The sequence below is a fragment of the Algoriphagus sp. genome, assembly GCF_024305035.1.
Classification (GTDB): domain Bacteria; phylum Bacteroidota; class Bacteroidia; order Cytophagales; family Cyclobacteriaceae; genus Algoriphagus.
The window spans coordinates 1-57,671 of the sequence record NZ_JAMWZB010000029.1; the positions used below are offsets into that span (position 1 = coordinate 1).

Annotated in this window: 42 protein-coding genes and 1 other RNA gene (1 of these 43 running past the window's edge); 25 read left to right on the forward strand and 18 right to left on the reverse strand. The window is 42.0% G+C overall.

Features of this window, described 5'->3' with window-relative positions:
• Window positions 1-96: 96 nt before the first annotated feature.
• The 3 genes from galE to Q0L00_RS15630 form a co-directional block, all read right to left on the reverse strand.
• On the reverse strand, window positions 97-1,104 hold the full coding sequence (gene galE, locus Q0L00_RS15620; RefSeq protein ID WP_297337820.1) for a UDP-glucose 4-epimerase GalE: 1,008 nt from the start codon (window positions 1,102-1,104) through the stop codon (window positions 97-99).
• A 157-nt stretch (window positions 1,105-1,261) separates the two neighbouring features.
• Entirely contained in the window at window positions 1,262-4,315 is a 3,054-nt protein-coding gene (locus Q0L00_RS15625) for a PKD domain-containing protein (RefSeq protein WP_297337821.1), read from the reverse strand.
• Window positions 4,316-4,627: 312 nt separating this feature from the next.
• Window positions 4,628-7,771: a PKD domain-containing protein gene (locus Q0L00_RS15630; protein ID WP_297337822.1), complete on the reverse strand. Its 3,144-nt coding sequence runs from the start codon at window positions 7,769-7,771 to the stop codon at window positions 4,628-4,630.
• Window positions 7,772-7,938: 167 nt separating this feature from the next.
• On the opposite strand from Q0L00_RS15630, the gene Q0L00_RS15635 reads away from it, so the two are divergent.
• The 4 genes from Q0L00_RS15635 (at window position 7,939) to Q0L00_RS15650 (ending at window position 12,634) form a co-directional block, all read left to right on the forward strand.
• Window positions 7,939-9,561, forward strand: a complete 1,623-nt coding sequence (locus Q0L00_RS15635; protein ID WP_297337823.1) for an ATP-binding cassette domain-containing protein — start codon at window positions 7,939-7,941, stop codon at window positions 9,559-9,561.
• Between the two features lie 6 nt (window positions 9,562-9,567).
• Window positions 9,568-10,965 (forward strand): sodium:solute symporter family protein, encoded by a 1,398-nt coding sequence (locus tag Q0L00_RS15640; protein WP_297337824.1) that lies wholly within the window; start codon window positions 9,568-9,570, stop codon window positions 10,963-10,965.
• A complete protein-coding gene (locus Q0L00_RS15645; protein WP_297337825.1) occupies window positions 10,952-12,133 on the forward strand; it encodes a class I SAM-dependent rRNA methyltransferase in 1,182 nt (393 codons plus the stop codon). The genes Q0L00_RS15640 and Q0L00_RS15645 overlap by 14 nt, the downstream gene beginning before the upstream one ends.
• A 66-nt stretch (window positions 12,134-12,199) precedes the next feature.
• Window positions 12,200-12,634 (forward strand): hypothetical protein, encoded by a 435-nt coding sequence (locus Q0L00_RS15650; protein ID WP_297337826.1) that lies wholly within the window; start codon window positions 12,200-12,202, stop codon window positions 12,632-12,634.
• Between the two features lie 35 nt (window positions 12,635-12,669).
• Here the strand turns inward: Q0L00_RS15650 and Q0L00_RS15655 are convergent, their stop codons facing one another.
• The 5 genes from Q0L00_RS15655 to rsmA form a co-directional block, all read right to left on the reverse strand.
• Window positions 12,670-13,062 (reverse strand): HIT family protein, encoded by a 393-nt coding sequence (locus Q0L00_RS15655; protein ID WP_297337827.1) that lies wholly within the window; start codon window positions 13,060-13,062, stop codon window positions 12,670-12,672.
• Window positions 13,063-13,123: 61 nt separating this feature from the next.
• Window positions 13,124-13,597: a transcription elongation factor GreA gene (gene greA / locus Q0L00_RS15660; RefSeq protein ID WP_297337828.1), complete on the reverse strand. Its 474-nt coding sequence runs from the start codon at window positions 13,595-13,597 to the stop codon at window positions 13,124-13,126.
• A 179-nt stretch (window positions 13,598-13,776) separates the two neighbouring features.
• Window positions 13,777-14,709 carry a 2-hydroxyacid dehydrogenase gene (locus Q0L00_RS15665; protein WP_297337829.1) on the reverse strand — a complete coding sequence of 311 codons (933 nt, stop codon included), beginning with the start codon at window positions 14,707-14,709 and terminating at the stop codon, window positions 13,777-13,779.
• 5 nt (window positions 14,710-14,714) lie between these two features.
• Window positions 14,715-16,082 carry a magnesium transporter gene (gene mgtE, locus Q0L00_RS15670; RefSeq protein ID WP_297337830.1) on the reverse strand — a complete coding sequence of 456 codons (1,368 nt, stop codon included), beginning with the start codon at window positions 16,080-16,082 and terminating at the stop codon, window positions 14,715-14,717.
• Window positions 16,069-16,854, reverse strand: a complete 786-nt coding sequence (rsmA, locus tag Q0L00_RS15675; RefSeq protein WP_297337831.1) for a 16S rRNA (adenine(1518)-N(6)/adenine(1519)-N(6))-dimethyltransferase RsmA — start codon at window positions 16,852-16,854, stop codon at window positions 16,069-16,071. The genes mgtE and rsmA overlap by 14 nt, the downstream gene beginning before the upstream one ends.
• A gap of 106 nt (window positions 16,855-16,960) precedes the next feature.
• Here rsmA and pdxA point away from each other — a divergent pair, with 106 nt between their 5' ends.
• The 10 genes from pdxA (at window position 16,961) to Q0L00_RS15725 (ending at window position 28,668) form a co-directional block, all read left to right on the forward strand.
• Complete coding sequence (pdxA, locus tag Q0L00_RS15680) at window positions 16,961-17,986, forward strand: 4-hydroxythreonine-4-phosphate dehydrogenase PdxA (protein WP_297337832.1); 1,026 nt, start codon at window positions 16,961-16,963, stop codon at window positions 17,984-17,986.
• A gap of 90 nt (window positions 17,987-18,076) precedes the next feature.
• Window positions 18,077-18,631: a DUF177 domain-containing protein gene (locus tag Q0L00_RS15685; protein WP_297337833.1), complete on the forward strand. Its 555-nt coding sequence runs from the start codon at window positions 18,077-18,079 to the stop codon at window positions 18,629-18,631.
• Window positions 18,632-18,649: 18 nt separating this feature from the next.
• Window positions 18,650-18,841, forward strand: coding sequence for a 50S ribosomal protein L32 (gene rpmF, locus Q0L00_RS15690; protein ID WP_008201274.1), 192 nt, complete (start codon window positions 18,650-18,652; stop codon window positions 18,839-18,841).
• Between the two features lie 216 nt (window positions 18,842-19,057).
• Window positions 19,058-20,056: a beta-ketoacyl-ACP synthase III gene (locus Q0L00_RS15695; protein WP_297337834.1), complete on the forward strand. Its 999-nt coding sequence runs from the start codon at window positions 19,058-19,060 to the stop codon at window positions 20,054-20,056.
• A gap of 27 nt (window positions 20,057-20,083) precedes the next feature.
• Complete coding sequence (gene efp / locus Q0L00_RS15700) at window positions 20,084-20,647, forward strand: elongation factor P (RefSeq protein WP_297337835.1); 564 nt, start codon at window positions 20,084-20,086, stop codon at window positions 20,645-20,647.
• Window positions 20,648-20,735: 88 nt separating this feature from the next.
• Entirely contained in the window at window positions 20,736-21,221 is a 486-nt protein-coding gene (accB, locus tag Q0L00_RS15705) for an acetyl-CoA carboxylase biotin carboxyl carrier protein (protein ID WP_297337861.1), read from the forward strand.
• 23 nt (window positions 21,222-21,244) lie between these two features.
• On the forward strand, window positions 21,245-22,594 hold the full coding sequence (accC, locus tag Q0L00_RS15710; protein WP_297337836.1) for an acetyl-CoA carboxylase biotin carboxylase subunit: 1,350 nt from the start codon (window positions 21,245-21,247) through the stop codon (window positions 22,592-22,594).
• 169 nt (window positions 22,595-22,763) lie between these two features.
• Entirely contained in the window at window positions 22,764-25,082 is a 2,319-nt protein-coding gene (locus Q0L00_RS15715) for a PSD1 and planctomycete cytochrome C domain-containing protein (protein ID WP_297337837.1), read from the forward strand.
• A 1-nt stretch (window position 25,083) separates the two neighbouring features.
• Window positions 25,084-26,538: a DUF1501 domain-containing protein gene (locus Q0L00_RS15720; protein WP_297337838.1), complete on the forward strand. Its 1,455-nt coding sequence runs from the start codon at window positions 25,084-25,086 to the stop codon at window positions 26,536-26,538.
• Window positions 26,539-26,541: 3 nt separating this feature from the next.
• Window positions 26,542-28,668, forward strand: coding sequence for a c-type cytochrome domain-containing protein (locus Q0L00_RS15725; RefSeq protein ID WP_297337839.1), 2,127 nt, complete (start codon window positions 26,542-26,544; stop codon window positions 28,666-28,668).
• Between the two features lie 335 nt (window positions 28,669-29,003).
• Here Q0L00_RS15725 and Q0L00_RS15730 read toward each other — a convergent pair whose 3' ends face one another.
• Both Q0L00_RS15730 and Q0L00_RS15735 read right to left on the reverse strand, forming a co-directional pair.
• On the reverse strand, window positions 29,004-31,535 hold the full coding sequence (locus tag Q0L00_RS15730; protein ID WP_297337840.1) for a family 20 glycosylhydrolase: 2,532 nt from the start codon (window positions 31,533-31,535) through the stop codon (window positions 29,004-29,006).
• Between the two features lie 11 nt (window positions 31,536-31,546).
• Window positions 31,547-32,425 carry a PPK2 family polyphosphate kinase gene (locus Q0L00_RS15735; protein ID WP_297337841.1) on the reverse strand — a complete coding sequence of 293 codons (879 nt, stop codon included), beginning with the start codon at window positions 32,423-32,425 and terminating at the stop codon, window positions 31,547-31,549.
• 108 nt (window positions 32,426-32,533) lie between these two features.
• Here Q0L00_RS15735 and Q0L00_RS15740 point away from each other — a divergent pair, with 108 nt between their 5' ends.
• Window positions 32,534-33,679 carry a DUF5009 domain-containing protein gene (locus tag Q0L00_RS15740; RefSeq protein ID WP_297337842.1) on the forward strand — a complete coding sequence of 382 codons (1,146 nt, stop codon included), beginning with the start codon at window positions 32,534-32,536 and terminating at the stop codon, window positions 33,677-33,679.
• A 55-nt stretch (window positions 33,680-33,734) separates the two neighbouring features.
• Here the strand turns inward: Q0L00_RS15740 and Q0L00_RS15745 are convergent, their stop codons facing one another.
• A complete protein-coding gene (locus tag Q0L00_RS15745) occupies window positions 33,735-34,298 on the reverse strand; it encodes a DUF3109 family protein (protein WP_297337843.1) in 564 nt (187 codons plus the stop codon).
• Between the two features lie 563 nt (window positions 34,299-34,861).
• On the opposite strand from Q0L00_RS15745, the gene rnpB reads away from it, so the two are divergent.
• Both rnpB and Q0L00_RS15755 read left to right on the forward strand, forming a co-directional pair.
• An RNA gene (rnpB, locus tag Q0L00_RS15750) (RNase P RNA component class A) lies at window positions 34,862-35,281 on the forward strand.
• A 17-nt stretch (window positions 35,282-35,298) separates the two neighbouring features.
• Complete coding sequence (locus tag Q0L00_RS15755) at window positions 35,299-36,456, forward strand: sigma-54 dependent transcriptional regulator (RefSeq protein WP_297337844.1); 1,158 nt, start codon at window positions 35,299-35,301, stop codon at window positions 36,454-36,456.
• A 189-nt stretch (window positions 36,457-36,645) separates the two neighbouring features.
• On the opposite strand, the gene Q0L00_RS15760 is transcribed toward Q0L00_RS15755, so the two are convergent.
• Window positions 36,646-37,641, reverse strand: a complete 996-nt coding sequence (locus Q0L00_RS15760) for an acyl transferase (protein WP_297337845.1) — start codon at window positions 37,639-37,641, stop codon at window positions 36,646-36,648.
• Window positions 37,642-37,706: 65 nt separating this feature from the next.
• Between Q0L00_RS15760 and Q0L00_RS15765 the strand changes: the two genes are divergently transcribed.
• The gene (locus Q0L00_RS15765) at window positions 37,707-38,378 is read left to right on the forward strand and encodes a hypothetical protein (protein WP_297337846.1); all 672 of its coding nucleotides are present in this window, start codon (window positions 37,707-37,709) and stop codon (window positions 38,376-38,378) included.
• Window positions 38,379-38,432: 54 nt separating this feature from the next.
• Here Q0L00_RS15765 and Q0L00_RS15770 read toward each other — a convergent pair whose 3' ends face one another.
• A complete protein-coding gene (locus tag Q0L00_RS15770; protein ID WP_297337847.1) occupies window positions 38,433-40,847 on the reverse strand; it encodes an alpha-ketoacid dehydrogenase subunit alpha/beta in 2,415 nt (804 codons plus the stop codon).
• 430 nt (window positions 40,848-41,277) lie between these two features.
• Between Q0L00_RS15770 and ald the strand changes: the two genes are divergently transcribed.
• Window positions 41,278-42,396 carry an alanine dehydrogenase gene (gene ald, locus Q0L00_RS15775; RefSeq protein ID WP_297337848.1) on the forward strand — a complete coding sequence of 373 codons (1,119 nt, stop codon included), beginning with the start codon at window positions 41,278-41,280 and terminating at the stop codon, window positions 42,394-42,396.
• Between the two features lie 78 nt (window positions 42,397-42,474).
• On the opposite strand, the gene Q0L00_RS15780 is transcribed toward ald, so the two are convergent.
• Complete coding sequence (locus Q0L00_RS15780) at window positions 42,475-42,867, reverse strand: DUF302 domain-containing protein (protein WP_297337849.1); 393 nt, start codon at window positions 42,865-42,867, stop codon at window positions 42,475-42,477.
• Between the two features lie 222 nt (window positions 42,868-43,089).
• Between Q0L00_RS15780 and Q0L00_RS15785 the strand changes: the two genes are divergently transcribed.
• From Q0L00_RS15785 to Q0L00_RS15795, 3 genes are read left to right on the forward strand one after another with little or no spacing between them, the layout of a single operon-like run.
• Window positions 43,090-43,764, forward strand: coding sequence for a YggS family pyridoxal phosphate-dependent enzyme (locus Q0L00_RS15785; RefSeq protein ID WP_297337850.1), 675 nt, complete (start codon window positions 43,090-43,092; stop codon window positions 43,762-43,764).
• 28 nt (window positions 43,765-43,792) lie between these two features.
• Window positions 43,793-44,173, forward strand: coding sequence for a DUF423 domain-containing protein (locus Q0L00_RS15790; protein ID WP_297337851.1), 381 nt, complete (start codon window positions 43,793-43,795; stop codon window positions 44,171-44,173).
• Between the two features lie 5 nt (window positions 44,174-44,178).
• The gene (locus tag Q0L00_RS15795; protein ID WP_297337852.1) at window positions 44,179-45,471 is read left to right on the forward strand and encodes a D-alanyl-D-alanine carboxypeptidase; all 1,293 of its coding nucleotides are present in this window, start codon (window positions 44,179-44,181) and stop codon (window positions 45,469-45,471) included.
• Here the strand turns inward: Q0L00_RS15795 and Q0L00_RS15800 are convergent.
• The 4 genes from Q0L00_RS15800 to Q0L00_RS15815 all read right to left on the reverse strand — a co-directional run bounded on the left by Q0L00_RS15800 (window position 45,455) and on the right by Q0L00_RS15815 (window position 52,455).
• Window positions 45,455-47,023 carry an alpha-amylase family glycosyl hydrolase gene (locus Q0L00_RS15800; RefSeq protein WP_297337853.1) on the reverse strand — a complete coding sequence of 523 codons (1,569 nt, stop codon included), beginning with the start codon at window positions 47,021-47,023 and terminating at the stop codon, window positions 45,455-45,457. The genes Q0L00_RS15795 and Q0L00_RS15800 overlap by 17 nt on opposite strands.
• Before the next feature lie 428 nt (window positions 47,024-47,451).
• On the reverse strand, window positions 47,452-48,513 hold the full coding sequence (gene fbaA / locus Q0L00_RS15805; protein ID WP_297337854.1) for a class II fructose-bisphosphate aldolase: 1,062 nt from the start codon (window positions 48,511-48,513) through the stop codon (window positions 47,452-47,454).
• A gap of 16 nt (window positions 48,514-48,529) precedes the next feature.
• A complete protein-coding gene (locus Q0L00_RS15810; protein WP_297337855.1) occupies window positions 48,530-51,328 on the reverse strand; it encodes an alpha-amylase family glycosyl hydrolase in 2,799 nt (932 codons plus the stop codon).
• Window positions 51,329-51,414: 86 nt separating this feature from the next.
• Window positions 51,415-52,455: a SusE domain-containing protein gene (locus Q0L00_RS15815; RefSeq protein ID WP_297337856.1), complete on the reverse strand. Its 1,041-nt coding sequence runs from the start codon at window positions 52,453-52,455 to the stop codon at window positions 51,415-51,417.
• A gap of 343 nt (window positions 52,456-52,798) precedes the next feature.
• Here Q0L00_RS15815 and Q0L00_RS15820 point away from each other — a divergent pair, with 343 nt between their 5' ends.
• The 3 genes from Q0L00_RS15820 to Q0L00_RS15830 all read left to right on the forward strand — a co-directional run.
• Window positions 52,799-53,836, forward strand: coding sequence for a LacI family DNA-binding transcriptional regulator (locus tag Q0L00_RS15820; protein WP_297337857.1), 1,038 nt, complete (start codon window positions 52,799-52,801; stop codon window positions 53,834-53,836).
• Between the two features lie 191 nt (window positions 53,837-54,027).
• Window positions 54,028-56,445, forward strand: coding sequence for a glycoside hydrolase family 31 protein (locus Q0L00_RS15825; RefSeq protein WP_297337858.1), 2,418 nt, complete (start codon window positions 54,028-54,030; stop codon window positions 56,443-56,445).
• Between the two features lie 32 nt (window positions 56,446-56,477).
• Window positions 56,478-57,671, forward strand: the 5' portion of a protein-coding gene (locus tag Q0L00_RS15830) for an MFS transporter (protein WP_297337859.1). 132 nt of this gene lie beyond the right edge of the window; the window shows 1,194 of its 1,326 coding nt (coding positions 1-1,194); it begins with the start codon at window positions 56,478-56,480; its stop codon lies off the right edge, out of view.

Consider the following 57,671-nt stretch of genomic DNA (forward strand, 5'->3'; position numbering starts at 1 on the left):
GCCAAGGCGTGTTCGGGACTTGCACCCTATAGCTATCGCCCATGCTGGGCACACCCAAAAAGGCCTCCCATCTTTCGTATGAGAGGCCTTTTTGGTTTATAGGTTTTTCTGCCAATTCCAGCTATCCCTTAAGGAGTCTTCCAAGGAAAATTTAGGATACCAGCCCAATACTTGATTGATTTTTTGCGTATCTGCCCAGATTTTAACAACATCACCTGGCCTTCGAGGACCGATTTGATAGTTTAGCTTTATTCCATTTACTTTTTGAAAAGTTTCAATGACTTCCAGAACCGTATTGCCATTTCCTGTACCAACATTAAACACCTCATAATAATCGGTATTTTGTTTAGATAAGAAACTTAGAGCTTTGACATGAGCGTCAGCCAGGTCCATCACATGAATAAAATCTCGGACACAAGATCCATCGGATGTATCGTAATCATTCCCAAAAACAGTCAATTTTTCCCTGATTCCTGCAGCAGTCTGGGTAACAAATGGAACCAAATTATTAGGGGTACCAATGGGTAATTCCCCGATTTTTCCACTTGGATGAGCCCCTATGGGATTGAAATAACGCAAGGAAATCACCCGAATATCGGGTTTACTCTTGACAAAATCCACCAAAATATCTTCACAAACCTTCTTGGTATTTCCATAAGGACTTTCGGCATCTTTTCTTGGAGTATCCTCCGTGACGGGGAGTTGATCAGGTTGACCATAAACAGTACAAGAGGAAGAAAAAACCAAATCTTTGATCCCCCTTTTTTGCATAAATTCCAGCAAAACCACTAATGAGCCAATATTATTTCGATAATAGTCGAGCGGGAATTGAGTACTTTCTCCTACTGCTTTAAAGGCTGCAAAATGAATCACCCCACTGAGTTGGTGATCTTTTCCGATCTGATCCAATACTGCTAGATCATTGCAATCACCCTGATAAAAGGGAATCTTTTTACCCACTATTTCTTCCAGACGATTGAGTACTTTAGAATCCGAATTGGAAAGATCATCCAAGACAATCGGCTCAAAACCGGCATTAACTAATTCCACTGCAGTATGAGAACCAATGTATCCAGCTCCTCCAGTAATTAAAATTTTTTTCATGTGTCTATAATTGATTTTCAAAGGTCACATGGAATCTCACAGGGTTGATCCTCATACCCGTGTGTGATGGCCACATCACGCTCGATTTCATCGATCAAAAATAATTTAAACAAAGCTAAGCGATAAGGCGAATACCTACGAGGTAAAAAGCTTAAAATTACTCAATCAAGGTAAAACTTCCTCTAAGCTGCGCTCGCCCAACACCATTTTCAAGCGCATATTCATAATCCAACAAATAGGAATACACACCTAAGGGTGCTCTTTCTCCCCCGAAAAAGCCATCCCAGCCCTCTTGTCCAGAAAAAAGTAACTGCCCCCAGCGATTAAAAATGGAAAGCCGATAGGAAATGCTACAGTTGGATATGGGTTGATAAGGCCCCCTATCTATTAAAAAACCAGTGGGCATGCGGACAGCCGGTTTGGTTTGGGTAACCCTCCCTACCCCTGTGACTTGACAGCCATTGGCATCAGTGACGGTAAGTTTATATTCTCCAGAAGATAGCCCCACCAAGCGCATGTTTTGGCTTCCATTTTCCCATAAATAGGAATAAGGTGCGACTCCTCCTTGGACGCTAACTTCCAACTCCCCATCGATCCCGCCTGGGCATCCCGGTAAAATCTCCTCAAAAGTCAATTCTAAAGGCTCTGGACTTGGAATGATCAGACTCACAACAAGATTACAACCTTTTGCGTCTTGAACTGTCACTTCATTTTCTCCCCGACTAAGACCAGAGAAATAAAGCCATTCCCCATCCCAGCTAGAATCGAAACCCAAAAGGGTAAACGGACCACTTCCTCCCGAAAGCTGCATTCCCCCTCCTCCATCGCCAGATTCAAAACACGCTGTGGCATCTAGCTGTAAGTTTTCCAATAAAATCGGCTCAGGATCTATTACCTCAATGGTGAGTCTTTGTTCCCCACAACCGGACCGATCAATGGCAAGTACTTCATATTCTCCTGCAGACAGACCCAAAGCTTCCTTTCCGGTTAAATTTGAGTCATGCGCCCATTCAAATATCACATCCCCCGAACCACCCTGAATGGATAGCGCAATACTTCCGTCACTTTCTCCGGGACAGCTTGGACTGATGACTTGGTCTGTAGTCACAGAAAAGGAATCAAAAATCTCCAATTCCAACAGTTCAGAAACTCCAAAGCAATTTCCAAAATCCACTCTTTCCTCGTAAAAAACACTTCTTTCTGATGCATTTAAATTCCATTCAATCTCCACCTGAGTACCAGTTTGACCAGAAAGAATCACGCCCCCTTCAACTATCCAGCGGTAGGTTCGTTCATCCAGCGGAAATGGCACTTCATATACCCATCTGTTTTCACCTCCACTACACAGGCCAGTTTGCCCGATGGGTGCTGCAGGGGTGGTATTTTCTAAAAGCTCAACTTGGAGACTTTGGGTTTCACCCTGACAACCGTTCGAAGCTACAGGAGTCACCTGAACTGAAGCATCGTCCCGCTCTTCTTTCCAATTCACTCGAATAAAATCCCCCCCTTCTTCTACAATTTCCCCTCCTTCAATCTGCCAAAGCAAATCCGCAACATTGGCTGTATCTGTAAACGTATATACGACCGATTCAGTAAAAGGGCAAAGTGAGGATGGGCCTTGTAATTCACCGATAACCCCTTTTACTTCCACCTCAAACAAGTATTCGGTAGTCGCATCACAAGCTTCAGCACCGGTACTGGCAAAAACGCTAACCATGAAGGTCCCTTCTTCCTCAAATACATGGGATACAGTTTGTCCAGTTTTCAAGTCATTTCCATCCCCAAAATCCCATTCGAATACTTCAAACCGAGGATCTTCGGGTAAAATTGTCCATTCCCCCTGCTGGTTCAAACAAGCCACCTGATCTCCGAATACGTCAAAATCATACTCGGTCTGGGTTTGGTATTGGATATTGTCCAATCGAGCTCCAATAGCATAGCTATAGGATTCAATATTCCCAGAAGAATAAACATTTCCTAAAAAACCCACCGGGTTGGAAAGGGTATTTACTCCTTCAGGAACCGCAATTCGAGCAAAATAAAAGTCAGGAGCTACAGGCAAAGGATTGAATTGACTGGAAATATTTTGCCCATTCAAAAGAGTCTCTTCCTTTCCTTTTTCAGGAACTATCAAATTGACAAAATGGATCAAATCCACATCCCTTGATCCAGTCAGCTTACCGGTAGAAAAGCTAATTTCTTTAAGCAGTTGATTGGTTGAACTGAGCGTGACTAGGGAAGGGTCACCAAAAGGGGCAAGTCCAAATTCATTGCAAGCCGCACTTTTGGTAATCACCGAAACTGAGGTGGGCTTTGAGGTTTGAATTAAGGCAAATTCATCTTTGTCAAATTCAAACCGGGTAAATTCACGGGCATTGAGACGCCCGCGAGAAACCCCATTGACAAAAATCTCGGTTTGATCCTGAGCAGCCAAGACTTTGACGATCTCCCCGGAGGTCCGTCCGGCAAAAGGAATGTGGATGTATTCTTTGCCCCAGCTTTCCAAAGGATAAGCTTGCTGAAAAACATGATCCCCACTGGTTCCACAGTCGCCGGCACTACTGGTTTTATTGCCCCCAAAAACTGCCAATAATTTACAGTTATCCGGATCGGGATTCAGGACCTTTACGCTGGTTCCCGTGAGATCTCCCAACCCCTTAATCTGATAACTTTCCCCTTGGTTTAAGGTGATTCGAATGGGAGCACCCGCTGGAATAGTATTCACTGTCCGTGCACTGGGGATGATTTCCACATCCGTATCATTGGCCGTAGCAATGACCAAAAGAGTGCTCTCGTAATTTTGATTCGATCCGGGCTCCTGATTTGAACCAAAAACATCATAATGAGCCGTCAACAGGTACTCTGAGGAGAGCGACTCCAGGGGAAGGACTACTGTTCCGTCAGTACTGAATTCCCGGGAATTTAGCGCATGCACGGTAATATCGGAAGTGGACGTAACTTTAACGGGACGGTATTCGATTCGACCACTTTCCCGATGAATGATTCCTTCCGACTCCCCATCCAGTTGCTGCACAAATTGCTCACCAGCAAGTAAAGTAAAAGGAAAGGATCGAAGAGGCGTCCGTAGCACACCGGAGGTATTTTCCATCGCAGTGATCAGAATAAACACCCCATCAGGCTGCGAATTCCGCCGATTATTATCCATAAATCCGATGTAAAATTCCCTGCCGATGGTGGTGATTTGTGCCAAAGCAAGTTCATTTATCCCAAAAATCATTTGGAACAAGAAAAAACTACCTAAAACCAACCTTCTCCCCATATCAAATTCGCTACCGAAAAGAAATTTACCAGTAAAGGATCAAATTCTCAGTATTATATTTTATCAAATCCTAATTTTCACGGTTGGATGGAAAACTATCCAAATCGACAGATGTTCCAACTCTGGCTATCCTTTGGTCAAATTCCTCCTCCATTAGTCACCAATCGCAGGATAATTCGCACTTAAAATTCAAAAGACGTGCAGAATCCCAGAAAATTAGGTGAATTTTTGAAAGACATCAGCTTATCGGATCAAGGCGAATGCTCCGCTTTTATTTTTCAATTGAACTTGGTCATCCAACATAAAACTGTATTGGACCAAATAACTATAGGTACCCATTGGAGCTTCCATACCGGCTATCATTCCATCCCAGCCTTCCGTTCCCGAATAAACCAATTGCCCCCAACGGTCATAAACCCACAATTCGAAGGTCAACTCACAGTTTGAAATCGCGCGAAACAAATCCTGATCCCGACCAGGGTAATATCCCGTTGGAAGTCGAACCTTAGGTGCTGATTCAGTTACCTGCCCAACTCCAAGGCTTACACAGCCATTTCGGTCTGTTACCGAAATGGAATAGTCCCCTTTTGGCACATCCTTCAGTTGATCTCCAGTAGTAGAATTGAAATCCCAGGAATACACAAATGGGCCATTGGATCCTACCGGAGATGCAATCAATTCTCCATCACTTCCTCCTGGGCAAGCAGGTTGTTCTAATCTAACATCCACTTTCAAAGGGGGCGGAGAGCTTATTTCAAATTCGAGCTCAATCCGACATCCATTGATATCGCTCACCTCCCAGAGGTAATCTCCCTGGGAAAGATCTGAAAGGGTTAAACTTCCGGTAAAATCAATCCCTCCATCAACATCCAAAAAGTAAGGAGCTACTCCACCTGAGACCTCAAGGGTCACCTGCCCATCTGGTTTTCCAAAGCAAGATACTCCTAGGGCAGAAAGCGATTCAACTGCTAAATTCTCAGGCTCTATGATTTCCAGATTTTCCAACACACGCTCACAGCCCAACTGATCTCGAACCTTAACCGAGTACAAACCAGCCGGAAGGTCAGAAGCCATTTCATTAGTTAATCCCGGATCATGTGACCATTCCACATGATAAGGGGCAACTCCTCCGCTGATTTCCAGTTCAATTGCTCCGGAGGCTGAACCCGAACAAGAAACCGGAATTATCGCTGAAGGCTGCACTTGAAATTCCTCTTCTACTCGAACAGAAATGGGAGCCGAAACACCTTCACAGGAGGCATCGATCAAACTGGAAACCTCATAGCTCAAGCTTCCGGTGATCCCTGCCTGATTCCAACTCACTTCCAATTCACCAGTCCCTTGACCAGAGCGGATTTCTCCACCGGATATCGTCCAATTGTAATTTCTTCCTTCACTCACTTGAGGTACCGTGTAAAAATGAGAGATCTCGGGATCAAAACAAACCTGCTCCGCCCCTTCAATAGTTTCGGCCTCCAGTCGCTGATTAATCAATACTGGAAAAAGGACGGGCTCACCAGGACAGCCATTTTCTGAATAGGGAATAACTTCCAAAAAGGCATCATCATTGGCCTCTCCCCAGCGAATGACAGCGGTTTGATCTGAAAACTCGACGACTTCTCCTCCAGTTGGGATAAATTCCACCCTTGAAAATGGCTCAGGACCCTCGAAAGAGTAGAGCAATTCCTCTACATCAGGACAGGCAGAGGATGAACCAATCACCTCGCCCACTGCTTCCAATACCGTCACATTGAAGGTTATGTTCTCTTGTTGATCACAGGTATTCGGACTTAAGGCAGCCAAAACTGTCACCTCATATTCTCCAGGCTGTGAATAGGTGTGTAAAACCTCCTTTCCCTCCTGCAGGTCCGTTCCATCACCAAAATCCCAAACAAAATAGGTGAATTCAGGATTATCGGCCTCTATCACCCAATCAGCCTCAACATTAAGACAAGCTACGTTCTGACCTAGTACATCAAATTCATAGGAAGCCTCTGTTTCAAAATTAAGGTTATCAAGGGCTGCCCCGGCAGCATACCCATAGGATTCCAAGTTTCCGAATCCATAGGCATAAGCTGCAAAACCTTCTGAATTAGCCAGTCGATGAACTCCTTGAGAAATCGAAATTCGAGCATATAAAAAACCGGGGTCTCCGGGTAAAACCTGAAACCGATTAGCAATGGATTCTCCATCCAAAATTGTCAAATTTTCTGTTCCTGTTTTGATGACTACATTGACATAATGATTTTCGATAGAGGGCAAATTGAGGGCATTGAATGTCAGTGTTTTTAAAAATTGCTCGCTCGGGCTATAGGTGATCATGAAAGGGTCTCCGGTAAAAGCATTAGGAGAATTGGCTTCATTACAGGCCTGACTTTTCGAAAATACAGAAACGGATGCGGGCTTACTGGTTTCTATTTTACCAGATTCATTGATTCCAAATTCCAAGGGAATCCACTCACCCCGGTTGATATTCCCTCTTACTACCCCATTAACCCGGATTTCGGTTCCATCTTCGGCTGCCACTACCTTAACCAATTCCCCCGAAGTCCGACCAGACAGCGCGACATGAACAAAAGAAGTCCCCCAAGTATTCACCGGATAAGCTTGCTGAAACAAGTGGTCGTTGGCCTCCCCACAGTTGCCCACAGATGTCCATTTATTCCCTCCAAAAACCGCTATTTTCTTACATTCATCTGCGTTTTCTCCAATCACTCTGACTCGTGTCCCCGTCAAATCATCTTTTGCTTTGAGCTGATAACTCTGTCCCCGGTTTAAGGAAATAGTGATCGGTACATTGGCCGCAGCTCCTCCTATCGTAGGCACAGAACCAGTAATCTCTACCTGGGTATCATCTTCTGTTGCCACGACCAAAAGAGTACTTTCATCATTGATGTTTCCATTGTAATTCACATTTGCAGTGAGCCTCTCGTAATGGGAGGTGAGATAATAATCGGTTCCTAAGGCCCCCACAGGAAGAATGACTGTTCCATCGGCACTCCGGAAGCGTTCGTTGTAGGCATGGACGGCAATTTTTCCAGTACTGGAAATATAAATCCCCTTATTCTCTCTCACTCCAGACCCCCGGTGAAGCAAATCCAAATCCTCAGAAGGAATTCGTAGAGTATATTGTTGACCAGCAGCAATGGAAAAATTAACAGTTTGACCTTGGTATTCGATCGCCCCACCGGCATCTTCGTCGGCAGTAATGATCAAAACCGCAAAATCCGGGGCACCTGCACTCCCATTATTTCCAGGTGGCACCCGGTTATTATCCATAAAGCCAACCCAAAATTCGTTACCCACCGTAGAAAGTTGGCCAAAACCGTGGAACTCTATTCCAAAAAATAAACACATCCCCACTAAAGCCCCGAAATATTTTCTCATCAGATAAACTTGCAAAAACGATAACTCTCGAATATAAGCATCTTCTAAAAAAAATGTTATTCCAATGCCTTGAAAAGATAAGTTGAAGGCCACTTGATTTGAAGTGCCTAAAATTGAAAGGATATAATCCTTATCTTTGCGGCTTCAAAAAATAGAAAGAAGACACCATGATATCAGTAGATAATCTTTCCCTCAAATTTGGAAAACGAACACTCTTTGAAGAAGTCAATCTTAAATTTAATCCAGGCAACTGTTATGGGGTGATTGGAGCAAATGGAGCAGGAAAATCTACCTTTTTAAAAATCCTATCAGGGGATATGGATAGTACCTCTGGCTCGGTAAACATCACTCCTGGCCAGCGAATGGCCGTATTGAAGCAAAATCACTTTGAGTTCGACGAAATAGAAGTCCTCAAGACCGTTTTGATGGGCCATAAAAAATTATACGCCATCATGTCCGAGAAGGATGCGATTTATTTAAAGTCCGACTTCTCCGAAGAGGATGGAATCCGGGCTTCGGAACTGGAAGCTGAATTTGCAGAAATGGATGGATGGAATGCTGAATCTGATGCAGCCGCTCTTCTCTCAGGATTGGGGATTTCTGAAGACCTCCACTATTTACCAATGAAAGAACTGGCAGGAAATCAAAAAGTAAGAGTTCTTTTGGCTCAGGCACTTTTTGGTAATCCTGATATCCTGATTCTTGACGAACCGACCAATGACCTGGATGCGGATACCATCAATTGGTTGGAAGATTTTTTGGTCAATTTCAAAAATTTGGTAATCGTCGTATCTCACGATCGTCACTTTTTGGATTCTGTTGCCACACATATTGTGGATATTGACTTTGGAAAAATCAAAATTTACTCCGGTAACTACACGTTCTGGTATGAGTCCTCTCAACTTGCTTTAAAGCAGCGATCGGATCAAAACAAAAAGGCAGAGGAAAAACGAAAGGAATTGCAGGAATTTATTGCCAGATTCTCGGCCAATGTAGCCAAATCCAAGCAGGCTACTGCCCGTAAAAAAATGCTCGAAAAGCTCAACGTGGATGATATCGAGCCCTCAACCCGAAAATATCCCGGCATTATGTTTAAGCCCGAGCGGGAGGCCGGAGATCAGATATTTATGACTGAGAATCTGGAATTAAAAGCCGATGGAGTCACCTACTTTACCGACGTCAACCTGATGGTGGACAAAGGAGATAAAATCGCTTTTATTTCCAAAACCAAACAAGCAGTCAATAAATTCTTCCAAACCATCATGGACGAAATACCCGCAACTAAGGGTTCGTATAAATGGGGAGTCACGATCAATAAAGCCTACTTACCCAATGACAATTCCAGTTACTTCAACTCGGATTTGAATCTGATTGATTGGTTGCGCCAGTATTCTACCAATCAGGAAGAAGCCTATGTACGAACATTTTTAGGAAGAATGCTTTTCACCGGGGAGGAGACCCTGAAGAAATGTACCGTCCTTTCTGGAGGCGAAAAAGTACGCTGCATGATTTCCAAAATGATGCTGCAAAACCCCAACTTACTGGTCATGGATGAGCCGACCAACCACTTAGATCTCGAATCGATTACCGCATTCAACAACGCGGTTATCGAATTCCCCGGAACGGTTCTGATGTCTTCTTATGACCATGCCTTTGTGCAGTCCTCCGTCAATCGAATCATTGAGTTTACACCCAATGGCACCATAGACCGTAGAATGGGCTACGAAGATTATTTGGAAAGTGAGGAAATTAAAGCTATTCGGGAAAAAATGTATGGAAAAAGTATTTAACTAGCCTTGCTTCTCACAGCGATCATTATTTACCTGGCCGTAACCGTAGCCATTGGAGCTTGGTCTTCCAAGCTGGTTAAAAACTCCAGTGATTTTGTATTAGCGGGAAGATCGCTCCCGCTTTTTTTATCTGCCTCTGCCCTATTTGCAACATGGTTTGGATCTGAAACGATTTTTGGAGCCTCATCAGTGTATTTGGAAGAGGGACTCCTTGGCGTGATCGAAGACCCTTTCGGAGGAGCACTTTGCCTGGTTTTGTTTGGGATGTTTTACTTACGACCCATGTACAAAATGAACGTGCTAACGATTGGGGATGTATTTCGAAGGATTTTTGGAGAAAAAATCGAATTGATGGCGTCTTTATTTATGATTCCGGCTTACTTCGGTTACGTCGCCGCACAGCTTGTTGCCCTAAGTTTGGTGATGGGTGCGGTAACTGATCTAACGCTTTTTGAAGGAATCTTGATTTCTGCAGGGATTGTGGTTGGTTATACTTTTTTAGGCGGAATGTGGGCCATTTCCATCACGGATTTTATTCAAACCACCATGATCGTCATTGGGCTGATCTGGGTTTCCATCATGATTGCCCGGGAAGCGGGTGGTGTGGGAGAAATTCTTTCTAAAGCACCTCCTGAGAGTTTTCAATTTTTCCCAGCACCCGAATTCAATGAGTGGGTAAATTACTTCGGAGCTTGGATAATTTTAGGGTTGGGTTCAATTCCAAGCCAGGATATATACCAGCGAGTAATGTCTGCCAAAAGTGAAAAAGTAGCCGTAAGGTCCACCTATTTGGCCGGAGGATTTTATTTGACGTTCGGTTTACTTCCTCTGTTTATTGCTTTGGGTTCAAAGGCTCTCTATCCTGAGATCTACTTGGATAATAAACAAATGCTACTTCCTTCCATGATTTTGGCTCATGCGGGACTTCCGGTTCAAATTGTCTTTTTTGGGGCCTTGATCTCTGCGATCATGAGCACAACAAGTTCCGGTCTTTTGGCTCCAGCTGCGATCTTGTCGGAGAACATCATTCGTCCCTATTTTGGAAAAAAACTAGACGACCGTCATTTTCTATGGATTTTGAGGGTAAATGTTGTAGCAGTAGCGCTCATCGCTACCGTGATGGCAACCTGGGAAACTAATATTTACGAACTGGTAGCTGGAGCATCCATTTTGATGTTGGTTTCTTTATTTGTTCCACTAACTGCAGGCTTATACTGGAAAAAAGCTTCCCGAATGGGAGCATTATTTTCGATGTTTTTAGGTATGCTCAGCTATTTATATCTTTCCACATTTGAACTCTCCATTTCCCCCCACATTCTGGGATTGGGAGTGAGTATACTTTCCATGATTTTGGGAAGTTATCTATTCCCAGATCAACAATTAACAGACCATGAACTATCCTAAATTAATTCTCAAAAAAGGGAAAGAAATCTCCCTAAAAAGAAAACATCACTGGGTGTTTTCTGGTGCCGTTGACCAAAAAGAGGAAGATTTGAAAGCCGGACAACTTGTTTCGGTAGTCGCTCATAATGGTGCATTTCTAGGTTCTGGGCATTTTTCACCCGGATCAATTATGGTTCGGGTTTTAACCTTTGAGGAGGAATCCATTGATTTGGAGTTTTGGAAAAAGCGAATTTCTGCAGCTTTTGATTTGAGAAAAAACCTGGGATTGGTCAATAATTCCCAAACTACAGTTTTTCGATTGATTCACGGTGAAGGCGATTTGTTACCGGGTCTAATTGTGGATTATTACCAAGGAACCGCAGTCATTCAAACCCATAACATTGGCATGTACGCCCACCTGAATGATATTGCCCAAGCGATCATATCAGTTTTGGGAGAATCCATTCAAGCTGTTTACGACAAAAGCGCGGAGACCCTTCCCAAAACCTTGGGTATCGAATCCAACAAATGGCTCTGGGGAGTACCCAAAACCGATTTGGTTCAAGAATATGGAGCAACTTATCGGATTGATTGGGAAAAGGGCCAAAAAACCGGCTTTTTTATAGATCAGCGAGAAAACCGAAAACTTTTAGCAGATTATTCAACTGGTAAAAAAGTGTTGAATACGTTCTGCTACTCCGGAGGATTTTCAGTCTTGGCTTTGCTCCATGGCGCAGCAGAAGTTCACTCCGTGGACATCTCCCCCAAAGCCATCGAACTCACCGAAGAAAACATTGCCTTAAATCCAAAAATCCTGGGAAAACATGAATCCAAAGTAGCCGATGTGGTCAAATACATCCGGGAAATAGGTGATGATTATGATGTGATTATTTTAGATCCACCTGCTTTTGCCAAAAATATCAAAGCCCGACACAATGCTGTGCAGGCCTATAAGCGACTAAATCTAGAGGCTTTAAAAAAAATAAAGCCTGGCGGCATCTTATTTACTTTTTCCTGTTCGCAGGTCGTAGACAAATCCCTTTTTGCCCATACCCTCACCGCAGCGGCCATGGAATCCAAACGGGAGGTGAAAATTCTCCATCAACTTTCCCAACCAGCAGACCATCCTGTCAATATTTATCATCCTGAAACTGAATATCTAAAAGGGCTGGTTTTATCAGTTCAATAAATTTCAATCAATTTTATAAGGAGCCTTTGTCCTTTTGCCGTATTTTCATCCAAAATTAACGAAACTATGTACACTGGAATACAACATTTACACTCTGGATTGGCCTATTTGGTCTTGATCGCATTGATTGTGGTCATCGTTCTGATGCTTATTGGTTCGCTCAGCGGGAAAGAATTTTCCGAAAAAGATCGAAAAATCGCCTTGATTGCCTTTATTCTTTCCCACATCCAATTGGTCGTGGGATTGATTTTATATGTAATCAGTCCTATAGGATTGGAACTGCTCACCGGTGGAGGGGCCATGTCTGATTCTGTGGCCAGACTGACTGCCTTGGAGCATCCATTGATCAATATTCTAGCGATTGTGGTGATTACTATTGGCTACAGCAGGGCCAAGAAACTACTGGACTCAAGAGCTCGATTCCGAAGCATATACATGTTTTATGCAGTAGGATTGGTTTTGATCTTAAGCCGGATACCTTGGAGTTCTTGGTTGGGATAAAATGAATAACCGGTTTCTTAGTGAAACCGGTTTTTTTAAAACCCCATTTTAATTTGCTCGGCTATTTGGGCGAGTTCCTCTTGGGAAAGCTTTAATTTTTGACGGGTGAAATTAATGTCGTCCATGGTCCTGAGCGGGACCAAATGTACATGAACATGAGGCACTTCCAATCCAATCACCGCCATTCCAATTCGGGTGCACTTGATGGTTTTGTCCATAGCCTTAGCAACTTTTTGGGCAAAGAGATGCAGGCCTGTTAAGATCTCTGGTTCTAAGTCAAAGATATAATCCACTTCTTTTTTTGGAACTACCAATACATGACCCTTCACTAAGGGCATGATATCCAAAAAGGCGATAAATTGATCGTCTTCAGCGACAATATGTGCGGGAATTTCCCGGTTGATGATTTTTGTAAAGATGCTGGCCATAGGGTTCGAAAATAAAAAAATCCTGGTGAAAACCAGGATTCAAGTCGGAAAGAAATTCCAATTAATAGGTGATTTCTAAAATTTCAAATTGCACTTTTCCTGCAGGCGCATCGATTTCTGCGATTTCTCCTACCGATTTTCCATTGATCCCTTTCCCAAAAGGCGATGCCAATGAAATTTTACCTGCCTTCAAATCTGCTTCCTCTTCAGAAACCAAAGTATAACTGACCACCATGCCATTTTTGACATTTTTGATTTTGACTGTGCTAAGAATCCCTGCCTTAGAGGTGTCCATTTTCGAATTATCCAAAATTCTTGCGTTCCCTACAACCGCTTCAAGTTTGGCAATTTTGAGTTCTAAAAGTCCTTGGGCGTCCTTGGCTGCATCATATTCAGCATTTTCCGAAAGGTCTCCCTTGTCTCTTGCCTCTGCAATTTGCTTGGCAATATCAATTCTCCCTTTAGTCTTTAATTCATGAAGCTCATCCTTGAGTTTCTTCAATCCTTCTTCTGTGTAATATTGTACTTTAGACATACGTTTTACTTTTTATACCTAGGCACCAAAAACAAAGTAACGGTCACGTAGTGGAGACCGTTACTTTGTTTGAGCGCGTATTTGTTAAGCAAAAATAAGTAATACTTAATCAGAAAGCAATTTTTTAAAATAAATCATTTTACCTCTTCTATCCGAAACTGAAGACTTTGAAAGCATAGTTACTGTGGAAATGCACTTTTGATTTGCTTAACCAATACCCGATTGATTTTTTCGTAGGATTCAAAAGTCCAACCTGCCACATGGGGAGTAAAAATAACATTTGTTCGGCGAGCCAAGATCTCAAATTCCGACTTTTGACGTGGGGTAAAGTTTTGGAATTTCTCATTTTCCAACACATCCAACACGGCCCCTCGAAGTACTCCCGCATCCAAGGCCTGATTGAGTGTTTTAAAACTAATCACTTCTCCTCTAGCCGTATTGATCAACCAGATTGGTTTTCGAAAACTAGAGAGCTCACTAAAAGTGAAAAAATTTCGGGTTTCAGCGGTCAAGGGTACATGAATACTGAGAATATCGGCTTCAGCCTTTACCCTTTCCCAAAGTACCTCTTCCACTTGATTGCTGGCAAAATCCCGTTTAAATTTATCATAAGCCAAAACTTTAACCCCAAAACCCCGAAGGCGTTTGGCAAATGCACTCCCCATATTGCCGTAACCAAAAATCCCCACTACTTTTCCTTTCAGCTCATGTCCACGATTTCCTTCCCTGTCCCAGATCCCCTTACGAACCTCAGCGTCTGCTTTGACTAATTGATTGAAAAGTGCCAGCAGTCCACCAATCGCATGCTCGGCAACGGCGTCTCGATTGCCTTTCGCCGCATGAAAAAGTTTGATTCCACGTTTTGCCAGGTAATCCAAATCGATTTGATCGAGCCCCGCTCCTGCTCTTCCAATGAATTGAAGCTGCCTACCAGACTCCAATAATTCTCGATCCATCGGGGTTTTGGAACGAATAATCAGGCCCTGATAATCACCTATTTTTGCTAAAATTTCAGCTCGTGTGATCTTTGGTTGATAGTGAACGACATGTCCTTGGCTCTCCAAAAGATCCACCATGCTCGGGTGCATTTCATCAATAATTAATATCAGCATAGGAATCAAAGCTTAAGCAGTAGCATAGCAATACCAAAATAAACAGTTAATCCCAACAAGTCATTAGTCGTGGTGATAAATGGACCTGAAGCAATTGCAGGATTGATCCCAAAACGATTCAAAACCAAAGGAGTAACCGTTCCCATGAAAGATGCCAAAAGCACAACACAAAACAAGGCAACTCCCACGGTCACACCAAAAATCGGTTCAAATCCATATAAAAAAACCACGACGCAAAATACAAATAAGCCCAGAACTAATCCATTGATTAATGCAATTAGCAATCCTTTGACAAATCGCTGGAAAGGGGTGTCATCAAATACCGATTTGGAGGCCAAGGACTGAACGATTAGGGAAGAAGCCTGAATGCCGACATTTCCTCCAGTGGCCGCAACTAAGGGAATAAATGAAGCTAAGGCTAAATATTTATTTAACCCATCTTCAAAAAATCCGATAATCTTGGCTCCCATCAACCCTCCAATCACACCAATTAAAAGCCAAGGCAGTCTGGCTTTGGAAATCAAAAACACGGAGTCAGATTCCTCAATATCCCCTGAAATACCTGCCATTGCCTGAATATCTTCTTCTGCTTCTTCCTGCACGACATCAAGAATGTCATCCACGGTGATGCGTCCTACAAGTTTATTTTTGGCGTTGACTACAGGAACAGATTCCAAATCGTATTTCCGCATGATGGCTGCCACTTCTTCCTGATCCATAAAAGTGGGAACAGAAATCACCTCCTCATCATAGATATCTTCAATTTTGGTGTTTTCTCCTGCCAAAATGATTTTTTTTAGCGAAACTCTCCCCAAAAGCTGTTGCCGGTTATTGACCACATAAATCGAAAAAATCTTTTCGACATTTTCGGCCTGTCGTCGAATTTCATTGATTGTTTGAATGATATTCCAGTTTTTGTTGGCCCGGATAAATTCCTTAGCCATGATTCCACCCGCAGTGTCCTCTTCATAGCGAAGCAGGTCAAGCACCTGATCGGATTTAAGCTTGTCTTGAAAATGTGAAATCACATCCTCTCGCTCACGCTCACCGAGAAGCTTCAAAATATCCGCTCCATCATCGGAATCCATCAATTCGATATAGGAAGCGATTTCCGGTTCATCAAACTCTTTCAATACTCTAAAAAGCGTATTGTCGTCAAGCTCGATCAAAATGTCTGCAGCCACCTGCCGATCTACCGCACGAAGGACATAAATTGATTCCTCCATAGACAACTCATCGAGAATGGAGGCAATATCGGCAACATTAACCCCTTCAAACGATTCGACAATAAAATTCAGATCCTCCGACTCGATCGCATAGCGAAGACTTTCAAGATATTCTTTGGAGAGTTCAAACTGCTTAATTATTTCCACGGGAAGCTTCGATTTGTTGGGTTAAAAAGACAAAATCCGCTACTGCCAGTTGCTCAGCCCTGAGATCCAACATGGGATTTGATTTTAGTGCTTCGGGCAGCTGAAAGGATTTCAACGAGTTTCTTAGCGTTTTCCTTCGGTTGCCAAACCCTGCTTTAACAACTTGAAAAAACAATCGTTCATTACAGGCAAGTTTTGAGGTTTGGTTTCGCTTCAATCGAATCACTCCCGAATTGACTTTGGGAGGAGGATTGAAAACCTGTGGAGGAACAGAAAATAAATATTCAATATCATAATAGGCTTGCAGCAAAACCGACAGGATTCCGTAGTCCTTATTTCCTTTGGGAGAAGCGATCCGCTGGGCTACCTCTTTTTGAAGCATACAGACCACCTCAGTGACTTTTTGCCTTTCTTCTAGAACTCTGAAAAAAATTTGTGAGGAGATATTATAAGGAAAATTTCCTGCAATTGCATAACGTTCGGGCAATTGCTCATCCAGGTTTTGTTTCAAATAATCCCCTTCGATGATGCGTTCAGTGAGTTGGGGGTATTTTTTGTGCAAATACCCGATGGATTCCGAATCAATATCAATCAGGAAAAGGTCCAGAGGCAGTTTAAGCAAATAATCGGTCAGCACTCCCATACCTGGACCAATTTCCAGTAGCTTTTTTACCCCTAGGTGGCCTTGAACCGATTGGGCAATTTGCTCAGCAATCCCCAAATCTGTCAAGAAATGTTGTCCTAGATGTTTTTTGGGTCTTACTTTTTCCATCGATTTGCTCTTGTAAAATTTTATAACTTGCAGCTAAATTAAGACATTATTCCTAAAGGATTGCAGGAGGATTTTCTTCCTGATCCTTTCAAATTCAATTCACTTTATGAGCGCAAAACTTTCCAAGCCAATCCTAGGCATCAGTATAGGTGATATTAATGGAATCGGTGTCGAGGTCATCATGAAATCGCTTCTCGACAATCGAACTTATAAAAACTTCACGCCCTTGATTTATGGCCATGGAAAAGCCATCAGCATTTACAAAAAAATGCTGGAAATGGAGGATTTTAATTTTGTACAGATCAGAAATCTGGATGAAATCCAACACAAGCGGATCAATGTCATCAATGTCCTGGAGGATTGCCCGGAGATCATTCCAGGAGTGGAAACCCAGGAATCCGGAAAAATGGCCATTGAAGCACTCAGAGTTGCAGTAGAAGACCTGAAAGAAAAAAGAATTCAGGCATTAGTCACAGCACCCTTGAATAAAAACAACATCAATTCAGAGGATTTTAAATTTGTCGGTCATACCGAATTTATTACCGATGCTGTGGGGGCAAAAAATAGTCTGATGTTTCTGGTCGCCGAGCAATTACGAGTTGGGTTGGTCACCGGACACCTCCCCATCAGTGAGGTAGCCAAAAACGTAACCAAAGCAAGGATCAAGGAAAAATGTAATCTAATGCTTCAGAGCCTCAAGCAAGATTTTGGCATTGCAAAACCGAAAATTGCGATCATGGGACTCAACCCACACGCTGGAGAAGACGGGCTTTTGGGAAAGGAAGAAATTGAGATCATCAAACCTGCCATCAATGAACTCAAAGAAGAAAACAAATTGGTATTTGGCCCCTATCCTGCCGATGGATTCTTTGGGATGATGCATCAGAGCAAATTTGATGGAGTCTTGGCCATGTACCACGATCAGGGTTTAATTCCCTTCAAATCGATTGCTTTCAGTAATGGGATAAATTTCACGGCAGGACTTCCCGTAATTCGGACCTCCCCGGATCATGGTACCGCCTACAACATAGCGGGAAAGAATCTAGCAGACGAAGGTTCGATGCGAGCTGCAATTTTTCTCGCGGCAGATATTGTGGAAAAACACCAAGAAGCTTTGGAGATTTCAAATTAAAACCAGCCTTTCCCAAATATAATTTCAAGAACTATTTCGGGAAAACAAAAATATCCCTAATTTTGCGGTCTTAAATCGAAAGGAGAAATCGTGAAATTCTTGAGAGGCTTTGACATTGAGGTAATTAAGTTTACAGAGGGCATTCATGAGATCGATTTTCAAGTAGATGATGCTTTCTTAGGGCAGTTTGAAGAAAACGAAATAGCCCAAAAGGGGAATTTGACCGCACGGGTCAAAATGAATAAAGGTGCCAATCTCATTGAGATGGAGTTTCACATCAACGGTACGGTCCGCCTGACTTGTGACAGAAGTTTGGAGGAATTTGATTTCCCATTGGATACCCGGGAAGAAATTCTTTTCAAATACGGGTCGGAAGAGAAAGAAATTGATGAAAACATCATTATGATTACCCGGGATACGCCAAAAGTGAATGTAGCCCAGTTAATCTATGAATTCATCCTGTTGGCTATTCCGGCAAAAAGAATTCATCCGGATTACCGAAACGAACTTGATGAACATGAGGACGCAGAAGGGATCTTTATTTACCTCGATTCAGAAGATTCGGAAGAAGAAGATAAAACAACTAATAACGAGCCGGTAGATCCCCGGTGGGAAAAACTGAAAAATTTAAAAAAGAACGAATAATCATAAACCACGCATAAAATGGCACATCCTAAACGAAAAATTTCGAAAACCAGAAGAGATAAAAGAAGAACGCACTATAAATTAGAGGCTCCTGGATTGGCAAAATGCCCAACTACTGGTGAAATGCACTTGCCGCACCGAGCTTTCTGGCTTGATGGTAAATTGTATTACAAGGGACAAGTAATCATCGAGAAAGAGGTTCTAGCCTAATCGTCTCTCCAAGTATCTCAAAAATCCATCTCCACAACGGGATGGATTTTTTATTTAAAGAATGCAAAAGTTTTATTCACAGTGAGTTAGTTGAGCTATGATTGATTTATTTTGGTGGTAAGAAGCATTTGTAATATTTTTGACCTCCCTGTGGGGACCTATCAACCTTAAAAAATCAAAAATCAGTTTACTGCTTTTTGAAATAACCCAAAAAGAATGAACAATATCAAAGCGATGATCACGGGTATTCAGGGCTACGTGCCGGAATATCGGTTGACCAACAAAGAGCTTGAAAAGCTGGTGGAGACCAACGATGAATGGATTACATCCCGAACGGGCATAAAAGAGCGTCGAATTTTAAAGGGTGAAAATCAGGGTACTTCAGTACTTGGCATTGAAGCAGTGAAAGGCCTTTTAGAAAAAACCGGCACGGATCCACTTGACATTGAATTGATCATCTGTGCTACGGTGACTCCCGATATGCCATTTCCGGCCACTGCAAATATCATTGCAGACAAAGTCGGCGCTAAGAAAAGTTTCAGTTTTGACATTTCAGCTGCATGTTCCGGATTTTTATATGCACTTCAGCTAGGAGCTCAGTTTATACAATCTGGCACACATAAAAAAGTAATCGTCGTCGGTGCCGATAAAATGTCCTCCATCGTAGATTATAAAGACAGAACTACCTGTATTCTGTTTGGCGACGGGGCGGGAGCGGTTCTTTTGGAACCGACTACCGAAGAATTTGGAATCAGAGATGCTATTTTAAAATCCGATGGATCGGGTGAACCCTATCTACACATGAAAGCTGGGGGAAGCCGGCGTCCTGCCACCCATGAATCCGTGGAAGCTCGAGAGCACTTTGCTTATCAGGAAGGGTCGACCGTCTTTAAATTTGCCGTAACCAATATGGCCGATGTCAGCGCTGAAGTTATGGAGAGAAATGGGCTTAGCGGAGATGATGTCGCCTGGCTTGTTCCCCATCAGGCAAACAAACGAATCATCGATGCCACAGCCAACAGAATGGGAGTGGGTCCCGAAAAAGTTATGATGAATATTGAACGCTACGGTAATACTACCGCCGCGACAATTCCCCTTTGCCTCTGGGATTATGAGCGTCAATTGAAAAAAGGCGACAACCTCATTTTAGCAGCTTTTGGTGGAGGATTTACCTGGGGAGCCATCTATGTCAAATGGGCTTACGACCCAAACTAATTAATCTGAAATAAACTCAATATTATAATGGCAAGTACTGCAGATTTTAAAAATGGACTTTGTCTTGAACTGAACAATGACATCTGGAGCATTGTCGAGTTTCAACATGTCAAGCCAGGAAAAGGTGCTGCTTTTGTCCGGACAAAATTCAAAAGTCTTACTACGGGAAAAACCTTGGACAAGACCTTTAATGCCGGTGAAAAAGTAACCACAGCCAGGGTGGAAAAAAGACCTCATCAATATCTTTACGCAGATGACATGGGGTACAATTTCATGGATACCAATACCTTCGAGCAAATTGTCATCGAAGAAAAATTGATTCCACGCCCAGACTTGATGAAAGAGGGACAACTTTGCGACATTCTAATTCATGATGAAACAGAAACTCCCCTATCAGTTGAACTCCCTCCTTTTGTGGAATTAATGATTACTTACACCGAACCTGGAATTAAAGGAGACACCGCGACCAATACCCTCAAACCAGCTACCTTGGAAACTGGAGCTACGGTAATGGTTCCTTTATTCGTCGATCAGGATACCTTAATCAAGGTAGATACACGAGACGGATCCTATTCCGAAAGAGTAAAATAATAGCTAAAGCCATATGATTTTTTTAAATCATATGGCTTTAGTGGTTTAGTCCAAAATCAGCCCTATGGCAGTCAAAAAAAAGAACCCTATGAAAGCAAAAGAAATTCAGGAATTGATCGATTATATTTCAAATTCCGGCTTGGCAGAAGTCAAAATTAAGACCGACGAATTTGAACTTTCAATAAAAAAATATGCGGATTCTGCCCCTGTCCGTATGGTAGAAGCAGCTCCTTCGCCTGCTCCGGTAACCAGTCCCACTCCTGCTGCAGCCTCATCCCCAGCACCCAAACCAGCCGCTCCTGCAGAGAGCCCGGCCTCGTCAAGCTCCAATTTGGTTGAGATCAAATCTCCGATGATTGGCACATTCTACCTTACTGCAAACCCTGATGCTGATCCATTTGTCAACATTGGAGACACCATCAAAGCAGGACAGACGGTATGTATTATCGAGGCGATGAAGCTGTTTAATGAAATCGAATCCGAAATTTCGGGCAAAATTGTAAAAGTGCTCGTATCAAACGCTACTCCAGTAGAATATGATCAGCCTTTGTTCTTGGTCGATCCGGCAGGATGAGTCTAAAACCAAATCATTACGCTGTGTTTAAAAAAATATTAATAGCCAACCGGGGAGAAATCGCACTGAGAATTATCCGTACCTGCAAGGAGATGGGGATTAAGACAGTGGCCGTTTACTCTACCGCAGATAAAGATAGTCTTCATGTGCGATTTGCCGATGAAGCTGTTTGTATCGGACCCGCACCTAGCAAAGATTCTTATCTCAATATTCCACGAATTATAGCTGCAGCGGAGATCACCAATGCCGATGCAATTCATCCAGGATATGGATTTCTTTCCGAAAATGCCGAATTCTCCAGAATCTGCGACGAATACGGGATCAAATTTATCGGAGCTTCTCCAGAAATGATTGCTAAAATGGGAGATAAGGCTACGGCTAAGGCAACCATGAAAGCTGCCGGTGTCCCAACCATACCGGGTTCTGAGGGTCTTCTGGAGTCCATTGAAGAAGGGTTAAAAATTGCCAACGAAATGGGTTATCCAGTGATTTTGAAAGCAACAGCCGGAGGAGGTGGACGAGGGATGCGAATCGTTAAAGAAGATAAAGAATTTAAAAAAGCATGGGATGATGCCAAAATGGAATCTGGAGCTGCTTTTGGAAATGATGGACTCTATTTGGAGAAATTCGTAGAAGAACCCAGACATATCGAAATCCAAGTTGTCGGAGATTCCAACGGAAAAGCCTGTCACCTTTCCGAGCGAGATTGTTCCATTCAACGACGTCATCAAAAACTCGTAGAAGAAACCCCTTCTCCATTTATTACTGACGAACTTCGAGAAGCCATGGGAAAAGCCGCCATCAAAGGGGCCGAAGCCATTGGCTATGAAGGAGCCGGAACCATTGAATTTTTGGTGGATAAAAACCGGAATTTCTACTTTATGGAGATGAATACCCGAATTCAGGTAGAACATCCCATAACCGAGGAAGTCACTGATTTTGACCTCATCAAAGAGCAAATCAAAGTGGCCGCAGGTGAAAAAATCAGTGGTAGAAATTACTTTCCTAAGTTATTTGCCATGGAATGCAGGATTAATGCAGAAGATCCGTCAAACGGTTTTCGTCCTAGTCCAGGCAGAATAAATAATCTTCACATTCCTGGTGGAAGAGGCGTTCGTGTCGATTCCCATGTTTATGCCGGCTATGTTATTCCGCCGAACTATGATTCCATGATTGCCAAACTTATTGTGAGTGGGCAAACCCGTGAAGAGGTTATTGTCAGAATGAAACGTGCGCTGGAAGAGTTTGTGATTGATGGTATTAAAACTACAATTCCGTTCCACATTGCCCTACTTGAAGATGAACAATTCAAGGCGGGGAACTTTACAACTAAATTCCTTGAATCTTTTAACTTTTCTTTGATCAAAAAGTAAGAGAAAATTCATTTTCCATTTAAATTAAAAGGCTTTCCCAAAAGGAAGGCTTTTTTTGTGACTTCCTAAGAAATCGAAATCAACAGGATTTTATTCTTTTTTTAAAGAAGTGAGGCTAATTTTGAAATATTTTTTTTTAACTTATTAGCTGTCAATTCAATTTCCCAAAATGAAATCCAGAGTAATTCATACAGGAGTAATTTTAATTTGGATTAGTTGCGTTATTTCGGCTTGTCAATCGGAAAATCAAAAGTCAATAGGGCTAAGTGGATCAGGCCAAGTCAGCTATAATTTTCATATCCGCCCAATTCTTTCGGACAAATGCTTTACCTGTCATGGACCAGACGCTAATAAACGCGAGGCCAATTTACGCTTGGATCAGGAAGAGTCAGCATTTAAGGCTTTGGAAGAAAGCCCTGGTAAATTTGCTTTGGTCAAGGGTGATATCCTAAATTCTGAAGTCTATCACCGCATTACCAGTCAGGACCCCAGCGAACTAATGCCTCCTCCTAATTCCAATCTTTCACTTAATGAGCAAGAAATTACCCTAATTAAAACCTGGATAGAACAAGGGGCAGAATACGAACCCCATTGGGCCTTTGTCAAACCTGAAAAAAAACTTCCTGAGTTAACTTCGGATTGGGCAAAAAATGAAATCGATCTATTTATTGAAGCCAAACTCCAATCGGTCGAACTCAAACCAAATCCACCTGCACAGCCGCATGAATTGATCAAACGGGCAAGTCTTGACTTGACCGGTCTTCCTCCTAGTCTAGCTATTTTAGAAAAACTAGCCAATTTTGAAGGAGAAATCAGTTATGAAAAATACCTTGATTATTTACTGGAGCAAGAAGCCTTTGGAGAGAAATTAGCCATCCTTTGGATGGATATATCCCGCTATGCGGATAGCTACGGATATCAGGATGACAATATCCGTACGCAATGGCCCTATCGAGACTGGGTGATTCACGCCTTTAACCAAAATCTTCCCTATGATCAGTTTCTGACCTGGCAGCTTGCAGGAGATCTTTTGCCCCATGCGAACAAAGAACAAATTCTGGCCACAGCTTTCAACCGAAATCATAAGTACACTGAGGAAGGTGGCGTCATTGATGAAGAATACCGGGTAGAATACGTCCTAGATAAAACCAACACATTTAGCAAAGGGGTCTTGGGAATCACGATGGAATGTGCCCAATGCCATGATCACAAATATGATCCATTTTCCCAAAAAGAATATTTTGAGCTTTATGCCTTCTTCAATAATAGTCCAGAAAAAGGCTATCAGGGCGATGTAAGTATTTCCAAACCAGCAAAAACTCCTATCCTTTGGATTGAACAGGAAGACACAAAAGATATTTTGAGCTTTATTAATCATCCCGATACAAGCAAACTCTCGGTATCGGTAATGGATGAATTGGATGGCACCGAAAAGCGAACTACCTATATTTTGGATCGGGGTCTCTACGATGCACCGACAATGCCGGTAGACCCTTCCACCCCGGCAGCTATTTTTGAATTTCCGGATCAATTTGAAAAAAACAGGCTAGGCCTTGCTAACTGGACCACACACCCAGACAATCCCCTTACCGCACGCGTTTTTGTCAATTTAATTTGGCAGGAAATATTCGGTACCGGTATCGTAAAATCTGCCGGCGACTTTGGAATGCAGGGAGATCTTCCCTCACATCCTGAATTACTGGATTGGCTTGCCGTGGATTTTATGGAAAACGGATGGGACATCAAGCGATTGTTTAAGCTTATTTTAAGCTCAGCTACTTATCAGCAATCGGCTAAAATCCAAAAAGATCATTTAAAAATTGACCCAGACAATACGTATTTAGCCCGTTCACCCCGACTTCGACTTCCTGCTGAAAACATACAGGATTTAGTGTTAGCCAGCAGTGGCCTTCTTCATCCGGAAATTGGCGGACCAAGTGTCAAACCGTATCAACCCGCAGGAATTTGGGAATCGGCTTCTTCGGGAAGAGGAGAGTTAGCCACTTATATTCAAGACAGTGGGAAAAATTTATACCGACGCGGACTTTACAATTTCATCAAGCTGACAGTTCCGCCACCCAAAGCAATCATTTTTGATTCAAGTAATCGAGATCGATGTGAAGTTGGCAGGGGTCGAACCAATACCCCGCTTCAAGCTTTGGTAATGATGAATGATCCGATGATTTTAGAAGCTTCACGTGTTTTGGCCTCCAAACTGATGACAGCCGAATCCAACCCAGAAAGTGCAATAGAAAATGCTTTCAGGCGGATACTGTGTAGAAAACAGACTTCGAAAGAAAAAATGCTCCTGACTGCGTATTATGAGGATCAACTTGCCCGCTTTGAAAACCAACCTGACCAGGTATTTGAGACTTTAAATGTAGGCGAGTTCCCCTTACGAGAAAAAGATGTAAACCCAAAAGTTGCAGCCTTAATGCAGGTAATTGTGAGTCTTTACAATTTGGAGGAAACCATAACCAAGATTTAAGATGGAAAAAGAACAATTGGAACAAGGACTAAACCACAACCGAAGAAAATTTCTGTCCAAGCTTAGCTTGGGCTTGGGAAGCGCGGCTTTGGGCTCTTTGTTGATTCCAGATTTATTTAGTGGGAAAGACAATTCAGAAGAGGCCTTGATGAACGCACTTCCTCACTTTGCTCCAAAAGCAAAGCGAGTGATTTATCTTTTTCAAAATGGTGCTCCCAGCCAATTGGAATCCTTTGATTATAAACCACTATTGAATTCAAGCTATGGATTGGATCTTCCTGAATCCATCCGAATGGGACAGCGTTTGACTGGAATGACCTCAGGACAGGATAAATTTCCCTTAGTGGGATCCTATTTTGATTTTCAGCAATATGGGGAGAGCCGAGCCTGGATTTCCTCCATTTTTCCTCATACCGCTGGAATAGTGGATGATATTTGCATTGTTAAATCCATGCACACTGAAGCCATCAATCACGATCCGGCGTTGACTTTTTTCCAAACCGGTGCTCAGGTTGGTAATAGACCAAGTTTTGGATCATGGTTGAGCTATGGCTTAGGAAGTGAAAACAGCAACCTTCCCGCCTTTTGTGTTTTGTTAAGTCGGGGGAAAGGAAATGGTCAAGGAGTATATTCCAAACTTTGGAGTAATGGATTTTTGGATGCCACCCACCAAGGAGTGCAATTTTCAAATTCCGAAGACCCTGTACTATACCTAAAAGACCCCAAAAGTATGAGTCGGGATGAGCGTCGAAAAATGCTCGATCAAATTGCTGCCATGAACGATATTCAGTATCAAGAATTTAATGACCCAAGCATATCTGCTAAAATCCAACAATACGAGATGGCCTATCGGATGCAAACAGCCGTCCCTGAGATCACCGATGTATCCAAAGAACCCGATTCCATCATCAAACTTTACGGGCCCGATTGCTTGGTACCGGGGACCTATGCTGCCAATTGTCTTTTGGCTAGAAAACTAAGTGAAAGTGGCGTTCGCTTTGTCCAGCTTTATCATCAAGGTTGGGATCAACACGACAATCTCCCTAGTCAAATGGCCATGCAGGCCAAAGACGTAGATCAGGCCTCTGCAGCCTTAATCACCGACCTCAAACAGCGTGGACTCTTGGATGAAACCCTGGTAATTTGGGGAGGAGAATTTGGCAGAACTAACTATTGTCAAGGAAAAATCCAACAGGACAATTATGGCCGTGATCATCATCCCAGGGCATTTTCGATTTGGATGGCAGGAGGCGGAGTAAAATCGGGAATGGTTTATGGAGAAACCGATGAATTTGGTTACAATATCACCGAAAATCCTGTTCACGTCCATGATTTTCAAGCTACTGTGTTGAATCTACTTGGCATTGATCACGAGCGCCTTACTTACAAACATTTAGGAAGAAGGTATCGACTCACTGATGTGTCTGGAAAAGTAGTCAACGATTTGATTGCTTAACCCATGGCAAAAGTTCCAAAAATTCAAAACTTCTTAGAAAACCTCGTCTTCGTCTGGTTTGGTTTTGCACTAACTGTTACACTAGCAGGTGATTCAATCCAAATTCCGGATTGGCTTCAAATTCTTGGAAGATCCCATCCGCTTGTCCTTCATTTTCCTATTGTCTTGTTATTGTTGGGCGCTTCCTTTTCATTTATCCCTGCAATTGAACAAAACTCCGATCTTAAAAAGCTGGCTCAATTAATTTGGATCATCGGAATAAATTTTGCCGGTATATCAGTTTTGGCTGGCTTAGTTCTCTCCTTGGAAGAATACAGTGGAGAAACACTGAATCTGCATCAATGGACCGGATGGGCAGTATTTATTCTTGCCACGGTTCTTTATTTTTTGAAGGATTCTTCCAAATTTTTTTTGAAAACGGGGAGCTTGCTGCTAGCCCTTCTGGTAGTTTTAGCTGGTCATTGGGGTGCCTCCCTTACTCATGGGGAAACGTTTCTTTTGGCTCCGATTTTTCCAGAAGAAACGGCCCAAACGAACCTTTCCGACGCCGAAATATTCAAAGATGTAATCCAGCCGATTCTTCAGACAAAATGCGTCAGTTGTCATAAAGAAGGCAAAGTTAAAGGAAAGCTCAGGCTAGATAATCCCGAAGACCTGGTCAAAGGAGGAAAATCTGGACCTTTTGTTGTGGGTGGAAATTTAAAAGAATCCCTTTTGATTCAACGAATCCATCTTCCCCTTGATGAGAAAAAGCACATGCCTCCCAAGGACAAAATTCAGCTTAATGAAGAGGAGAAAACACTTCTAGCCGAATGGGTGAAATCTGGTGCCCCTCTCGATCTCAAACTTCATCAATTAGACACCGGCAGTTCACTGTTCCAGTTAGCTTCCTCTCGTTTCACTCCGGAACCGGTTTATTCCTTTGAGTTTGCAGATGCCAAACAGGTAAAAGAGCTGAATAATTTTTTTCGAACGGTGCACCCCCTTTCCCCAGAGTCTCCTGCCTTAGTTGTTTCTTATTTTGGCATTGCTGCTTTTGATCCAGCCTCTTTAAAGGACCTGGAGAAGGTAAAAAAACAAATCATCCAGCTCAACTTGGATAAAATTCCGCTCAAGGGCATTGATTTATCCTTTCTGAAATATTGGACAAATCTGGAAACATTACGATTGAATTTTACCCAATTAGATGAATCCCAGATAATCAAAATCAGTGAAATTCATTGGCTAAAATCCTTGGCAATTTCCGGGAATACCTTGAGCGACAAATCCATCGAAGGATTGGTGAATATGAAAGGTCTTCGTCAGCTATTTATTTGGCAATCCGGGTTAAGTGAAACCCAGAAAGAAAAATTAAAATCCGGGCTGCCCCAAACCACTATTGAATTTGGATACGATGACCGTGGAATAATCTACCCGCTTAACCAACCCAAAATCGAACAGGACAACGTACTTTTTAGCGATAGTCTTGAAATCAAACTCAGCCACCCCATCCAAACGGTCGAAATTAGATATACGCTAAATGGAACAGAGCCTGACAGTTTAACAAGTCCGATCTATCAACATCCTTTTTGGGTTTATTCTTCTGGAAAATTACGGGCTAAAGCCTATGCCAAAGGATGGATCAGCTCCAACTCGGCTTCCTCCATTTTTATGAAATCAGGAGTTTTGCCTTTGAGAGTCAAACTGTTAAACCAACCTAGTCCAAATTATAAAGCTCAAGGGATAGAAACGCTTTTTGATCAAGTTAAAGGAAAAAATAATCACACCTCTGGGGAATGGTTGGGCTTTACCAACGATGCTGCCTGGATCGAAATGGAATTGGACCCCAGCAAAAAACTCAAAACTATTGGGATTTCTTTATTGTATCATGAAAGCGCCTATATTTTCCCTCCTACACGGGTTGAAATTGAGTTTTTTGAAAATCAGCGTTGGAATAAATTCCTCAATGAACAACCCAAGCCATCCACTAAAATCAATGAAATCCGCCCCGAATTAATTCAATATCAAGTCGAAAATCGAAGCCCTGAGAAAATTCGGATCAAGTTGCATCCCATCCCTTCTTTACCTTCATGGCATCCGGGTGCCGGTGCCAAAGGATGGGTGTTTGTAGATGAAATTTTACTCAATTAAATTGAAAAATAAGGCCCTTACTCGAGTTCAACTCGTACTTAGTTGACGTCTTAAGCAGTTCTTTCCCCTGACTAAAAACAAGAAGGGAACCTGACCTAGTTCTCGATAATTACCGGGACTGGAAAACCCCTTTTTTAAATAAAAGGACTAAACATAAGGGTGAAAACATGGTCCACCTGTAGGGAAGCTGCTTTACTTCAACTCATCTTGGCTTAAGCCAATGAATTACTTTGGCGAAGAAATCAAACCTAAGCTTTTTTCCAGATCAACTATCGATTAAAAGGGGAAACAAAATCAGGATTCAATCGCCAAATTGAAAACTAGGTTAAAGGTATTTAATCCAAGCTCGATACTTTGCTGGCACTCCCTTTTGGGCCAAATGCACGAAAATTTAACCCTTTTTGATAGGTGACTTTTTCCGTATAAAGGGGGGATGCTTTGGTTGGAATGGATCCGTCAGCTGTCCAACGGATTTCCAAACCAGGATTCTCCACATTAGCCCAAATATCCTCTCCTACCCTTTTCAAACCGGGCGCAGGGATCCTTAAATTCACCCCCCCAAAAATGGCTTCCAGTCTTGGGATTTCTCTTTGCCCCAATACATTGGAAAACTCATTCCACTCTTCCTCTCGCAGTTGTATTTGAGTATTTTCATCAGCCATTTTTGACCAAGTTGGATCGCCATTCCAAGCGCGCTCTACCAAACCCAGCATTTTTGGAAAAAGGAAATACTCCATCATCTCCACTGATGTGATCATCTCTGTGCAAAGTTGACCTTGAATACCGATACTATTTTGCTTTCCTTTTGCAGTCAATTCGACAAAACGATTGTTTTGATTTTCCCATGACCAAGGTATACTATTACTGCTTTGATCAAAAGAAAGAAAAAGTTGTCCGGGAACCGTTTTCCAGCCCTGATAAACATCCGAAACTCCAGACCAGATCTGTCCGGGTTCACGAGGGTCCCAATCGTAAGCTAAGGCAAAGTGAAAATTGGAACCGGGACTAATAATCACCGGATATCCTGCATTGGCTAATTGATACGCTCGGTCCTCTCCACCCCATCCAGGAACAGAATTCCTTGCATGAATCAGCCAATTTTGATCAGCAAACCGCTCATTTGGAATTAGTCCAACCTTGGATTCCCTTAATCCTACCTCTTCCCATCCTGCAAGCTGAATTCCTTCCGTATTCAAAAATTTTCCAACTCGGAACCTGAAATAATCACCGAGTTCTAATGGAGACCAAGCTTGATTTTCTTCCAAAAATTGATTGCAAACCGGAGAATCTCTCCAGCCTGCTGGAACCTCATAGCCACCGATATGCCAGGTTTTAAGTGGAATCTGGCTCGACCCGTACATTTTTTTGATTTCAAGGATAATTTTTTCATAAAATAAATAGGTGCTTTCCTGACACAGGCAGAGCGTGTTCCCTCTAAAATTCGGTGCGGAAAGATCCTGCGATTTGTCCTCAGGATCGATCAGTCTATACCTTAAACCCTCTTTTTCATCTCCCGACCGCTCATATTTCTCATAGCGCTTCTCCATTGCTTTGATGGCAGCTCTTGAGTGCGCTAATAGGCCGATTTCAGGAATAACCTCAATGAATCGATCATTGGCATACCGAATGATTTCTTTGAAATCTTCCTGAGTATAAAATCCGGTTTCTAATTCATTTTGTGCCCAAGTCCTTGCCCCATAATAAGACCCTAACATTTCAGATTCGTCCTCCGTTGCCCCTCTTTTTGACCCATTATCGGTAAGCTCGGGAAGTCCGGGAATCTCTATTCTCCAGGCCTGGTCATTAGCCAGATTGAGATGAAATTTATTGAGCTTGTAAAAAGCCATCAAATCCAAAAGTTTAAACACGGATTCTTTCGGAATAAAATGGGGGGCCACATCCAAAAAGAAGCCCCGATAGGCAAAATCAGGCACATCATCGATTTGGATTTGGGGAAGCAAAATTTCATTAGATGGTTTAGTCCAAAATTCGGGAGGCATCAAGGCTAAAAAACTTTGAACACCATAAAACGCACCTTCTGGATCTGAAGCAAGAATGAGAACTCGGTGATCGCGGATTTCCAAATGGTAGCCTGCTGAAGCAATGGATTCATTTTTAGCAATCCGAATCTGAATGGGTTTCACACTCCGGTCATTTTCCGGTTTATACCCAACTTGAACCAATTGGGTAACTGTCTTTGCAGCCTTTTCAAACACCTTGTCCGCCAACACCCCCAATCCTGCATTCTTCACCAATATCGGTTTTCCAAGGTAATTCCAAGATTTGGGAATAGGTAAGAACGGTGGAATCTCATCCTCTTTCAATAAAGAAATAATCTCATTGTTCGCATAAATTCGTTGAGCTGTCGGAATGCTGATCCCTTTCTCATCGACCATTTGGTCAAGCTCATCCACGGATAATTCAGACCTTTGGTATTTCTTGATTTCAACAATCGCTCCATTTGAATTCATTAAAATCAACCCTTCCGGAGCATGACTATTTTTCAAAAATGGTGTTTTTGAGCTATAACTGATTTCTAGTTTTTGTCCAGGATCCAGAAAAGGACTTATCCCATCCTTTCCTAAGAGCACAAAAAAATCTCCCTCCACCTGGCGGATTTGAAATTGATCTTCTTTTAAATCGGGATGATCACTTAGAAAAGCGGCGTTAAAATATAACTTCCATCCTGCTGCAATCGTGGTATCTGTATCATTTTGGAGAATAAAGGTTGCTTGATAAGATGGGGTTTCCCCTATCCGAATTTTATCCAGCCTCCATTCTACCAGTAAGTCTCCGTTTTTCTTTTGCAGCGCTGAGGAACAGGCGAAAAAGGTAAACAAGACAAGTGAAAAATTAAGCCCTCCCATGTTAAGATTCACTATTCTTTAGCCAGTATATCGTGATATTTTTGGATGTTCTTTAAGATGGATTCATCTAACTCGGGCTCCTGGATTCCCTCAATTTTGGTCATAGTTTCATAAATAATTTTAGCCACTATTACCCTGGCAATTTTTTTATCATCCGAAGGAATAATAAACCAAGGTGCATGGGGTTTGGAGGTTTCATTGATGGCCTCCTCATAGTATTGTTGATACTTATCCCAAAGTGCCCGCTCTTCGAGGTCTCCGGGTGAAAATTTCCAGTTGTGCTTTTTGTTTTCAAGTCTTCTTAGCAGACGCTGTCGCTGTTCTTCTTTGCTCAGATGAAGATAAAACTTAAAAATAACGGTACCATTTTCTGCGATATGCTGTTCAAAGTTCCGGATTTGCTCAAATCGCTTTTGCCAAAAATCTGGGGTAATATCCTCCACTGAGTCTATTCCCGGAATATTTTCATTCATGAGGTAATAGGGATGAACTCGGGTAACCAATACATTTTCATAATGAGTCCGATTAAAAACCGAATATTTTCCTCGAGCCGGCAAGGCCAAATAATGTCTCCATAAATAATCATGCTTAAGCTCCAGACTGGTGGGAGTTTTAAAACTATGTACGACTACACCCCGAGCATTCAATTCTTTAAAGACCTCGCGAATCAAGCTATCCTTACCTGCAGTGTCCATTCCCTGGAGGCAAATCAAAACCCCATACTTGGCATGGGCGTACATGGTATCCTGATGCTCACTGAGTTGCTCGCGATACTCATTTAACATTGATTTTTTTTCCTTTTTGGTCAGCTCTTGTGCCAAAACGGTAGGAATACTTTGAAGAGAAATCTTGGAGGTTACACGGAATTGATCGATTTGAATATTTTTCATTTGGGGAAGTTCTGACGTTTTTGAACGGAATTAAAAGTAAAAACAAGATAATATTTTATCTTCAAGGCAAATAACCTATTTGTAAATTCCACCAATCAATCACCCAAAATGACAGAAATCCCGATAAAGACCGGACTTGGAACCCGGTATCTTGCACTCGATGTGCTTCGAGGCATGACCATTGCATTCATGATTATCGTCAATACTCCAGGAAGCTGGGGTAGCTTATACGGGCCGCTTGCCCATGCAGATTGGCATGGCTTCACCCCCACAGATTTGGTTTTTCCTACGTTTTTATTTGTTGTTGGAAATGCCATGAGTTTTTCGATGAAAAAGCTCAACGAGATGCCTTCGGCACAGTTTTACAGAAAAGTTCTCAAACGAACTGCTTTGATTTTTATCATCGGTTGGCTTTTGAACGCCTTTCCATTTTTTGATTACCAAGAGGCGGGAGGAATCCAGTTTATTGACCTTACTCAAGTCCGTCTATTTGGAGTACTGCAGCGAATCGCTTTGGCTTATTTTTTCGCAGCTTTGATAGTATACTGGGGAGGAGAACGATGGGGCTGGATTTTTTCAGCAGTAGGACTGATAGGCTATTGGGCGCTTATGTTCATTTTTGGAGAAGCGGGTGATCCTTACAGTCTGACTGGAAATGCAGCAATTAAACTGGATTTATTGCTCATCGGGGAGGATCGAATGTACACTGGTGAGGGAATTCCTTTTGATCCGGAAGGAATTTTAAGTACCCTTCCATCGATTGTCAATGTTCTGGCTGGATTTGGAATTGGAACGTTAATTCAACGAAAAGGAAACACCATTAAGACCGTACAGCTCTTACTGATAAGTGGCCTTATTCTCATTGCCTGCAGCTACCTTTGGGATCTGGCTTTCCCAATCAATAAGAAAATCTGGACCAGTTCTTACGTCCTTCTCACCGTGGGTTGGGATTTAATTTTACTTTCTGCTTTGGTGGGAATTATTGAGATCTGGAAAAAAAACCAATGGACTTATTTCTTTCAAGTATTTGGTCGTAACCCCCTGATTCTTTATGTACTTTCAGGGATTGTGATTTCGATTTCATTCCTGATTCCTATCGGAGAAATATCTCTGAAAGAATACCTGTATTCCACCATGTTCACCAGCTGGCTCGGTCCAAAAAATGCTTCATTTCTGTTTGCGGTCAGTTACATGTTGCTTATCTGGTTGATGGGTTATTGGATGGATAAACAAAAAATTTACATCAAAGTCTAATTTTAGTCCCTGACTCTTTATGAAGCAGCCTCCCCTTCGGAAGCTGCTTCTTTCTTTATCCCTCTATCTGGAGAATAAGTTCCGAATACCAAGCTTCTCCGTATTTTCTGACCAATGCATCTTTTAAAAAACGGTAAAGCGGAACTTGAAGACTCTTTCCGAGCTGACAGGCAGGATCACAAATTTCCCATCGATCATAATTTAAAGCGTCAAATTCATCGTACTTGGTAACCCGAATGGGATACATGTGGCAAGAAATGGGTTTTTTAAATTTAATTTTCCCATCAAGGTAGGCCTGTTCTATCCCACATTTCAGAATTCCCCTTTCATCGTATAGCGCATAAGCACATTCTCGATTGTCTCCGATGGTAGGTGTCCCCTTATCTCCATCTTTGTCAATCACCCAAGTCCCCTGTTGCTCAATGACTTTTCTTCCTTCTTCGGTGATATACTCCTTTACGATTGGATAAATTTCCTCCATAATCTTTATCTCCTCCTCCTCCAAAGGTGCGCCAGCATCTCCTTCTACACAGCAAGCTCCCTTACAAGCCTCCAAGTCGCAGACAAAGAAATTTTCTTTGATGTCATCTGAAAGCACCGTTTTTCCTACCACTATCATAAATTACTATTTTGGCTTAAAGGTAATCATTCCCAAAAACAGAAAAAACCACTTATCGCTCAAAGTTATCCTTTTGATTCCCTCTCACTACGAATAGTCGGATTGTACCAAGGCAAAAGGATGTTGTCGAAATTTTAGTATCTCGTTTGTCTTCCACCCGCTAAAAAAAAGAACCGCTCCTTAAAGGAGCGGCTCAACCCAGCACTATGAAGAAAAGCTATTATTTAGCCTTTGATATACCTAACATGGGATGACAAAAAAGGTTTTCGATGAAATGCTGATTTTTTCAAGATTTAAAAAAAAACGTGGAGTTCCCTTATCATCAATATTCCCTCCAATTTTACATTCTTCTTTCATATGGCATTTTGACAGCTATTAATTTGGAAAAAATTAATTTTAATTAGTATTCAAGAATTTTTCGACCATTTTACAGCTTACATTTTTTCAAATTATTTTTAAAAACTTTTTCCTTAAAAAAAGACTCCAAGTCCACTTCTAAGACTACTTGGATTTCTTCAACGAACGCTTAGATCCAATTCGAAGATTTTACCGTACTTTTGGAAGGTGCAAGTCGTCTTGTCGCTGCATCCCCGATTGCTATCGGGGATGGGGAGGAAAGTCCGGGCAACATAGAGCGCCATACTTCCTAACGGGAAGGAGGCTGACTGGAGACGGTCAGTTTACAGAAAGTGCCACAGAAAATATACCGTCCCGGTTGCTATCGGGATAAGGGTGAAAAGGTGGGGTAAGAGCCCACCGGTCAGATGGCGACATCTGATGCATGGCAAACCTTATGGGTTGAAAGGTCAAATAGGCCTCGGGCGAAGAGCTGCTCGTTCGATTTTGTTGCTGTGCTGATTCGTCAGTACGGAAGCGAATTCCGAGGTGGGTAGACCGATGGATCCCGACCGCGAGGTCGGGACTAGATAAATGACAAGATTCCGTAAAGGAAACAGAACCCGGCTTATAGACTTGCACTTTTTTATTTTAAATTAGTCCTATGTCAAAAATCCTTATCATCGATGACGAAAAAGTCATCAGATCCACCTTGCGTGAGATTCTCGAATACGAGAAATATCAAGTTACCGAAGCCAAAGATGGCGAAGAAGGCCTGGCCAAACTTCAAGAAGAAGATTTCGACTTAGTCCTTTGTGATGTCAAAATGCCAAAAATGGATGGACTCGAAGTGTTGGAAAAAGCAAAGGCCTTAGAAAAATCACCTCAATTTATCATGATATCAGCTCATGGTAGTATTGAAACTGCGGTCGAAGCCACAAAAAAGGGGGCGTTTGATTTTATTCCCAAACCACCGGATCTCAATCGCTTACTTTTAACTGTTCGCAATGCTCTTGATAAGAAGAACCTGGTTACCGAAACCAAGGTACTGAAGAAAAAGCTTTCCAAAAAACTCGATATGGTTGGGGAGTCTGAAGCCATCAAACAGGTGAAAGAAACCATCGAAAAAGTAGCACCCACCGAAGCCCGGGTTTTGATCACCGGACCGAATGGGACCGGAAAGGAACTGGTCGCGCATTGGATCCATCAAAAAAGCAGTCGAAACTCCCAGCCTTTCGTAGCTGTCAACTGTGCCGCGATCCCATCGGAATTGATTGAGTCCGAGCTTTTTGGGCATGAAAAAGGAGCTTTCACTTCTGCTCATAAACAGCGAGCAGGTAAATTTGAACAAGCCCAAGGCGGAACCCTTTTTTTAGATGAAATCGGAGATATGTCCCTTTCCGCTCAATCCAAAGTATTACGGGCGCTCCAAGAAAACCTAATCAACCGAGTCGGAAGCGATAAGGACATCAAGGTGGATGTACGCGTGTTGGCGGCAACGAATAAGGACCTAAAAAAAGAGATTGAGGAAAACCGATTCCGTGAGGATTTGTACCACCGGTTGAGTGTCATCTTAATACAGGTTCCTGCTTTAAAGGATCGTAAAGACGATATTCCTTTACTAGTGGATAAATTTTTGGACGATATCGCCCAAGAAAGTGGTGAAGTCAAAAAGAAAATCAGCAAAGACGCGCTTGCCAAACTGCAGGAATATCCCTGGACAGGAAATATTCGAGAACTCAGAAATGTCGTGGAACGATTGGTGATTTTAGGAGAATCAACGATCAGTTTAGAGGACATAAAAAAATATGCTGACTATTAATTGGTCAGCATATTTTTTAACCCTTACTGTTTTCAACTGTAGAAGCCTTGGCATATGCCGGGCAGGGTTTGCTGGATGCGCAAGCCCCTAAGGCTAAAATTCCGATTAACAGTGCTATGGTGGCAAGTCGTTTCATAAAATTCAAGTCAAGTTTAAGCCAAATATGTTTAATAAAATTTAATCTAGCAATTACTGAACCAATAAGTTGCATCCTCTAATCTCTGAATTATCAAATCGCCCCAGTACGTGTAGTCTTCCTTGTCGATCTATTTTCCCCAAATCCTGCGTTTCTAAAAAAGAACAAGAGTGGAAATTTGCCAAATCAATGATATTGATTCCGCCTTGGCTTCGCGGTGTCAAGGAAAATGGATCATTGACATCTCGAAGAAAAACGCGCATGGTTGTAGGAAGTGTATAATTTCCTCCTCCTTTTGAATAGGCCTGAGACATCATCTCGGTCATCCCGTATTCGGAGTGAATAGTAGAAACCCCAAAAAATCTCATTAAAACTTCATGGACCTCCTCACGGATCATTTCTTTCCGCCGCCCCTTCATTCCGCCAGTTTCCATTACTAGTAGATTTTGAGCTTGAGAAAATTCCAAACCCGATTCTACCAAATCAAGTAAAGCAAACGTGACTCCGAGGAGAAGAATTTTACGGGAATCATTTTTTAATTGGTCAATTTTTGAAAGTAATTCCGCTTGGTTGTAAAGGTAAAAACCCGAATGTTTCGATTGAGAGCTTTTGATAAAAAAATCAGCCATACTTACTAAACTACTCCCCTTTCGCTCCAAATAAGCAGGAAGCAAGGCCAAAACATGAAATCCCTCCAATGACCCGTATTCCTTCTCAAAAATGCGTCGAGCATGATTCAGATACCATTCTTCAGACCAGCTGTAATGCCGGCTGGTTATCATCCCAGTCGTACCTGAGGAAGTAAAAAAGGATGGGAATTGGGCTTGATTTCCACATACCACGGCATGCTCCTTAAAAAATTGAATCGGTAAAAAAGGAATCTGGCTTAGGTTTTGGACTGATTTAACATCAATTTTCCGGGCATTCAGATAAGAACGGTAAATTTTATTTTCCAATGCCTGAAATTGAAAGATTTCCAGAGCAAGTTGATCAAAGTCTTCCTGCTTTAATTCATCTACTGCCTGAGAAAAACTTTTAAAATCATTCATCGTTTTATATTTTGCATCCATAAGATCAGGTGCCGAACTACTTGATTGTAAATTTAACTCGCCTTATGCGTTTGAAAAGCTATTTGGGAATATTCTTTGTCATTTTATGGGCAGCTTCCTGTGTCAATCCCCCAGAAGACTACCCTTCAATTCCCGAAATCGAATTTGAGTCTTTGGAATTCATTCCCACAGCTGGTTCAGATTCTTTAATTTTCGGGTTTGACTTTAGAGATGCGGAAGGGGATTTGGGCCTTTCTTCTACCGATATTTTTCCACCCTTTAATCCGTTGGAATACCAGCGAGATCCTGCTGGAAATCTAATCACCTATGCCAACCGACCCTCAAATGCCCCGGACTACAATCCCATCGATTGGGAAATTGATCCAATCATCAATAATCAAGTGGTACGGGATACGATTTGGGTGGTTCAAAACCCAAATCAATACAATATTTTTGTGAAGTTCTTCATCAAACGAAATGGCCAATTTTCTGAATTCAGATGGCAAGACCCTCCTTTTTACACGACTTTCAATGGCCGATTTCCACGGATTTTAACAACTGAAGAAGGACAAGCTGTGGAGGGAAATGTGAAATATGCCATGCTTTCCTCCGGATGGGAATCCATATTCAGAACTGACACCATCAGAATCGATGTGCAGATTCAAGATCGACAACTCAATAGAAGTAATGAAATTTCTTCCCCAGAAATCACGCTAAGACAAATTACTCGAAACTAAAGGGAAAAAATTATAGCTATTAATAAAAAGGCAACCTAATCGGTTGCCTTTTTATTAGATTTTTGGGAATTTTTTAGGATGAACCTCATGCATCATTTCGTAAGCTTTTTCAATTACATCCTCCACACTCGGTTTTGAAAAATAATCCCCATCTGATGAGTAGGCAGGACGATGAGGTTTAGCCGGTAACGTTAGGGGCTCAGAGTCCAAATAAGGAAATATGTTCTGCCCTTCTATGACTTGCTGCATCATGAAGGCTGAAGCTCCACCGGGAACATCTTCGTCGGCAAAAATCACTCGGTTGGTTTTTTGAATCGACTTACCAATAATCCCCTCGATATCGAAAGGCAATAAAGTTTGCACATCAATGACTTCTACCTCGATTCCAATATCACTCAATTCTTGGGCGGCATCAAGAACTATCCTACACATGGAACCGTAAGTAACCAAGGTCAAATCTTTGCCTTCTCTCAAAACTTCAGGTTTTCCGACAGGAACAGTATACTCTCCGATATTGGAGGGGAGTTTCTCTTTCAGACGATAGCCATTTAAGCATTCGATAATCATTGCCGGCTCATCGGACTTCAAAAGTGTATTATACATTCCTGCAGCCTGGGTCATATCACGGGGAACGCAAATAATCATTCCTCTCAGTGCTGATAGTATCATTCCCATCGGGGAGCCCGCATGCCAAACACCCTCAAGACGATGACCTCTGGTCCGTACAATCATTGGTGCTTTTTGTCCTCCCTTTGTTCGGTATTGTAAAGAGGCCAAATCATCGGAAAGCATTTGTAAGCCATAAAGCAAATAATCCAAATATTGAATTTCCGCCACAGGTCTCAGGCCACGGAGTGCTGCACCGATTCCCTGTCCGATGATTGTCGCCTCACGGATACCCGTATCGGTAACCCGGATCTCACCATGCTTAGCTTGCAATCCTGCAAAAGCCTGATTTACATCGCCTATTTTCCCTACATCTTCCCCAAAGGCAAAGAAGCGCGGATCATTTTCCAATTGGTAATCAAAGAAAGCCTGAAGTACCTCTCTCCCATCCACATTAGGAGCATTTTCATCAAATTCAGGTTTTACTTCTTTTACGTTCAATGCAGACCATTCGGATTCCGAATAAAGATGGCTACTATATCGGTCATGATTGATTTGTTGCTGACGAATCAACCAAGATTTTAATTCCTCCTTTGCTTGGCTTTGATCAAAACGAAGGTTAAGCAGGGCTTTTCGTACCGTGGAAATTACATCTTTACGAATCGGATTGATGGTTTTAGCCAGCTCTTCGGACATTTGCTCCAAAATGACTCGCCGACTACTTCCTTGAGCAGCCGCTTTAATCAATGAAACAGCCTCAGAAAGTTCGTTTTTAATCGAACCACTAAACGCCTCCCAAGCAGCTTCCTTTTCTTTTTTTACCTGTGCTTTGGCTTCTGCCTCAAGTTTATCCAGTTGGTCTGCGGTGGCAATTGCATTTTTAAGAATGTATTCTCTGAATTTCAAATTACAATCCCAAGCCTTTTCCCAGTCCAATCTTTCGGCAGATTTATATCGTTCGTGTGACCCTGAAGTAGAATGTCCCTGAGGCTGTGTCATTTCCACTACATGAATCAAAACTGGAACATGTCCTTCTCGAGCAATTTGTCCAGCTCTTGAAAATGCCTCCAACAACCCTTCGTAGTCCCAGCCTTTGACTTTGATGATCTCATAGCCTTCTTTCCCCTCTGTCCGTTCAAAACCGGCTAAAGCTTCAGAAATATCTCCTTTGGTCGTGTGGTATTTGTTGGGAACTGAAATTCCATACCCATCATCCCAGATCGCCACTACCATGGGAACTTGTAACACTCCGGCGGCATTGATTGATTCGAAAAAAAGTCCCTCTGAAGTCGAAGCGTTCCCAATCGTGCCCCAGGCAACCTCGTTTCCATTTACAGAGAAATCTTGGAATGACTTTAAACCTTTATTGTGTCGAAAAACTTTGGAGGCATAGGCCAAACCCAAGAGTTTAGGCATTTGTGCAGCTGTTGGTGAAATATCGGCCGCAGAATTATACTTTTTGGTTAGCGATTTCCAACTCCCATCTTCATTCAGTGAACGAGTGGCAAAATGTCCATTCATTAAGCGACCTGCACTAGCTGGATCAGCCTCTACGTCAGTGTGTGCATACAGTTGGGCAAAATATTGTTGAACACTCAATTCACCCAAAGCCATCATAAACGTTTGATCACGATAATATCCTGATCTAAAGTCCCCAAGTTGAAAAGCTCTAGCCATGGCTAGCTGAGCCAGCTCTTTTCCATCTCCAAAGATTCCAAATTTGGCTTTTCCCATAAAAACTTCCTTTCGTCCCATCAGCGAAGCCTGTCTGCTGATCATAGCGATTTTGTAGTCCTTAAGAATTTCCTCATTTGAGGGGATCACACCGATTCGGTTTTTGGATAAAGATTTAATTTTTGCCATGGATAACTTTTATCTCTGTAGGTAATTTGGGTTCATTGCTCACTTGCGTATTCCCAAAAATAAACAAATCCTTTATCTATACAAATCTGAAATTTAAATTTTTTCGAATAAATATTCTGCTCAAGAAGATTTTTTGAGGTATATGAAAAATATTATTCTGTCATTGCGAATTTCACATTCGGTTTATTCTATTTTTTACACAACAACTATCTATGGATTAATGTTGATTTAGCAAAAAAAAATTCTCAAAATTATCAATGCTTAAAGTTTAAATTTTGAAATTTTCTTTAAATACCAATGAATTTAAAGAAGAAAGTTTTGAAAAAAAATAATTTTCAAAATCATACAAAATTCTATTCGCTTTTGTTCTTTTCCGAATGGGTTGGCTTAGTATCTTTGCCGTCAAATTATAAATCCAAATAGACAAGTCATGGTAATAGGTGTTCCTAAAGAAATTAAAAATAACGAAAACAGGGTAGCGCTGACTCCCGCTGGTGCCAAAGAATTGGTAAAAAGAGGCCATACGGTATACATACAGCATACTGCAGGAGAAGGAAGTGGTTTCAGTGATGAGACTTATGAGGCTGCCGGAGCCCAAATCCTTCCTACAATTGAATCTACTTATGAGATCGCTGAGATGATTATGAAAGTCAAAGAGCCGATCGAACCTGAGTATAAATTGATCAAAGAAGGGCAGCTTTTGTTCACCTATTTTCATTTTGCCTCCTATGAGCCACTAACCAAGGCTATGGTGGAAAGCAAATCAGTTTGCCTTGCCTATGAAACGGTGGAAAAAGCCGATAGAAGCCTTCCACTTTTGGTACCGATGTCTGAGGTTGCCGGACGAATGGCTGTACAAAAAGGGGCCAATTATTTGGAGAAACCACTCAAAGGAAGAGGTATTCTTTTGGGGGGAGTGCCCGGTGTACTCCCTGCCAAAGTATTGATATTGGGTGGTGGAGTTGTGGGAACTCAAGCTGCGTGGATGGCTGCCGGATTGGGAGCTGATGTGACCATCATGGATGTTTCACTTCAGCGAATGCGCTATTTGGACGATGTAATGCCCGCCAATGTGAATACCATGATGTCTAATGAATACAATGTGAGAGAATTGATTAAATCTGCCGACTTAATTATAGGCGCAGTATTGATCCCAGGAGCAAAAGCACCTCATCTCATTACGCGGGATATGCTAAAAGAAATGAAGCCGGGAACTGTTCTGGTTGACGTGGCTGTGGACCAAGGCGGATGTATCGAAACCTGTAAGCCAACTACACATGAAAACCCCACGTTCATCATTGATGAAGTGGTGCACTACTGCGTGGCCAATATGCCTGGGGCGGTTCCTTACACCTCAACTTTGGCACTCACCAATGCAACCCTACCCTATGCCATCCAACTTGCCGACAAAGGCTGGAAAAAAGCCGCACAGGAAAATCCGGAATTGGTTCCAGGACTCAATGTGATCAATGGAGAAATTGTATATAAAGCCGTAGCTGAAGCGTTCCATCTGTCCTACGTACCCGTGGAAAAATATTTGATGGACTAAGCCACCTTACCTATCTAAAAAGTGAAAAAGCTGAATTCGCAATGAATTCAGCTTTTTCACCTTTAGGGGTATGCTCACTTATTTCAGGCGTTCCAAAACCCGCATCAATTTTTCTCTGACCTCCCCGGCGAGGGATTCGATTTTAGAATTTTTAACAACAGCCATCGCTGCTGCCGGATCCATTACTGCCACTTCATAGGAGTTATCCATCAATTGGCGTATCGTTACATTACAAGGAAGTAAGGTCCCGATATGAGGTTCCACTTCCAGGACCTTGTCAGCAAAAACAGGATTACAGGCACCTAAAATCAAATAAGGAGCATAATCCTTCCCCAGTTTCTTTTTCATCGTAGCCTGAATGTCAATTTCGGTTAAGATTCCAAAACCTTCTATTTTCAAAGCTGCCTCAACTTCACTTCTGATGGCTTCCATGGAGTTTCTTTCAAGTATTTTTTCCTTAAAGTAGGTCATGATTTTTCCTTTTAATGAACTTAAACTTACAAAAACTAATGCGCTCAACTGGTGTAAAATGTCACAAAATGAAGTGAAAAAAGCAATGTCATCAGATTTTCCCCATGGATTATAAACCCTTTGGGGTCAATATTGCTTCGGTTGGTAGAGAAACGGAAAACGTTTAGGTGATTCTCCCAAGAGAATTTATCTTTACTCACTAAACGCTCAAATCCAAAGAGAATGACAATAGCAGATAATTTAAAGGATATCAAATCCTCTTTTCACAATCCAACCTGTCTTTTGATAGCCGTGAGCAAAACTAAACCCATTGAGAATCTTTTGGAGGCCTATGGGGCCGGAGTTCGGGATTTTGGAGAAAACAAAGTTCAAGAACTCCAAGCAAAGGAGCCTCAGCTGCCAAAGGATATCCGGTGGCATATGATCGGTCATTTACAGCGAAACAAAGTCAAGTATATCGCCCCTTTTATCTATCTGATTCATAGCGTGGATTCTTTTAAACTTTTGAAGGAAATCAACAAACAAGGGGAGAAAATTGACCGAAAAATATCAGTACTCTTGCAAATTCACATTGCTGAGGAAGAAAGTAAATTTGGATTTGACATTTCAGAATTAGAAGAAATGTTGGATTCAGAGGAGTTTAAAAAATTAAGCCATGTCACGGTCAAAGGATTAATGGGAATGGCTACCTTAACAAGCAATCAAGATCAAATTCGCAAGGAATTTAAAAGACTTAAAGCTCTTTTTGAAGAAATTAAGAACAAAGAATTACCCGATTTTGTACAACTTACCGAACTTTCGATGGGGATGAGTAGTGACTATCAAGTAGCCCAAGAAGAAGGCAGCACGATGGTGAGAATCGGCTCTTCTATTTTCGGAGCCAGAAACTACAACTAACCCAACTTCAAACACTTTTCAACTTACCATGAACTCAAAACAAATCATTCAACTTGCTGCAATTCTCGGCGCATTGGCCGTGGGAATCGGCGCATTTGGCGCCCATGGATTAGAGGATCTTTTGGCAAAAAATGGCCGAACCGAAACGTTTGAAATTGCGGTCAAATACCATTTTTATCATGCCATTGCTTTGCTTTTGGTGGGCATCCTTTCGACTACCAAAGTAAGCTACCATCGGGGGTTGTCTTTTTCAGCAATCAATCTCATCATCGGAATTCTTATTTTTTCGGGTTCACTCTACATCCTATCAATTTCCAACATCACCTGGCTAGGCGCAGTCACCCCTATCGGAGGGATCGCCTTTATTGTGGGTTGGATTGGTATTTTTTGGACAGTAACCAAGCGATAAACCAAATGAGAAAAAGGATTTTGTTCTTGTTTTTCCTACAGGTATTCCTTCCTGAAAGCGATGCCCAAATTACGCAAGCAAACTATGAAAAACTAAAATCCGCGCTAAGTGACGAGCGTTTTTTTGGCGGTCATTTGACTGGATTTATGCTGTATGACTTGGATTCCCAGCGGGTTTTGTATGAAAAAAATTCACATATCAGATTTACTCCGGCATCCACAACCAAGCTTTTCACCCTTTTTTCCAGTTTGGTGATTCTCAACGACAGCACCCAAACTCTACGATACATTCAATCAGGTGATACGCTGAAAATTTGGGGCTCAGGTGACCCAAGCTGGAACTACCAAGACTTTTTTCAACCCGATTTCAAAAGCTTTTTTAGCCGGGCAAAAGTGATTCAATTCTCTGACTCAAATTTAAAATCCGCTCCTTTTGGGAGTGGCTGGCAATGGGATGATTATTCCTATTATTTTTCGGCAGAACGGTCTTCCTTGCCGATTTATGGAAATCTGATTAAAGTAAAACAATTCAGCAGCCCCCCTATAGTAACTCCTGCATTCTTCCAAGATGCCATATTTACGACTAGCTCTGAAATCAAAGATTTGGAGCGGGATTTCCATTCCAATCGATTTTACTACAATCCAAAAACCTATCGTGGAAGGGAAGACTTCATTCCTTTTATCACTTCTCCGGAGTTGTTTGTCCAGTTGGCTTCAATTGAAACAGGGAAACCTTGGATTTACAAATCAGACCCACTTCCTGAAATTCATCAAACCTGGCGGGCTGCCCCCCTATTTCCTATTCTCGAAGAAATGATGCTCGAAAGTGATAATTTCTTAGCTGAACAATTAATGTACATGGTTTCAGATCGAATATTTGCTGAGATCGACATCGAAAGGGCCATCGAATTTATTTTAAAAACCTATCTGTATGATTTGCCTGACGAACCGATTTGGATAGATGGAAGCGGTCTGAGTCGATATAATTTATTTACTCCAAGAACAATGGTGGCGCTTTTTGAAAAAATTTACCGGGTCCTTCCTGATGATCAGCTTAAAAAGCTCCTTCCAACGGGAGGAGTTTCAGGTACAATCAAAACAAACTATCAAGCTAAAGAGCCTTATATCTTTGCTAAAACTGGAACAATGAGTAATAATCATAGCTTGGTTGGTTTAATAAAAACAAAAAAAGACAAAACGTATTGTTTTGCCTTTATGAACTCCAATTATCCCCAGAAAGCTTCCGTAATCCGCCAGGAAATGGAGAAAGTTCTTTTGCTGATTAGGGATAATTTGTAATTGCGTTTCGTTCCAACACCACCGAGGATTGAGCTCCTAATACCATTTCTGTTCCCTTGATGTCCAATTCCCCAAATTCAAATAATGACTGATTGTAATTTTCCGGAATCGAAATACTCACCTCTTCTTTTCCGAGATTGTGGATTGCAAATACCGATTGAGTTTCATGATGGCGAAAATAAGCCATTACCGAAGTTGGATAAGATGTTTGAGGTAGTTCCAAAGACCCGATCGCCAATGCTGGATTGGTTTTACGCAAAGCGATTAACCTTTTGTAATGATTAAAAAAACTATGGGAATCTTCTCGCTGGAATGCTAAAGGAACCACTTCTCCCTCCACAGAGTATTTGGGTTCAATCCAGGTTGCTCTGCCAATATCCTGTTTTTTCGTGTCCCAAAGAAATGGTTCTCGAATATGCTCATCAGGTTTGATACCTTTCATTCCAATTTCCTCTCCGTAATAAATATAAGGCGCCCCAGGCAGTGACATCATTACAGCGATGGCTTGCTTTTGCTTTGTAGGATCTGACCCCAATTCATTGAGTAATCTAGGCTGATCATGATTGGAGGAGATCGTCGCATCGATGAACTCAGAAGTAATATTCTGATAAAAATCGATGATTTCCTTTTGCTTTTCGGGAAGGATCATTCCATTTTCTGTATGAAAGGCTTCCAGCAAAGTATAATGAAAATCAAAATTAAAAAGTGCTGGCAAGCCAGGTAAGTATGGCGCTACCACTTCTTTTTTATCGTATACCTCACCTACCAAATACACATCGGGTTTTATTTTTTCCATTTCTGCACGAAATTCTTTCCAAAACTCGTGATTGTCCAAGGGTCTGTCATCTGGAAAAATATGCTTGGCCGCATCCAATCTAAAACCATCAACCCCTACTTCTTCCAACCAAAATCGTCCAATTTCATAAATTTCTTCCCTAACTTTTGGATTGTCAAAATTCAAATCCGGCATTCCTCCCCAGAAAAATCCATAGTAATAATCTTCTCCTTCTCCCGGATCATGCCATTGCTGAATATTATCAGAATCAAGGGTAATTACCTTTTTATTCAAATAATCGGCAATGGTATCTTTTTGCGCCCAGACATAGTAATCCCGATAGGGATTCGTTCTCCCTGATTTCGCTTCCAAAAACCATGGATGCTGGTTGGAGGTATGATTGATGATCATATCGATCACAATTTTGATATCCCGCTGATGTGCTTCGGTCAAGAGATTTTTAAACTCATCCATTGTACCGTAATCCGGGTGCACGGCCTTGTAGTCGGTCACATCATACTTGTGGTAGGTAGGCGAAGGCATAATGGGCATAAACCAAATCGCATCTGCGCCCAATTCTTTCACATAGTCAAGTTTTTGAATAACTCCATTAAAATCTCCTATTCCGTCTCCGTTTGAATCGTAAAATGACTGAACAAATATCTCATACGTCACACCAGCTTTGGGCCAATAGTTTACCTGCTGGACCTCATTTTTTTCTTGGCAGGAAACCAAGCCATAAGCAGTCAAAACTGTGAGAATCAAGGATTTTTTCATCTGATTATAATTTGTTTTTTAGCGGTCATATGGAATCTCGCAATGGGAATCATCTTGGTGTGTGACGGGTACGTTGTGCTTGATTTCATCTGTTTATAATTTGTTTTCAGGGGTCATATGGAATCTCGCAATTCTTATCATCCCGCTGTGTGACGGGTACGTTGTGCTCGATTTCATTTGTCTAAAATTAATTTTCAACGGTCACATGGAATCTTGCAGGGTACATAGTCAAACCAATGTATCCCTATTTAATCATGCTCGAAATAATCTGTTTATTAGTTGTATTTCAAGGGTCAGATGGAATACCCTAGATAATCCTTCTCCCGAATGTCTACTACTCCCCATGGGTATTTCCTGATTAATTTTATTTTTTGGAAAAAAAAAGTCACCTGATTCAAGTGACTTCTCTTTCGGTTTATTAAATCGAATTAGTTCCGATTGATTGCATTAAGCATATCAAATGCAACCTCAAGACGCTTGACAAATGCCTCCTCACCCTTGCGTAACCAAACCCGAGGATCGTAGTACTTCTTGTTTGGACTATCCGGACCCTCAGGATTACCCAATTGGGTTTGAAGGTAACCTTCATTTTTCTTGTAATAGTTGAGAATTCCTTCCCAAGTAGCCCATTGCATATCCGTATCAATATTCATTTTGATGGAGCCATACGAATTCGCTTCTCTGATTTCCTCCAAAGAAGAACCCGATCCCCCGTGGAAGACAAAATTCAAGGGCTTCCCAACTGTTCCATACTTACTATTTATGAAATCTTGTGAATTTTTCAGAATGATTGGTTTCAAACTAACATTTCCTGGCTTATACACCCCATGAACATTCCCAAATGCAGCAGCGATGGTAAACAAATCACCAATTTGCTTCAAATGCTCATATGCAAAAGCCACTTCTTCTGGCTGAGTATAAAGTTTGGAGGAATCGATATCGGTATTATCCACTCCATCTTCTTCCCCACCGGTTACTCCAAGCTCAATCTCAATGGCCATTTGAAGTTTTTCAAACTCACGGAAATAATTACAAGAAATCTCGACATTCTCCTCCAAGGGCTCTTCAGAAAGGTCCAACATATGAGAGCTGTACAAAGGCCGCTTATGCAGCTCATAATAGGCTTTTCCTGCCTCCAACATCCCATCTATCCAAGGCAAAAGTTTTTTTGCGGCGTGGTCAGTATGCAAAATTACAGGAACCCCATATGCCTCGGCCATTTGATGTACGTGATGTGCTCCGGAGATGGCTCCGGCGATACTTGCCTGCTGCTTATCATTAGCAAGTCCCTTGCCTGCAAAAAACTGCGCTCCACCATTGGAGAATTGTATGATTACGGGAGAATTTACTTTTTTGGCGGTCTCCAGAACTGCATTAACAGAATTGGTACCGATAACATTGACAGCTGGAAAAGCAAACTCATTTTCTTTTGCATAAGCATAAAGTTCTCTGAGCTCTTGTCCGTACTTTACTCCAGGTTTAAATTTCATTACGAATTAGGTTTGGTTAATTTTTAATAAAGCGCTGATGAAGCACTCGTCTGGTATCAAACGCTTCAAAGATATAAAGACCCGCTTTAATATTCCCTAAATCAAATTCTAAAATCTGATTATCAGCCCGAGTTTGTCCTCCTTTGACTTGTTTTCCAGTCATATCTACAATACGATAATGGGCCTGAGTCATTCCGGCAGGCAAAGTGACAAATAATTTTCCACTGCTAGGGTTGGGATAAACCGAAAACTCGGAATTAACCACTGGCTCCCGGGGTACCGAAGTAACAAAATCTTCCTGCAAAATCCCCGAATCAGGAGTAGGAAGCGGTTTGTTGGTAAATAAATAAAATTCTGAAGGTCTCAAATTAAAGTTTACCGTCGTTTGACTCACACTAAATTCTTCTCCGGTAAAATAATTATACCAGGAACCAGTCGAAGGAAAGGCCAATGGTACATTGCCGGCATTGCTCAAACCGAAATTCCCATGTAAAACCACATCCATGTCTGAATGCTCTAAAATGATCGACTTGACAGCTCCGCTTAATGTCAAATTTACCTTTTCGGGATTACTGAAAACAGAATGTGAAGTCCTTAATCGAATCATTTCTTGATACAGTTGGAAAAGCCTTTTTCGTTGCGGATCTTCTAGATATTCCCATCGCGTAGGTTTGATTCCCAGCCGGTCATTATTCAGCTCCTCATCGTAGCCAAACTCTCCAAACTGCCAAAGCATTTTGGGACCTGGAACTGCAAAAAAGAATGTGGTTAAAAGCTGATTTCGATTTACCGCGTTTTCCAGCTGACGAAGATTCAAGGGTGAAGTACTTCCAAAATTCAACGATTCCCACATCAAGCGTTCTTCATCGTGGGATTCTTGATAAGCGATCAAATTGGGATGGTTCCATCCTCGTTCCCCATGGTAAGCCCAATTAAATGCACGATTTTCTCCTTTTGCCATTCCTCGAAAATCCCCATTCATATTCCCCCAAAACATTAGGCCATAGTCAGCTAGCTCCTTTTCCTCCTCGTTGGCCGCCAAATGCTCCAAAATCACATAGGCTTCGGGATGATTAGCTTTGATTCGATCATAAATATGTTTCCAAATTGCAATTCGACTGGGATCATACTGAGACCAAAAATTAACATTATCTCCTGAGTTTACTTGAGTAAAACCTTTGGATAAGTCAAAGCGGAATCCATCTATTTTATATTCGGTTAACCAGTAATTGTTGACACTATCCACAAACGCCTGGGTATACTTACTTTCATGGTTGAAATCATAGCCCACGTTAAATGGATGTTTGGCTATGCGATTAAACCAAGGATTATCCTCAGTTGGGGCTCCGTAATCACCATCGTTATACAGTCTGACCATCGGATTTTGGCCAAAAGCATGATTGAGCACCATATCCAGAATCACAACCATTCCTCGACCATGTGCCTCATCGATGAGTCTTTTTAAATCGTTCTTGGTTCCGTAATATTTATCGGGCGCAAAGAAGAAGGAGGGATTGTATCCCCAAGAAAGATTTCCCTCAAATTCACCCACAGGCATCAATTCAATGGCATTGATTCCAAGCTCTTGCAGGTAATCGAGCCGATCGATAACAGACTGGTAAGTTCTCTGCTCATCAAAATCACGCACCAAAAGCTCATACACTACCAAATTTTCGGGAGCAGGCTTTTCATAGCTGGTATTTACCCAATCAAACGGTTCTTGGGCAGTTTGAAGGAAAGTGGCTTGAAAACTAGTTTTTCCTGATGGAAAAGGCTTTAATCCCGGATATCTTCCCTGGTCGATGATTTCCTGATCATTAAACGGGTCCGAAGTTTTATCCGCATAGGGGTCTCCAATCCGAATACTTGCATCTACCAAATATTGGAAAATGTATTCTTGCTTAGGAATGAGGTTTTCAATTTTTAACCAAAAAATCTCCCCATCAGGAGTTCTTTTCATTTGATATTCGGGTAAAACTTGCCAATCATTAAAGTCACCTATCACATGGGCAAGTTTTTTACCCGGAGCCTGCAAAGCCAAAATCACCTCGGTATCGGAAATATAATTAATCCCCAATCGTGCACCTTCAGGCAATTCTTGAATTTGAGAGATTCCAAAAACGGTGATATCCAGCGACTGCGTATCGCTTTGTTCCCCGGCCTTGGCTATGGCCTCCAACGTGAAATTTCCCGCCCCTGTTGCCACAAAATTATAGGTCAGCGAAGTAGCTGAACTTACCGATGCCACAGGCTCACCATCAAGTTCAAAACTAATAGCCGCTTCTGCAGAGGTCTCAGCGGTGATGGTATATTCTTCCCCCACCTCCAAGGAAAGTGAAGACCCGGAGGGTTTGGTAAATTGGACCCCAAAGCCTTGGGTGAGATCAACAAAAAAATCGGTATTTGATGCGGTTTTACCTTCTCTGGATCCATCCACGTTGCGAAAAACCATTCCCAGTCGATAAATAGTTTGTCCACTGGGATTTTCAAAAAAGTCTTCCGGGGTCAATTCAAAGGTATACAGGTTTTCCTCTCCCTCTACCTTGGTCATTTTGGCTTCCGGTATATCTTGCCCCCACTCAAAAGGAACAATGGACCAAGTAGTAGATTCCGGTCCCTCTGTTACCGCGCCAATGTGAATATAAACCTCACAGTTGCAATTGACCAGACCACTAGTTCCAAGCGAGGCGTCGTAGGTAATTTTAATAGCCTCCGAAGCACTGGGGATAGCTGGTTCAGTGCTGACTTGAGCAAAAAGTGGAGCGCTCCATACCAGCCCAAGAACTACGAAAATCTGGATAAAGATGTGTTTCATTTTAGAGTTTGAAAGCGGAGAATCCGGCTTTGAGAAATTCCCTGATTCCCCAAAGCCGGATGATGCCAATGTAACTGAAAACCAGTTTAATTTTGGGTAAGGGTATAAGTTACCTTTTCAGGATTATTAAAATTAAGGGTAATGGTATAATTACCGGCTTCTGTAACGGGAATATCTGCACCACCAGCAGTCAAATCTCCATCAGCTCCCCCATAATTATAGTCCCAATTTTCGTTGGCACGGAATTTAAAATTACCGGTGGTCAAATCTGTAGTCAGCGTCAACACATTATTTTCACTGTCAAATTGCATTTTGGTTTCTGAGTCCCAGCCGCCTTCAGTGGCATCACCGATGACCCCCCAATAGAGTGGATCACTCAGCGAATAAGTCATAGCCTCTAAATTAACCTCCATGTAAAATGTTCCAAATTCTTCCACCTTAATGTTGGCACCATCAGGGTCAAGATCACCATCCCCATCATTATCCCCGTAATTTTTCCCGTCGACCCATTCGTTGGTTTCTGAAACTTTAAACTCTCCTGATCCACCCGGTAAAATATGTACATACCCTTGATAAACCTCGTCAAAATTGACTGACTTTAAGGTGGTAGACTCATTTCCCGGATTCCAGCCTTGATAATCCCCGGGCACATACAGCAATGGATAGTCAACAAAAGCCGCAAACGGAGTAATAGAAAGGGTGACTACTTCCCCATAAATTGGGGAAAGAGGCTGGTTTATGGATGATTTTACCCGGAATTCCGTTTCGGCGGCAGTTTCTGGAAGAACACCTTTGGCAATCAATGCATCATTGATGTCCTGAGTGACCACTTCAATGATGTTTGAAGTAGAAGACCCTAATTCCACAGGATCTGAAAAATCCGCTCCAGCAAGGTCCATTTCAATGCTGTAAGTGACTGTTCCCTCCATCCCAAAATCTGCGGAAGTGACCTGAAATTCAATCACCTCCTCAGCTCCTTCATTGGTCAAAACCAAAGTTGAGCCGGGAGAAGGACTGCTCAGGGCTGCTCCAGTTTGGGGGATAATAGGTGGCATTTCATAGGATTCACATGCCAAAAGGACTGGCAATAAAGCCAATCCCCATCTAATTTGTCGAATTGCTTTCATAGAGATTATTGTTAATTAATTGGGTTGAAATCTTGATTTTATACAATTTTTGACTGGAAGGAAAACCAGCGATCCAGGAACGATTATCGAAAACCAAAGTAATTTTTTCTTTCACGGTTGAAAGTATATCCATCAAAAAGCAAAGTTTCAATAGGGATACCCATAAAAACTACTAATTTTTTATTGCAAACGATTGCGTTAACGTTTGCATAAAAAAAAATTTTTTCGCCTACAAGGTCTTTACAATCAATATCTTGAAAATTTAAATTTAAGGCTATATTGAAAATGGGTTTCTGTAAAAGGGATTAAAGTGTATATTCATTTCTCGGAAAAATATAATTTTATGAAAATCGGTCAAGCCACTATTAAAGATATTGCAAAAGAGCTGAATGTTTCCTCTTCTACGGTTTCTAGGGCATTAAAAGATTATCCCGGAATTTCTGACCAAACCAAACGAAAGGTGAAAGAACTTGCCGAGAAACTCAATTACCGACCCAATGCCATCGCCCTTTCCCTTCGAAAAAGCAGATCCTTTACCATCGGGGTGATCATTCCTGAGGTGGTTCATTTCTTTTTTTCTACAGTCATCAGCGGCATCGAAGAAGTGGCTTACGCCCGAGGGTATAATGTTATTCTCACCCAAACCAATGAAAAGCTAGTTCGCGAAAAATCAAGCATAGACACCATGCTCTCCAATCAAATTGATGGCTTTTTAGTAAGTTATTCGAAAGAAACGGAGGATTTTGAGCATTTTTCAAAATTACTTGATCAAGGGTATCCGATAGTTTTTTTTGACCGGGTACCAGCAATTCCCCATGCCATCAACGTCATGGTGGATGATTATCAAGGCGCATACGATGCTGTCACTCATCTCATCCACCAAGGTTATGAGCGAATAGCGCATTTGGCAGGGCCAAAAAGCCTGATGATCAGTAAAGAGCGGGAACGTGGGTACCGTGATGCATTGACTAATCACGGCATTGAAATCAATTCCGATTACATTATCGAGTGTCCCGTCGGCACAGATGACGAAAGCCAGCGGATCACTCAAGAGCTTTTTCAACATATCAAGCCAAGACCTGATGCCTTTTTTGCCAATAATGACATGGCTGCCGTCGGTGCAATGCTTGCCTGTAAGGCAATGGGCTTACAAATTCCGGAGGATGTAGGTATTGTAGGATTTAGCAATTGGCAGTTTTGCTCGATGATTGATCCCAGTCTTTCTTCTGTTGCCCAACCCGGATTTAATATGGGGGCCAAAGCGACTGAAATCTTATTGGATATTATTGAGAAGAAAATTGAAGCTAAAGAATTCGCTTTGCCTGTTACCTTGGAAACAGAACTTTTGGTCAGAAAATCATCGGTGCGCTTAAAATCCTGATTTTTTTTATCGGAGTGAAAAAAAAGATGCAATCGATTGAATAGGTCAAATTTCTTTCAATAGGCAGTTTTAGATTCATCCTTGGGACCAAAATCTGCTTATACCAACCCTATGGTAGATTTTTAGGTTTAATAATCGTTTCTAAATTAGCGATCATTGATAGTTTTTATTCAGCTAAATCAATTAGCATTATGCCTCAACATAATTCATCATCGCGCCATTTAGGGATGGGAAACGTGACAGAATGGAACGAATTTGAATTCGGAATAACAGGAAAAACCAATCAAGCCTATTTTCAGCTAAGCGTGTACGATGAGGGAACAATTAGAGTCCAGGCTAGCAAAAATGATCATTTTGAATTCAACCCCTATGCGGTTGTACAATCTCCAAAGGCTGTCCCTTTTTCAATAAAAAGTGATTCAAATCAAATAACCCTCACCACCAGTTTGCTGCGTGTGGAAATATTACTTTCAGGGTTTTTAATTCGCTTTTTTACCCGGGAAGGGGAGTTTATCAATGAGGACGATTCATTGGGGATCTCTTGGATAGGTACTGAAGTCAGCTGTTATAAGCGCGTGAGACCGGCAGAAAAATTTATCGGACTTGGAGAAAAAACCGGAAATCTCAATCGTGCGGGAAATGCATTTACCAATTGGAATACAGACTATTTTGCCTATGGTGTCGGTGATGACCCGCTGTATATGAGTATTCCTTTTTATATCGGGATTCATGAAAAAGCCAACTACGGAATTTTCTTTGACAACACCCATAAATCGGTTTTCAACTTTGGGGCTAGCACCAATCGCTTCATTTACTTTAGTGCCGAAGACGGAGATATGAATTACTTCTTCATTTACCGTCCCAGTGTCTCGGAAATCATTTCGGGTTACACCGAACTAACTGGAAGAATGGAGATGCCTCCTATCTGGTCTTTGGGTTTTCAACAATGCCGGTACAGCTACTACCCAGACTCGGAGGTTAAAACGCTCGCCAACACGTTCCGGGACAAAGACATGCCTGCAGATGTGATCTACCTGGACATTCATCATATGGAAGAATATAAGGTATTTACATTTGATGGAAAAAGTTTTCCAGATCCCAAAGGCCTGATCACTGAACTTAAGAAAAAAGGCTTCAAAGTAGTCGTAATCATGGATCCGGGGATCAAAATAGAAAAAGGCTACTTCCCTTACGATGAAGGAATACAGCAGGGACTTTTTGTAAACTATCCGGATGGAGAAGAATACCAAGCCCAAGTTTGGCCGGGATGGTGTGCCTTTCCGGATTTCACCAATGAGCAAACCCGAGCTTGGTGGGCTGAGAAAATGGCCTTTTACACCGAGGCTGGAGTGGATGGTTTTTGGACGGACATGAATGAACCGGCATCTTGGGGACAGTTTACACCAAATTTGATTGAGTTTTCTTTTGAGGGAGAAACCGTTTCTCATCGAAAAGCCAGAAACATCTATGGTATGCAAATGGCACGAAGCGCTCAGGAGGGATCAAAACTTAACCGAAAAAATCAGCGCCCTTTTATCTTAACTAGATCTGGCTATGCGGGTATTCAGCGCTATGCTGCTGCCTGGACAGGAGATAATGTGGCCTCTGAAGAACACATGTTGGCCGGAGTGAGACTGGTCAATAGTTTAGGAATCAGTGGGGTTTCCTTTGCGGGCTATGATGTGGGAGGTTTTGCAGGTGAGGCAAGCAAATCCTTATTTGCCAGATGGATGAGCTTGGGCGTTTTTGCCCCACTATTCAGGGCACATTCGATGATCAACAGCAATGATGCCGAGCCCTGGGCATTTGGTGAAGAGGTGGAGGAAATTTCGCGTAATTATATGAAACTGCGTTATGCTCTACTTCCAACGATTTATTCTAAATTTTATCAATCCACTCAAGACGGATTGCCCCTCTCAAAATCGTTGGCAATTTCGTTTCCCCACGACCCAAACGTCTTCCAAACGGCTTATCAAAATCATTATTTATTCTGCGATCATTTTTTAGTTGCACCAGTAGAAAGTACCCGAGATATTGCAAAAGTTTACCTCCCAAAGGGATCCTGGTATTACCTTTATTCGGATAAATTTTACTTGGGAAATCAAGAGATCTACCTTGAAACTCCATTGAATTATCTACCAGTTCTAGTAGAAGAAAGTGCCATCTTCACTACTCAATCGCCCATTTCCCATAGCGGAGAGGCCCCTGATGGTGTGTTATCTATTCACCTGTACAAAGGCGAAAAAGAAAATCAATTTATCCACTACGAGGATGATGGAGAAAGCTACGAATACTTGAACAATGGCTTTTTTAAACGAATCATCCACTATTCACCGGCGGAAATGACCTTGATTTTACAGGAATCTACCGGCGAATTCGAATCTAAATATGAACAAGTAAACTTATACCTCCACGGCTTTCAGACCGATGTGATCACCATCAATGGAAAAAGCAAACCCACTCGAACAACTAATTATGCGTTTTTGAATAAATTATCTGAGTTTGACCCCTTACCCGAGCATGAACAGCCTTATTATGAAATCGAATCGCTGGTCTATGCAAGCTTTAAACATCTTCGGTCAAAAACCATCATTTCAGGGCTTTTTTAAGTCATCTTCTTTCTTCCAACCCATCCTAACCCATGACGCAACACAAAAAAAAATTTAGCTTTTGGCAAATCTGGAACATGAGTTTTGGATTTCTTGGAATCCAATTTGGTTTTGCACTTCAGGGAGGCTTCATGTCTCGGATTTTCCAAACCTTGGGAGCGGATAAAGACACCATTCCCTTTCTTTGGATTGCAGCACCATTGACCGGATTATTAGTCCAGCCAATTGTGGGATATCTCAGTGATCGAACCTGGCATCCCAAGTTCGGCCGGAGAAAACCATTCTTCTTCATTGGAGCGGTTTTAAGTACGGTAGCACTTTTTTTTGCTCCCTACTCTTCGGCACTTTGGATGGCAGCGGGTTCCTTATGGATTTTGGATGCATCGATCAATATCAGCATGGAACCTTTTCGGGCATTGGTTGCCGATAAATTACCGGATTCCCAGCGCTCCTATGGTTTTGTGGTACAAACGTTAATTATTGGCATCGGGACATGGGTCGCTTCCAATTTACCTTGGATGATGACACAACTGGGAGTACCCAATACGGCTGAAGCGGGGGTGATTCCAGACTCGGTCAAATACGCCTTCGGGATAGGAGCAGTTGTGTTATTTGGATCAATCTTGTACACCATTTTGACAACCGATGAATACCCTCCGGAAGATTTGGAAGATTTCCGACGGAAGAATGAAGCAAGTCGGGGATTTTTTGCAGGGTTAAAAGAAATTTTGGGAAATATTGCAAGCATGCCTTCTGTTATGAAAAAACTGGGAGTAGTGCAGTTTTTTTCTTGGTTTGCCTTCTTTACTATGTGGAGTTTTGCGACTCCGGCCATCACTGCGCATGTTTTTGGAGCCACAGACACTACTTCATCGGCGTACAATGATGCCGCCGACAGCGTAGGGAACTACCTGGGAACCTACGGTCTGGTGTCCATGTTTTACGCCTTGATTTTGGCTTTGGTGGCTAGCAAGATAAAAATCAATCGGAAATTGCTCCATTTGGTAAGTTTGATTTTGGGCGGGATTGGCTTTATTTTAATCTATTTTATTCCTGAACCGTGGATGCTGCACATTTGCTTTTCGCTGGTTGGAATTGCTTGGGCAAGTATTCTGTCTATGCCTTATGCCATGCTATCAAGCTCTGTTGATCCCCGAAAAATGGGGGTATATATGGGGATTTTTAATATGTTTATCGTTATCCCACAGATTGTGGCAGCACTTGGT

Excerpts from the sequence above, each read along its gene's own strand:
- galE (WP_297337820.1), bottom strand. The coding sequence starts at position 1,104 with ATGAAAAAAATTTTAATTACTGGAGGAGCTGGATACATTGGTTCTCAT.
- Q0L00_RS15630 (WP_297337822.1), bottom strand. The coding sequence starts at position 7,771 with ATGAGAAAATATTTCGGGGCTTTAGTGGGGATGTGTTTATTTTTTGGA.
- Q0L00_RS15635 (WP_297337823.1), top strand. The coding sequence starts at position 7,939 with ATGATATCAGTAGATAATCTTTCCCTCAAATTTGGAAAACGAACACTC.
- Q0L00_RS15645 (WP_297337825.1), top strand. The coding sequence starts at position 10,952 with ATGAACTATCCTAAATTAATTCTCAAAAAAGGGAAAGAAATCTCCCTA.
- Q0L00_RS15650 (WP_297337826.1), top strand. The coding sequence starts at position 12,200 with ATGTACACTGGAATACAACATTTACACTCTGGATTGGCCTATTTGGTC.
- Q0L00_RS15655 (WP_297337827.1), bottom strand. The coding sequence starts at position 13,062 with ATGGCCAGCATCTTTACAAAAATCATCAACCGGGAAATTCCCGCACAT.
- greA (WP_297337828.1), bottom strand. The coding sequence starts at position 13,597 with ATGTCTAAAGTACAATATTACACAGAAGAAGGATTGAAGAAACTCAAG.
- Q0L00_RS15665 (WP_297337829.1), bottom strand. The coding sequence starts at position 14,709 with ATGCTGATATTAATTATTGATGAAATGCACCCGAGCATGGTGGATCTT.
- rsmA (WP_297337831.1), bottom strand. The coding sequence starts at position 16,854 with ATGGAAAAAGTAAGACCCAAAAAACATCTAGGACAACATTTCTTGACA.
- pdxA (WP_297337832.1), top strand. The coding sequence starts at position 16,961 with ATGAGCGCAAAACTTTCCAAGCCAATCCTAGGCATCAGTATAGGTGAT.
- rpmF (WP_008201274.1), top strand. The coding sequence starts at position 18,650 with ATGGCACATCCTAAACGAAAAATTTCGAAAACCAGAAGAGATAAAAGA.
- Q0L00_RS15695 (WP_297337834.1), top strand. The coding sequence starts at position 19,058 with ATGAACAATATCAAAGCGATGATCACGGGTATTCAGGGCTACGTGCCG.
- efp (WP_297337835.1), top strand. The coding sequence starts at position 20,084 with ATGGCAAGTACTGCAGATTTTAAAAATGGACTTTGTCTTGAACTGAAC.
- accB (WP_297337861.1), top strand. The coding sequence starts at position 20,736 with ATGAAAGCAAAAGAAATTCAGGAATTGATCGATTATATTTCAAATTCC.
- Q0L00_RS15715 (WP_297337837.1), top strand. The coding sequence starts at position 22,764 with ATGAAATCCAGAGTAATTCATACAGGAGTAATTTTAATTTGGATTAGT.
- Q0L00_RS15720 (WP_297337838.1), top strand. The coding sequence starts at position 25,084 with ATGGAAAAAGAACAATTGGAACAAGGACTAAACCACAACCGAAGAAAA.
- Q0L00_RS15725 (WP_297337839.1), top strand. The coding sequence starts at position 26,542 with ATGGCAAAAGTTCCAAAAATTCAAAACTTCTTAGAAAACCTCGTCTTC.
- Q0L00_RS15730 (WP_297337840.1), bottom strand. The coding sequence starts at position 31,535 with ATGGGAGGGCTTAATTTTTCACTTGTCTTGTTTACCTTTTTCGCCTGT.
- Q0L00_RS15735 (WP_297337841.1), bottom strand. The coding sequence starts at position 32,425 with ATGAAAAATATTCAAATCGATCAATTCCGTGTAACCTCCAAGATTTCT.
- Q0L00_RS15740 (WP_297337842.1), top strand. The coding sequence starts at position 32,534 with ATGACAGAAATCCCGATAAAGACCGGACTTGGAACCCGGTATCTTGCA.
- Q0L00_RS15745 (WP_297337843.1), bottom strand. The coding sequence starts at position 34,298 with ATGATAGTGGTAGGAAAAACGGTGCTTTCAGATGACATCAAAGAAAAT.
- Q0L00_RS15755 (WP_297337844.1), top strand. The coding sequence starts at position 35,299 with ATGTCAAAAATCCTTATCATCGATGACGAAAAAGTCATCAGATCCACC.
- Q0L00_RS15760 (WP_297337845.1), bottom strand. The coding sequence starts at position 37,641 with ATGAATGATTTTAAAAGTTTTTCTCAGGCAGTAGATGAATTAAAGCAG.
- Q0L00_RS15765 (WP_297337846.1), top strand. The coding sequence starts at position 37,707 with ATGCGTTTGAAAAGCTATTTGGGAATATTCTTTGTCATTTTATGGGCA.
- Q0L00_RS15770 (WP_297337847.1), bottom strand. The coding sequence starts at position 40,847 with ATGGCAAAAATTAAATCTTTATCCAAAAACCGAATCGGTGTGATCCCC.
- ald (WP_297337848.1), top strand. The coding sequence starts at position 41,278 with ATGGTAATAGGTGTTCCTAAAGAAATTAAAAATAACGAAAACAGGGTA.
- Q0L00_RS15780 (WP_297337849.1), bottom strand. The coding sequence starts at position 42,867 with ATGACCTACTTTAAGGAAAAAATACTTGAAAGAAACTCCATGGAAGCC.
- Q0L00_RS15785 (WP_297337850.1), top strand. The coding sequence starts at position 43,090 with ATGACAATAGCAGATAATTTAAAGGATATCAAATCCTCTTTTCACAAT.
- Q0L00_RS15790 (WP_297337851.1), top strand. The coding sequence starts at position 43,793 with ATGAACTCAAAACAAATCATTCAACTTGCTGCAATTCTCGGCGCATTG.
- Q0L00_RS15795 (WP_297337852.1), top strand. The coding sequence starts at position 44,179 with ATGAGAAAAAGGATTTTGTTCTTGTTTTTCCTACAGGTATTCCTTCCT.
- Q0L00_RS15800 (WP_297337853.1), bottom strand. The coding sequence starts at position 47,023 with ATGAAAAAATCCTTGATTCTCACAGTTTTGACTGCTTATGGCTTGGTT.
- fbaA (WP_297337854.1), bottom strand. The coding sequence starts at position 48,513 with ATGAAATTTAAACCTGGAGTAAAGTACGGACAAGAGCTCAGAGAACTT.
- Q0L00_RS15810 (WP_297337855.1), bottom strand. The coding sequence starts at position 51,328 with ATGAAACACATCTTTATCCAGATTTTCGTAGTTCTTGGGCTGGTATGG.
- Q0L00_RS15815 (WP_297337856.1), bottom strand. The coding sequence starts at position 52,455 with ATGAAAGCAATTCGACAAATTAGATGGGGATTGGCTTTATTGCCAGTC.
- Q0L00_RS15820 (WP_297337857.1), top strand. The coding sequence starts at position 52,799 with ATGAAAATCGGTCAAGCCACTATTAAAGATATTGCAAAAGAGCTGAAT.
- Q0L00_RS15825 (WP_297337858.1), top strand. The coding sequence starts at position 54,028 with ATGCCTCAACATAATTCATCATCGCGCCATTTAGGGATGGGAAACGTG.